This is a genomic window from Micromonospora sp. GCM10011541 (assembly GCF_042650725.1).
Taxonomy (GTDB): domain Bacteria; phylum Actinomycetota; class Actinomycetes; order Mycobacteriales; family Micromonosporaceae; genus Micromonospora; species Micromonospora sicca.
In genome coordinates this window covers 1-56024 of the sequence record NZ_JBHSBP010000039.1, presented here as the reverse complement: position 1 = coordinate 56024, position 56024 = coordinate 1, and the positions used below count along the sequence as shown (strand labels likewise).

Here is a 56024-nt window from a genome sequence, read left to right as displayed (position 1 = left end):
GATCCGGATCGGCTGGGAACTCGGGCTCATCGCGGTCGGCCTCGCCGGACTGGTCGGGCTTTCCTGGCCGGGAAGGATCTCCACCGGCCTCGGCATCGAGCTCGCGTCGATGCTCATGCTCGGCACCATCGCCGGCATGTATGCCGTCGCAATGGCGGTGATGTCCGGCCGCCTGGCGGTCGCGGCGGCGTCGTTCATCATCGCGGTGGCGGTCGGTGCATGGTGGCGGGCGGTGGAGATCCTGCTCGACCTCCGCCGGCTCGTCCGCGGCATCGAGAAGGCACGCATCGAGAGCCGGATCGGCGGCTCCCGATGACTCCGTCGCTCGCCGCCACCAGCGCCCCGCAGTGGGTCCAGGTCCTGCTGTCCGTGCTCGGGCTGCTGGGCGGCACCAGTGGCGTCGCCGCCATCGCCACCGTGGTGGCACAACGCGGCAAGTTCAAGGCCGAGGCGGCGGACATGCTCACCGACGCGGCGCTGACCCTGGTGCAACCGATGCGGCTGCGGGTGTCGGAGCTGGAGGCGGAGGCGCAGGCCGCCCGCGAGCAGCTGCGGATCTCCCGGGAGCAGACCCAACGGGCGACCGCCACGCTCACCGAACTGCACGCCACACTGGACCGCTGGTATGCGCTGATCTTCGCACCGGGCGCGACGCTGCAAGGTGTCAGAAGCGCCGTCCGGGAGGATCGCCGCCGGCGCGGCGAGCAGGGGGAGCAGCGGCGAGGCAGTGGCCGCGGGCGACCTTGAGAAGCGCACCTGAAGCGAATCGTAAGTGGGCCCTGGCAACGTTCCGGATGTCACCAAGACCGACCCGGACATCCAGGAGCGAACGCCATGCGCAGGATCATCAACTCGACCTACATCACCCTCGACGGCGTCATCGAGAACCCGGCGTGGACCGCGCCGTTCTTCGACGAGGAGGCGATGGCCTTCGCCGGCGAGCAGACGGACGCGGCCGACGCGCTGCTGATGGGCCGTCGCACGTACGACGGCTTCGCCGCCGCCTGGCCGAAGATGGACGAGAGCGACCCGACCACCGGCGCGGCCTACTTCAACAACGTCAAGAAGTACGTCGCCTCGACCACCCTGACCGACCCGGAGTGGAACAACACCGAGGTACTGCAGGGTGACCTGGTCGAGGAGGTCACCAAGCTGAAGGCCCAGAACGGCAAGGACATCCTGATGTACGGCTACGGCGCGGTCACCCACGCCCTGCTCAGGGCGGGGCTGGTGGACGAGGTCCGGTTCTGGATCCACCCCGTCTTCCAGGGCGGCCCCTCGGTCACCGCACCGCTGAGCCAGGCGCGGACGACGCTCCGCCTGGCCGACAGCAGGGTCATGAAGAGCGGCGTGATCATCGCGTCCTACCAGCCGGTCACCGAGTAGGGAGGAACGGCTGGATCTGGGCCCGGGCCGCGCCCGGGCCCAGCTGCCGTCCGGTACGCGTGCGGCGGCCGGGTGTGGCCGGCCGCACCGGCGGTACGAGCGTCAGCGGTGCATGTGAAGGCGGATCGTGGTGGCGCCGGGCCTGGTGTGGACGCGCACGAGATCGCAGAGCTGGTTGACCAGGACGAGCCCTCGGCTGCCGGGCTGCTGCGGTGGCACCGGAATCCGGCCGGCGAGCGGGTTCGTGATGTGCCCGGTGTCGGTGAGCTGGCAGATCAGCCGCGTGGGGTCGGCCCAGACCGCGAGGGCACCGCCGGCGTTGGTGTGTCTGACCGTGTTCGCCGCCAGTTCGTTGACCGCCAGGGTCAGGTCGGCGACTCGGTCCGGCGGCAGGCCGGCCGCGGCCGCCTCGGCGGTGACGAGCCGGCGGATGGCCGGGAGGGCAGGTAGGTCGATGGTGACGGCGGTCGCGTGGGCGGGCGGGTCCGGCAGCGGCAGGTTGAACCCGGCGGCCACCGCGAACGGGTCGGCGTAGTGCGGGCTGTCCCACACCGCGCTGCCCGTCTGCAGGAGCGGATGGGTGCGGTGGGCGTCGTCGAGCCAGCTCGGGTCCAGGCGACTGGTGTCGTAGGGACAGAGGATGGTGGCCTGCCGGCCGGCGAACGCCGCGTTGATCAGAGCCTCGTGCTGGGCGCAGGCGGGGTATTCGGTAGCGGTGCGGCCGGCCCAGATGGGCTCCCCGATGATGCGTACCCGCTTCCCGGGGTGGGCGGCGGCGAAGGCGAGCAGGACGCCCGGAATGATTCGTCCGGGGTTGCGCCCGGCCACGCTCATGTCGTGCAGCTGGACCCGGTCCGCGTCGCTGCCGAGCGCGGCGCGGATGTGATCGAGGTTGTCCCCGGGTACGGCCACCATGACCGGCTCGTCGGCGGCGAGGCCGGCCTGGATGAACGGCACCGTGCCGGCCAGGTACTCCTCCCGGTCGGCGTAGAAGAGGGCCGGGTGAACGAAGCTGTTCGTCCTGGTGGCGGCGGTGACGCTCATGCACGGCCTCCGAGGTGCGTGACCCCGCCGCCTCGCCGGGCCCCGTCAGGTTCGCGTGACTGCCCTTTGTCGGTTGCGCGGATGGCGAGTAGGGCGATGTCGTCGGTGGCCTGTTCGGGGGCGAGTGTGGTCATGATGTGGGCACAGACCGTTTCGGCGGGACCTGGTTCGACGGCTGAGCAGAGCCGTTCGATGCCCACGTCGATGACTTCCCCCCGGCGTTCGACGAGCCCGTCGGTGTAGCAGATCAGTGCCGCCCCGGGAGGGAACGCGACCTCGGTGCGCCGGCGGGGCGGTTGATGGGCGCCGATACCCAATGGGAGGTCGACGGGAATGTCCAGCGCGACCGCCGGCTGTCCCGGTGTGCCCAGGATGGGTGGCAGGTGCCCGGCGAGGGACATCTGGACGGCGGCCCGGTCCGGGGAGATCATCGCGTACAGGACCGTGGCGAGGTTCCCGGTCTCGAAATGCTGGACCTTGCGGTCGAGCAGCGTGAGCGCGGCGGCCGGGTCGTCGCAGACCAGGGCGTAGGCGCGCAGCGCGCTGCGGAGACGCCCCATCACGACGGCCGAGCGCAGTCCGTGTCCGGACACGTCGCCGATGACGACGCCCAGCCAGCCGGAGGGGAGAGTGAACACGTCGTACCAGTCGCCGCCGACGCCGGCGTCGTGGCCGGGCACGTAGCGGGCGGCCATGTCCACGCCGGGCGCGTCGGGTAGGTGGGTGGGTAGCAGGCTGCGTTGCAGTGCCAGGGCAGCGGTGCGGTCGATGCTGCTGGCCCGGGTGCGGCTGGCGAGGCTCGCCCGGTCGGCGGCGAGTTGCAGCAGTTCCACGTCCTCGCTGGTGAATCGGTGCGGCTCCAGACAGCCGACATGCAAGACGCCGATCACCTCACCACCGGCCAACATGGGCACGCCCAACAGCGAGCGGACCCCTCTGCCGAACAGGATCGGGTCGTCGGCGGCGGTCACGTTGTCCAGTTTGACGGGCTGCTTCTCCCGTGCGACCCGGCCGGCGAAACCCTGGCCGACGGAGATCCGCGAGCCTTGCCGGCCCTCTTCCTTCAGCCCCTTCGCCGCGGTGGCCACCAACTGCTGGGCGTGCACATCCAGCAGCAGGATGGCGGCGGTGTCAACCCGCAGCACCTCCCCGACCCGGTCGAGGAGTTCTTCGAGAAGGTCGTGGACGTCGAGCTGGGAGAGCGTCGCGTCGGTGACCGCCTCGATACGACGCAGCCGCTCGTCGCTCCCGCTCCCCTGCACGCCAATCACGGCAGAAGCGTAGCCCCTACCAGCCCCGGAGCAGTCCCCTAGGAGCCCCCGTCCCGGGCCGAGCCGTCGAGCCCCTCCCACCCGCCTTGGCCCCGCTTCTCCGCGACGGCGCATCGTGGGCGAAATAACCCGACCGTGTCGAATGCGCCGAACAACCCCCACTGCCGCTGCGGTGTCTTCACGATGAGAACAAGCTTGGACTCGAAGTGAGAGGGATGGTGCGGCATGAGGCGTCGACGTAGTAGAAGAGTGCCGTTGATGCAGGCGGCGGCCATGTCCCTGACAGCGGTGGCGGCGGCGGTGGTCGTCGTACGGGCCAGCCGGCGCCGCGCCGTAGGTGACGCGCCGGCCGGTGATCTTCCGGCCCTGGGCGACAGCGCGTTCGCCGATGCGGGCAGGTCGCCGATCGCCGGCGGCACGGCGCTGCGGGACAAGGACACGGCGTCATCGGCAGCCGCAGCGCGGTGAGAACGGGCACCGCCGCCGCGCGAGCCTTCAGGCCCGGCAACGGGCCGGCAGCACAGGTCTCGACGGAACAGCCCGTGCCGCGCAGCAACGGGGGGCTGCACTGCGCCGAGGCACGTCAGGGGCGTTGGCCGCCTTCGCGGCAGAGTCACCGGCAGTTCGGTCGCCCAGACGGGGCCGGCCGCTGCCCGTGCACTCCGCGGCCGGCTGGTCGGAAATCGGCCGGTAGCGGGTGCGCTGTTCACCACCGACAACGCCATGCGACGGAGCGCCACCATGAGCGATGCAAGCCTGGACACCGAACGTCATGGCGGCAGTCAGTACGCGGATTTGTCGCGCATGATCCGCCGGGCGGGCCTGCTCGACCGGCGGCGTGGCTACTACTCGCTGCGCATCGGTGCCCTCGGCGGGTGCTACCTCGGGGCGTGGACGCTGTTCGGGTGGCTCGGTGAGTCGTGGTGGCAGCTGGGCGTCGCGGCGGCGCTCGCGGTGGTCTTCGCGCAGGCCGGGTTCATCGGTCACGACGCCGGGCACCGCCAGATCCTCCGATCCCGTCGTGCCAACGACCTGGTCGGCCTCGCCCACGGCAACCTGCTGATCGGCGTCAGTTACGGCTGGTGGGTGGACAAGCACAACCGGCATCATGCGCACCCGAACACCGAGGGCCGGGATCCGGACATCGTCGTCAGGCCGCTGTCGTTTACCCCCGGACAGGCGCGGAAGCGGCGTGGGCTGGGCGCACTGGTGGTCCGGTACCAGGCGTACCTGTTCTTCCCGCTGCTGCTGTTGGAAGGCCTGCACCTGCATGCCAACAGCATCAGGGCTGTCGTCGACCCGGGCAGGATCAAGCGACGCCCCGCAGAGGCCGCGCTGCTCGCCCTGCACGCCACCGGCTACCTCGGTGCCGTGGTTCTTGTCCTGAGCCCCATGCAGGCCGTCGCGTTCATCCTCGTCAACCAAGGCCTACTCGGCCTTTACCTCGGCAGTGCCTTCGCCCCCAACCACAAGGGCATGCCAATCCTCGCCGGCGACGAGCGACTCGACTACCTCCGACGCCAGGTGCTCACCTCCCGCAACGTACGCGGCGGCTGGTTCATCGACACCCTGCTCGGCGGTCTCAACTATCAGATCGAACATCACCTGTTCCCCAGCATGCCGCGACCCAACCTCCGCCGCGCTCGACCACTGGTCCGCCGGTTCTGCGCCGAACACGGCATCACCTACCACGAAACCACCCTGATTCGTTCCTGGGCCCAAGCGCTGGAGCACCTGCACGAGGTCGGGTCTGGTCAGCCAGCTCACGACGCCGGCTCCACCTGAGCCACGGTCAGCCCGCTGGTCTCGTCGCGACACGCCGCCGACGATGGACGGCGACCCGCCGACAACGCGGGTCGCCGCTGGGTTTACGGAACCCTGGCCAATTTCCTCAGCGGCGTAGATCGTCTCGGCTCTCGCGTGCCTGGCCCTGGACCTGCTGGGCGGCAGCCGTGCCCTGGTGGCGTAGCGCGGATGCGCTCTCGCCTGCTGTCGACTTCACTGATTGCGCGGCTTGTTGTGCTGGCTGCCGGAGGTTGTCCTGTACCTGGTGAGCCATCTGGGTGGCCTGTTGCTTTACCTGACCGGAATGCTGCATCGCCTTCTGTCTCGCCTGCTGGGCGACTTGCTGTTCACGTTGGCTCGGTGGGATTAGTGACGAGGCGAGCAGCCCGACGCCGAAGGCGACCAAGCCGGCGGCGAGTGGGTTGCCCTCGGCCCGCTCCCGTGTCATCTGCGGCACCGCCTGAGCCTGGTGGGTGACGGACGAGGCGGCATGGGATGCCCGGTCAGCGGCACCGGAAACAGCGCCGGATGTCTGGTGGGCGGTGCCGGACAGGCGTTGACGGGCCTCCGAGGCCGGGTGGCCGCCGTCGTGACGAGCCTTCGTGGCGGTGCCCATCACCTTGTCCTTGATCTGGCCGAAGCGGCCGCGAGCACGGTCGACCCGTTCGGTCGCGATCCGTCGCGGGTTGGCCTTGTAGGCCAGCGCGTCCACGTCCGTGCTCAGCTCGACCCTGGCCGTTTCGATCTCCTGGCGAATCTGTTCGGGATCGTTCGACATCACGTCTCCTCTCCTGCGGTTCAGCGGCCGCGAAGGGCGTTCGGAATTTCCCGGGCGGTCTGTTGCGTCCGTGGTAGCGGCCGCAACTGCCGCATCTGCTTGCGCGCTCGCGCGACGAGAACGGCTCCGATCACCGCCCATATCGCGCCGACGATCAGGGCGGCCCAGCCCTGGTCCATGACGTTGGACAGGCCCCACCACAACGCGCACGACAGGAAGAACAGGGTCAGCAGGCCGGCGATCGCCGCCGCACCGAACATCCCCGCGACCATGCCCGCCGTCTTCGCCTCCTGGCGAACCTCCGCCTTCGCCAGTTGCACCTCCTGTCGCACCAGCGTGGAGATGTCCCGGGTGACCTCGCCGAGCAGATCACCGATCGAGGCCTGGGACCGCTCGGCGGTGGCGCTGGCACTGTGCGGCCTCGAGTCGCTCACGGGGCCACCTCCCTGCGCTGTACGTGGGTCGTGCCCACTGCTTCGCTGATGGTCTGCCCAGAATCCGGCGACACCTCGGGCGGCATGCCAGCGCGCTGAGCGCCCTGACCGGTTGGTTGGCCCTCCCCCTGGCCGCCCTCCTCGTGGCCGCCAGCGGCGACGTTGCGGGTCAGCCGACCCACCAGCAGCCCGGCCACGACGGCGCCGGCGAGGAATGTGCCAGGGTGCCGGCGTGCGTAGTCGCGTACCTCGTTGACCAGTTCGCCCGGTTCGCGCGCCTCCAGCCAACCGGCGGCCTGCTCGGCCGTACCCGAGGCGCGGCGTACCACCTCGCTGGCCACCCCGTCCTGCTCGCTCCTGCTGGCCATCGACTGCAGTTCCGCGCCGAGCGAACGAAGGCCGTCAGCCGCGCGCTTCTGCTGTGTTTCCGCCTGCTGCCGGAACTGTTCGGACGCCTCCCCTACCAGGTTTCGCGCCTGCCGGCTGGTCTCGCTCGCGACCTGCTTGCCCTGCCCGGCGGCCTGCCGTGCCATCTGACCGCCAGCCTGTGCCGCCTCATGGCCAACCTTCGTGGCCTGCTCCCGAGCCTGTTGCGGCTTGCCACTCGCATTGGGCGGCGAACCGGAGCCACTCTGGGTCGTCATCCGATCTCCCCTCAAAGAACTTCCGACTAGAACGACGGGCAGCCCGCTTACCCGGCCCCTGCCGGAGGCATGCACCGGGACCGCCGAACCCGGGCACGACATCGTCGATCAGCTGATCCGGCCACCGGTCGGCCGGCGATCGCCCAGACTGGAGACGATCGAAGGCGGCGGCGCGGACGCCGGCGAGCAGAGGGAGACGTGATGACATCGGTTACGCAACGCATCAAGGGACTTCTGAACGGCCCGCAGGCGCGCAAGCTGATGCAGAGCGGGCGACGCCAGGCGGCGAAGCCGAGCACCCAGCAGAAGCTGCGGCAGCTCGCAGGGCGGATGACCGGCCGGCCATCCCCCCGCTGAGGGGGAATGCCACAGAAGGAGGACCAATTGGCCTCCGGACACATCGACCGCATAGTGACTGACGGCGCCTGACCCGGGGTCATTTCGCCCGATGATCGGACTCATCGCCCTCCGACCTCGACCACGGCGCGTGCCACCGCCCACCTGGATCTGAGGCCGGCCCTGACAGCGCGCGGGTCCGGATCGCTCGGGTGAGCCTCGGCCCCTTGGCGCGCGCGACGCGGAGCAACCCGGTCCGGACAGGCGTAGGCTGGGGCTATCCCGGAATCGACGACATCCCACTTTCGAGGTGCCCGCCACGCCGGCTCCGCCCGAGGGATGCCATGTCCGTACCCGACAACCCGATCTGCAGCGGCCCGCCCGACCGACCGACCTCCCGTCGTCGGAGCATCGGGACCGAGCCGCCTCCCGCCGCCCCGGGTGCCGTTGACCCTCGCCGGCGCGGCCCAGATCGGCAGTCTGCGCCGCGACGCTCGCGTTCGTCGCCATGATGGTCGGCACGGTCCGCATCGCCCAGCTGCACCGGCTCCACCTCAGAGGCTGAGCTGAGCAACGGCCCGGCCCCGGGGTGGGGTCGGCGAACTGGTATCCCGCCCGGCTCATTGCGCGATTCCGGCGCACGACCCACCGCCACGCCGCGGTCACGGCGATAAGGATCCGACATGATGCCACGTACCGACCCCCTCGCTCCCCCATCGCCGCCATCGACGCCACGCCTACGGATCGAACCGACGCGGTCCCCGCGGACGCTGCTCGACGGCGGCTGGTGGCCCCGCTCGACCGACCCGCTCGCGGAGCTGCCCGGCCTCGTCCTCGCCATCGACCTGTTGCGCGGGCCGATCATCCGGCTGGTCCTCAACGCCGGGATCTGGGACGGCAGTCCGCGCCGCCTTGCCGTCGGCGGCAGGGTTCTGCGACTGGGCTACTTCACCAGTCAGCCTGCCGGCCTGCTGACCGCGATCTGCCTCAACAACGACCGGGTGGACCTGCTGGTCGTCCCGCCGGAAACCGCAGGCGACCTGGCCGAGGCGGCGATGGCGCTCGCCGCCACCGCCGGCAACCTGGTCCATGCTCCGCAGCTGCTCGCCGCCGCGGGCAAGCTGTCCGACGCGAGGGTCGACAGCGCGGGCAGGCGTACCTGGGAGACGGAGGGCGGCAGTCTCCGCACCGCCCCCGACGCCCGCGCCACCGTCGCTTCCCGCAGAGCCGACGTCAGAACCGCCGGGAAGTTCGCGCCGGTGGAACCGGTGCTCGCGCCGACAGCACCCGGGCCGAGGCAGCGAAGGACCGACGACGTTCCCACCGAGGGGCAGCCCGTGACAATCGCCCGGCACACCATCATCTCCGCACTGCGTCGGCGCGGTCAGCACACCAGGGCCGACTGGGTCGAACGGGAGCTGCCGGACCAGGTCGACACGGCCCGACACGCCGGGCTGCTCGCGACCCTGCATCTCGATCCGACCGACCTCGCCGAGCCGACCGCCCGGTGAAGGTGGCCCTGCTCGGGCCAGTGGCATGGCGGACCCCGCCGCGCCACTACGGCCCCTGGGAACAGGTGACCGGTCTGCTCGCGGATGGGCTCGCCGCGCGGGGCGTACAGGTGACGCTCTTCGCCACGTTGGACTCGATCACCTCCGCCACTCTCGACGGGGTGTGCCCACGCGGGTACGCCGAGGATCAGAGCATGGACGGGCGGGTCTGGGAGGCGCTGCACGTCTCCCACGCGCTGGCCCGGTCTGCCGAGTTCGACCTCGTGCACAGCCACCTGGACTGGTTGCCGCTGGCCTTCGCCGGGCACTGCCACGCCCCGCTGCTGACCACTGTGCACGGCTTCTCCGGGGCGGGGATCCTGCCGGCGTACGAGAAGAGCCGCTCGTCCTACGTCTCCATCTCCGACGCCGACCGGATCTCGGGGCTCGAGTACCTCGCCACGGTGCACCATGGGGTCGACCTGGACGGGTTGCCGTTCACCCCGGACCCCGGCCCCGGGCTGGTGGTCTTCGGCCGGATCCACCCCGACAAGGGCACCCATACCGCCATCGAGATCGCCCGGCGGGCCGGCCGGCCGCTGAGCATCTGCGGCATCGTGCAGGACGAGCGCTACTTCAGCGAGCAGATTGCCCCGCACATCGATGGCGAGAGGGTCACCTTCCACGGCGCCGTGGGCCCACGCCGGCGCGGGGAGATCCTGGGCGGCAGCTCCGCGCTGCTGCACCCAATCGCCTTCGACGAACCGTTCGGCCTGTCCGTGGTGGAGTCGATGGCCTGCGGGACGCCGGTCGTGGCGTACGCGCGGGGGTCGATGTCCGAGGTGGTCGACGAAGGGGTGACGGGGCTGCTCGTACAGACCGTCGAGCAGGCCGTCGAGGCCGTCGGCCGGGTCGCGTCGATCGACCGGGTGGGCTGCCGGGCGCGGGCCCGGCAACGCTTCGGCGCCGACCGGATGGTCACCGACTACCTGGCCGTCTACGACGACATCGGTCGGCGGGAACGCTGATACTGTCCAGGGGCCGACGATTCCCCGTGAATCCGGCCCCGTCCGATCCAGGTTCGCTGCCGGCCCCACCTCCCGCTGACGCGGCGGCCGCCCCGAAACCCGTTCCGCCGGCCATTCACGCTGGCCGACGTGCGCCGTTACCTCGTGAGGCCCGCCCCGTCCCCCCGGTGGCGGCCGACAACCGGAAGGCACGGCACCCTATGCCCGTCAGCTACGGCTTCCTGAGCACCCACCCACCGACCCGGTGCGGACTGGCCACCTTCAACTCCGCCCTCACCGCCCACCTCACCCTCGGCGGCACGCCCGGCGGCGTCGTTCGGGTCACCGCCCCCGGCGACGACCAGCGCCCCGAACCCGGCGTCGTACACACCTGGTCGGCGCGGAACGCGGCCGGCTGGCGGGGGGCCGCCACCGCTCTCAACGCCTTCGACGTGGCCGTCGTGCAGCACGAGTACGGCATCTACCCCGGGGCCGACGGCGAGGATGTCCTGCCGATGCTGCGCCGGCTCAACGTACCGAGCATCGTGGTCCTGCACACCGTGCTCCGTCAGCCCTCGGCCCGGCAGAAGACGCTGCTGGAACAGATCGTGGCCGTGGCCGGCGCGGTCGTCACGATGACTGACACCGCCCACGACCGGCTGATCGTCGGCTACGCGGTGGACCCGGCGAAGGTCTCAGTCATCCCGCACGGCGCCGCCGACCACGTCGGCGCACCCACGCCGAGGCGTACCCGCCCGCACCTGCTCACCTGGGGACTACTCGGTCCCGGTAAGGGCATCGAGTGGGCGCTGCGGGCGCTGGCCCGGTTGCAGGACCTCGACCCGACCCCCACGTACACCGTCGCCGGCCGGACCCATCCGAAGGTGATCGAGCACCAGGGCGAGGCATACCGGATCGGCCTGCACCGCCTCGGCGCCGAACTCGGCGTCGCGCACGCCGTGGACTACCAGGCCGCGTACCTCGACCCGGCCGCCCTCGGCGCCCTGGTCCGCTCCGCCGACGTGGTCGTGCTGCCCTACGACTCACGGGAACAGGTGACGTCCGGCGTGCTGATCGAAGCGGTGGCCGCCGGCGTCCCCGTGGTCGCCACGCCCTTCCCGCACGCCGTCGAGCTGCTCACCGGCGGCCCCGGGTTGGTCGTACCCCATCAGGACCCGACCGCGCTGGCGGCCGCGATCCGGCGGATCCTGACCGAGCCGGGCCTGGCCGCCGGCCTCGCCTCACGGACCCGGCCGATCGCCGCGGAGCTGCGCTGGCCGGCGGTGGCGGCGCGGTACGACGCGCTCGCCGGCCGGCTCCTCGCCGGTCGGTCACCCGCGGTCGCCCCGGTGCCGGCGTGACCGCGACGCGCGACCGGCCCCGCGACGACCGCCGCCGCACCGCCGAGCTGGCGGTACCCGCTCCGAGCTTCACGCACCTGGCCCGGCTCAGCGACGACACCGGCCTCTTCGAACACGCCCGGCACGCCATCGTCCGCCGGGAACACGGCTACTGCACCGACGACGTCGCCCGGGGTCTGCTGGTCGCCAGCCGGGAGCCGGAGCCGTCGGCGCAGGTGCTCGGGCTGGCCGAGTGCTACCTGGCCTTCCTGACCCACGCCCAGGACGGCCGCGGCGCCTTCCACAACCGCCTTGGCCACGACCGACAGTGGGCCGACCAGCCCGCTCTCGGTGACTGGTGGGGCCGGGCCCTGTGGGGGCTGGGGACGGCCGCCGCCCGCCACCCGGCCGCCTGGATCCGCGAGGAGGCCCTCGTCGCCTTCAGCTGCGGCGCCGTCCGGCGGTCGGCCGCGCCGCACGCGATGGCCTTCGCCGGGCTGGGCGCCGCCGAGGTGCTGCGTCGCCATCCCGGACACGCCGCCGCGGCGGCGCTGCTGGCCGACGCCGCCCGCGCCGTCGGCCCCGCCGACCCCGATCCGCGTTGGCCGTGGCCGCAGCAGCGGCTCAGCTACGCCAGCGCGGCCCTCGCGGAGGTCGTCATCGCCGCCGGCCAACTGCGCGGGGACGCGCCGCTGCTCGCTGCCGGGCTGCGGATGCTGACCTGGCTGTGCGAGGTCCAGCTCCGCAACGGACGGCTCTCGGTCGTACCCGCTGAAGGCTGGGAACGCGACAGCCCTCGGCTGCGCCACGACCAGCAGCCCATCGAGGTCGCCGCCCTCGCCGACGCCTGCGCCACCGCCGCCGCGGTGACCGGTGACCCGGCCTGGGAGATCGGGCTCGAGCGGGCCGTCGGGTGGTTCCTCGGGGACAACGACCTAGGCATGGCCATGTGGGACCCGGCGACCGGCGGCGGCTACGACGGGCTGACCCCGCACGGCCCCAACTTCAACCAGGGCGCGGAGTCGACCCTGGCGCTGATCTCCACCCTGCAGCACGCCCGGCGGTGGTCGTGACCGGAACCCCGGCCACCCGCCAGCGGCTCACCCTCGCCCCCGACCCCCGCCGGGTCATCATCAAGCTCTTCGTCCCGGGTGAGGACGCCGCGGTGGCGCACACCCGCGCGCACGACCTCGTCGACCGGATCGCGGACCTCGACCCGGACGAGACGGAGCTGCTGCTCCGACGGACCCTGCACGACTTCGGCGACCGGCACCGCGACCTGGAAGGCACCTTCCAGCACCACTACGAGCTCGTCCGGCACCGGGTCACCCGCACCCGGCAGCTCTCCCCCACCGCCCGGCTGCTGGTAGGTGCCTACTTCAGTCACGAGTTCGCCGTCGAGGCCGCGGCGCTGTGCAATCCGTCCATGGTGGCCCACCCCGACCAGTCGGCGCTGCGACCCGGGCAGCTACGGGTGGCGGTCAGCCTGCGCCAGATCGGTGAGGGTCACCTCTCCTCCATCGGGTTCGCCAGCGCCGTGCTGGGGCCCGGGAGCCACCTCGCCGTGCAGGGGCGGCCGGGGCCGCTGGTGACGGGCCGCCCCGGTCACGTCCAGCACCGACGGGACCTGCTCGCCGCCGGGCTGCGCGAGGAGGGCTGGGACAACGAGGTCTCCGCCACCGTGCTGGCCACCCTGCCGGAACACTACGACGAGGCCGAATTCGAACGGGCGCTCGGCGACCTGCCGCCCGATCTGCTCTACCGCCACACCACGCCGGACACGCTGGAGCAGCTGCGCCGGACCTCCGCGGCCAGCTATGCCGTCGAATTCCCGGCCGACACTCTCCTGCATGAGCGGGTGCTCTGGCCGGCCACCGCGGCGGAGAGCAACGGCATGGAGGACGCCCGGTTCGTCAGGTACGTCGACGACGCCGGCACCCCGACCTACCGGGCGACGTACACGGCCTACGACGGTCAACGGATCGCCCCCCGCGCGCTGACCAGCGACGATCTGCGTCACTTCCGGATCGACCCGATGCGCGGACCGGGCACCCGGAACAAGGGCATCGCGCTCTTCCCCCGGGCCGTGGGCGGCCGGCACCTCGCACTGTGCCGCTCCGACGGTGAAACCATCGGCCTGACCGCCCTGGCCGACGACAACACCTGGCGGGCCCCGGTGCCGCTGCACGGACCGCGCCGCAGCTGGGAGTTGATCCAGGTCGGCAACTGCGGGTCGCCCATCGAGACCGACGCGGGCTGGCTCGTGCTCACCCACGGCGTCGGCCCGATGCGCCGCTACGCCATCGGAGCCCTGCTGCTCGACCTGCACCGACCGGAGCGGGTGATCGCCGAGCTGCCCGGGGCGCTACTGGCCCCCGACGACACCGAGCGCGAGGGTTACGTACCCAACGTCGTCTACTCCTGTGGAGCGCTGCTCCACGGCGACCTGCTCTGGCTGCCGTACGGCGCCAGCGACGCCCGGGTCGGCTTCGCCACCGTACCCCTCGCCCCGCTCGTCGAGGCGATGGTCCAGGGCCGGTCCAGCTGAAAGTCGAGCGGCCGACGAGGTACGGCGGGCCGGAGGTTCGGCATCCCACCCGGCGGGGCAAGCAGAGCGGCACCCACCCCCACAAATGAACAGCACGGAGATGAATGACATGCAGTACCTCAGTGACGTCAACCTACGCGCCGTCCTCAACGTCCTCATCAACCGCGCCGGCGGCACTGTGGAGATCAGCAACGCCGAACTGTACGACGCGTTGCTGCCCGATCACGCCCAGGGGGAACGGGTACGAGTGGAGGAGACACAAGACGGTCTCCGACTGTCCGTCGTTCCGCGTCAATAGGCGATCAGGCGTTGTCAAAGCCGCCAGGTCCCTGTGCCGCGCATCGCTGAGTCGCACGCCCTCGGCACGAGCGCTGATCGCCAGTTCGCCGCCATACCGACCGCAGAACCTGCGGATTTCGCGTGACCGGTGAGCCCGCCTGGCCACTCACCCCGGCGGCCAACGCGCTCACCCGGTTGCTCGGCGGGATACTCGTCCTCGCTGCTCCGTTCGCGCTGGGTTTCCTTGCCGACCATGTCGGGCTGGCCGTCGGATGACCATCTACATGCGTCGGCCAAGCTCTGGCCGCCGGCACACACCGAGGGGAGGTGTTGGTGGTGACGCGGACGGACGCTCGACCGGACGCCCCCGGTGAACGTCGGCTGGGGGTTGCGTGGCGTGGTGTAGCGCCGTACCGGCCGCTGATGGCGCTGATGCTGGCCAGCTCGACGGCGTCGTTCACGGCACTCGGTGCGCTGTCGTTGTTCGCGCGGGACGAGTTGGGCGCCTCGAACACCGAAGTCACGGTCAACTTCGTCGTCATCGCGCTGGCCGGCATGGCCGTGCTGCTCACGACGGGCCACTTCTCCGACCGGGGCCGCGTCCGGCGCGTGATCGTTCCGGCCGGTTTCGCGTGGCTGGCCGCCGGCTACGCGGTCCTGGCGAACGTGCGGTCTTACCCGGCGATGCTCGTCGTCGGGATCGTCTTCTTCTGCGCGGTCGGCGTCCCCAACGCGCAGCTGATGGCCCACAGCCGGGACCTCGTGGAGAGCCGGGACGACACCGCCACTTCCACGGCGGTGATCGCCACGATGCGCATCGTGCTGTCGATCGGTTCGTTCACCGGATTCGGCATCGGAGGTCTCGCTCTGGCCTATCTCGGGGCGCGTCCGCTCTTCCGGGTCGTGGCGGTCGCCTGCCTCGGCTGTCTGGCGCTGTCGTGGTACCTGCTGGGAAGGGGCGACACGGTCGCGGCCGCGACAGGGCGCCCGGTCACGGATGAGAACGTCGACGACCGGGGCGATGTCCGGACGCGGACGGCCGGTGGTCAGCGGCTACTGCTGATCCTCGCGGTCGTCATGGTGCTGTTCTCCAGTGGACGCATCATGCTGCTGTCCCAGTTGCCGATCGTGATGCGCGAATCTCTGCACGCCCCGCTGCAGCTGACCGGGTTGGCGCTGGCGCTGTCCCCGCTGTGCGAGCTGGTACTCATGCCGGCGATGGCGTTCGCCGCGCTGCGCTGGGGACGCGGCACGGTGTTCCTGGCAGGCGGTGCCGCGAGCGTCGCCTACTACGGCGGCCTCGTCGTCGTCACCACACCCGCGCAGTTGCTGCTGCTGCAGATCGGCTACGCGCTGTTCGGTGCCGCCACGGTGATGGTCGGCATCGACCTGGCGCAGCGGTTGATGGTGGGACGTGCCGGCAGGGCGACCTCGATCTACCTCAGTCACGAGAACGTGGCGGCGATCAATGGGAGTCTCGTGGCGACGGTGTCCGTTGCCACGCTGGGACCTCAGGTCGGCTTCCTCGTCCCGGCAACGCTGTGTCTGGTAGCGCTCGCGTCAGCCACGTGGGCGTTCACCCGCCATCCCGAGGCCTTCGACCTCCGCCGCGGGCCACCGCGCGTGCGGCGGCCCTGACATCCGCTACAGGCCGGGTTGAAGGTCGAGCTCAGCCGGCCCGCACCTTCACGCTGTCCAGCCGAGCCAGGCGTCCCCGTCCGAGACGACCGCCAGCCAGATCAGCACCGCCGCCAGCGGCACCAACGGCACGAGCGCCGGCCGCGGGCGAAGGAGCCGGATCGCCACCGCGAGGAGCACAAGCCAGACCCCCAGTAGCCCGGCGACCGCCCCGGCCGGGGCGACCAACCCACTCGCCGCGTACCAGATTCCCAGGGCCAGGTGTGCGGCCAGGCCGAGCCACCCCACCACGCGCGCCGTCTGCATCCGTCCATGGTCCGGCATCGGCCGCTCCGCCGGGTCGACGCCGAGCGTCGGGCCGGGCCGGGGGTCGGCACAGGCGACCCCGCCCCCTTGGTGACGCAGCTCACCCTCACCGCCGAGAGCACGCTTCCGGCCCGCACTAATGCCGCAGAGCGTGCGGCACAGGGACGAGACCGGCGGCCGGGCTTGCGGCGGTTTGTCCGCCGAGCGTCGCCGTGGAGGATGGCTCCTGCGGGTACTTACAGAACCCTTAACCCCGGCCTGCCACGGTGTGCCGGACGACGAGGGAACCACGGGGAGCGGAAGCGTGCGGGTGCTGGTGGCGGACGACGAGCGGTTGCTGGCGGACACGGTCGCCGAGGGGCTGCGGCGCCTCTCGATGGCCGTCGACGTCTGCTACGAAGGCGACGGCGCGCTGGAAAGGATCAAGGTGAACCGGTACGACGTGGCGGTGCTGGACCGGGACATGCCCGGGCAGACCGGCGACGAGGTGTGCCGGAGCATCGCCGGGTCCGACGTCGGTACCCGGGTGCTGCTGCTCACCGCGGCCGCCGGGATCCGGGACCGGGTGGAGGGGCTCGGCCTGGGCGCGGACGACTACCTGACCAAGCCGTTCGCCTTCGCCGAGCTGGTGGCCCGGGTGCAGGCCCTCGGCCGGCGGTCCGCGCCGGCCGTGCCACCGGTGCTGGAACAGCACGGCGTGGTGCTGGACGTCGCTCGGCACACCGCCACCCGGGACGGTCGCGCCCTCGGCCTGAGCCCCAAGGAGTTCGCCGTGCTGCACGTCCTGATGCGCGCGGGCGGCCGGGTGGTGAGCGCGGAGGAGCTGCTGGAGCAGGCCTGGGACGAGTTCGCCGACCCGTTCACCAACGCCGTGCGGGTCACCGTGATGACCCTGCGCAAGAAGCTCGGCGAGCCCGCGATCATCCATACCGTGCCCAAGGCCGGCTACCGGATCGGCAGCCCGGCGTGAACTGGACCCCCCGTCGCCGCATCCTGCTGGTCGGCGTGCTCGCCCTGCTCGTCGGGTACTCCCTGCCCGGCCTGGCGAAGCAGCTGCTGGGCGCCGTGTGGGTACGCGGCCAGCAGTTCTGCGACGTGCCGCTGCCCGGGCTGCAGCAGGCCTGCAGCCTGGCGCGGCCGGCCGCCGAAGGGCTGCTGGCGCTGGGCCTGCCGCTGGTGTTCCTGGTCGCCGTGGCGGCGCTGGCGTGGGCCACCCTGTGGTGCCTGCGCCCGGTGCGCGACCTCGCCGAGCCGATCGCGCACGTCGGGCCGCAGAACCTCGGCCACCGGATCCGACCCCGGGGGCGCGACGAGCTGGCCCGGCTCGCCCGGGCGATCGACGAGATGATGGAGCGCATCGCCGCCGGCTACGAGGGGCAGCGGCGGTTCGCCGCGAACGCCTCGCACGAGCTGCGCACGCCGCTGGCCGTGCAGCGGACGCTGATCGAGGTCGGCCTGGGCCGGGCGGCCACCGAAGACCAGCTGGAGCTGCTGACCGCCCAGCTGCTGGAGACCAACGAACGCAACGAGCGGCTCATCGACGGGCTGCTCGTGCTCAGCGAGAGCGACCAGGGGCTGCGCTCGAGTACGCCGCAACGGCTCGACGAGATCGTCACCGGCGTACTGGCCGCGTACCAGGACCGGACGACGCAGGCCGGCGTGACCGTCGAGTGCCGCCTCGATCCCCGGGTCGTGCTGGGCGAGCGGGTGCTGCTGGAACGCCTGGTGACGAACCTGGTGGAGAACGCGATCAAGTACAACCGGCCCGGCGGCACCCTCACCGTCACGGTCGGCGGCGATCCGGCGCTGAGCGTGGTCAACACCGGCCAGGTGGTGCCGGCCGAGGCGGTGCCGGGCCTGTTCGAGCCGTTCCGACGCCTGGCCCGGGACCGCACCAACCAGGGCGGGGGCGCCGGCCTCGGCCTCGCCATCGCCCGCTCGATCACCCAGGCACACGACGGCATCATCGCGGCCCGACCCGCCGAGTACGGCGGCCTTCGGGTCGACGTCCACCTGCCCGCCCCGCACTGACCCGGCCGACCCGCCAACACACCACCCACCTTCCCCGGGATCCGCGTATCGCGGCATCCCCACCTCCGGCATGCCCGGAAACCGACCCGTCCCCCATCCGGGACCCGGAACCTGCGCTGCCCGGAGCCGGAGAGGAGAGCACCGTGACGACCCGTACGGACCCGACCGCGACGACGGCGGCGGTCGCCCCGACGCCGGCGGACCGCGTGGTATGGGCCGACGTGGCCAAGGGCGCCTGCATCGTCCTCGTGGTGCTCTGGCACGTCGTGGTCAAGGGCTACCTCTGGCCGTCCACCGCGCGCTGCTGGCGGCCGGCGCGACCTGGCTGTTCGACCTGCCCACGCGCCGCCGGCGCCCGACCTCAACCGTAATCGAAGGAGACCCGATGTCACGCACAGATCCCCCGGCGCCGGCCGGCCCGACCAGGGCCGACGTCGAGGACGCCGCCCGGTGGTTGTCCGGCCGGGTGGTGCACACCCCCGTGCTGCGCTCCCCGGCGATCGACCGGCTGGCCGGCGCCCGGGTCCTGATGAAGGCGGAGAACCTGCAAGCCGGCGGCTCGTACAAGATGCGCGGCGCGCTGCTCGCGGTCGGCCGGCTCGCCGCCGCCGGGCACGCCGGGGTGGTCGCCCAGAGCACCGGCAACCACGCGGTGGCGGTGTCGCTGGCGGCCCGACGGCACGGGTTGACGGCCACCGTGGTGCTGCCGGTCGACGCGGCGGCGACCAAGGTGGCCCGGGCCCGGGCGGCCGGGGCGCGGGTCGTGCTCGCCGGCACCACCGTCGAGGAACGGCTCGCGGTGGCCCGCCAGGTCAGCGACGCCACCGGGCACCCGCTGATCGACGCGTACGACCACCCGGACGTCATCGCCGGGCAGGGCACCGCGAGCCTGGAGTTGATCGCCGAGGCCGAACGGGCCGGCACCCCGCTGGACGCGCTGGTGGTGCCGGTCGGCGGTGGCGGCGGGGTCGCGGGGGCCTGCCTGGCCGCGTCCGGCAGCGAGATCGACGTGTACGGGGTCGAGCCGGGCGGCTGCGACTCGCTGGCCCGCAGCCTGGCGGCCGGCCGGCGGGTCCCGGTCGCACCGGGGCCCACGATCGCCGACGGGCTGCGGCCGTCCTGCGTGGGTGAGCTGCCGTTCGCCGTGCTGCGCGACGGCGTGCGGGGCGTGGTGCGGGTCGACGACGAGGAGATCGCCGAGGCGTTCCGGCTGCTGCTGCTGGAGCTGAAGGTGCTCGCCGAGCCGTCCGGGGCGGCCGGCCTGGCCGGCGCGTTGCGCCTCGCGGCCGGCGGGGGCGGTACGGAGACGGGCGCTGTGGCCGGGCTCGACGTGGCCGGCGTGGGCGGGTTCGCGGCGAGCCACGTGGGCGGGCGGGAAACGGCCGGGGTGGGCCGGCGGAGGTACCGGACGGTCGGCGTCGTGCTGACCGGCGGCAATGTCGAGGCGGCGCTGGTCGCCCGGTTGGCGGGCGACGGGCTTGCCAATGGCACGAGTGTGGAAGGGGTGGCGGCATGAGCGCGCCGATCCGGATCGGGATTCTGTTCGGTGGCCCGTCGGCGGAGCACGCGGTCTCCTGCGCCTCGGCGCTCGGCGTGGCCCGGGCGCTGGCCGGCGGCGGGTACCGGACGGTCGCCATCGGCGTCACCCGCAGCGGCGGGTTCCGGCTGGTGCCGGATGCCGTCCTGGCCGAGCTGCGGGACCGGCCCGCCGCCGACCGGGCCATCGACGACCGGCTGACGGTGACCGGGCCGGCGGTCGAGCTGCGGGCCGGCCCGCGCCCGGGGACCGTGCTGGTTTCCACCCGGAACGCCCCCGGCGCGGTGCACGCCGAGCTGGACGTGGTCTTCCCGGTGCTGCACGGTCCGTTCGGCGAGGACGGGGTGGTGCAGGGGCTGCTGGAGTCGCTGGACGTGCCGTACGTCGGGTGCGGGATCCTCGCCTCCGCCGTCGGCATGAACAAGGTGGCGATGAAGCGGGCGCTGCTCGCCGACGGCATCCCGATCACCCCGCACGTCACGTTCGACGCGCACACCTACCGGCAGGCCGACGACCCGGCGAAGCTGGTGGTGGGGCTGCGCCGGCCGCTGTTTGTCAAGCCGGCCAGCATGGGCTCCTCGATCGGCATCTCCCGGGTCGGCGAGGGCGACGACCTGGCCGCCGCGGTGGAGGAGGCGCTCCGGCACGACCAGCTCGTCGTGGCCGAGCAGGGGGTCGCCGGCCGGGAGCTGGAGTGCGCCGTGCTGGGCGGCTGGCGCCCGGAGGCGTCGGCGGTGGGCGAGGTGCGGGTCGCCGGGGGTTGGTTCGACTACCGGCAGAAGTACTTCGGCGACGCCGACCCGATGGTGGTCCCGGCCGTGCTGCCCGACGAGGTGACCGAGCGGGTCCGCGAGCTGTCCCTGCGCGCGTTCGCCGCGATCGGGGGCTGGGGCCTGGCCCGGGTGGACTTCCTCTACGACGAGACGACCGGCGAGTTGTACGTCAACGAGCTGAACACCATGCCCGGTTTCACCGCGCACTCCATGTACCCGAAGGTGTGGGCGGCGGTGGGCGTCGGCTACCGCGAGGTGGTGGACCGCCTGGTCGAGCTGGCCCGTACCCGGCACGCGGAGCGCGCCGCGACCGCCGCCCGGAGCGCCTGATGATCCTGCTCTCCGATCCGCGGGTGGCGGCGGTGCCGAGCGCCGACGACGGCGAGCCGCTGGTGGACCTGCGCGACCTGCCCGAGCTGCGGCTGGACGGGCGGGCGGCCGACCCCGCCGGGGCGTACGCCCGGCTGCGCCGCGGGGTCGTGGACCGGCTGCTGACCGCGCAGCGTTCGCTGCCCGCCGGGGTGCGCCTGCTGGTCATCGAGGGATACCGGCCGTACCAGGCCCAGCTGGGCATCTTCACCGGCTACCGGGACGAGCTGCGCCGGCGGCACCCGGACTGGTCGCCGGAGCGGCTGCACCGGGAGACCAGCAAGTTCGTCTCGCCGGTCGAGGTGGCGCCGCACAGCACGGGCGGGGCGGTGGACCTGACCCTGTGCACCGACGACGGCGCGGAGCTGGACCTGGGCACCGCCGTGGACGCCACCCCGGAGGACAGCGCCGGCGCCTGCTTCACCGGCGCCCCCACCATCGGCGCGACCGCGCGCCGGCACCGACGGGTCCTGGTGGACGCGCTCGGCGGGGCGGGGCTGGTGAACTACCCGACCGAGTGGTGGCACTGGTCGTACGGCGACCGCTACTGGGCGTTGGCCACCGGCGCGTCCCACACCCGGTACGGGCCGCTGTGACGGACCATTCGCGGCGCGCTGCTGTTGAGCCTGATCGCCCGGACCGGTCAGCCCTTGCGACCGCTGGTGGCGATGCCCTCGACGAAGTGCCGCTGGGCGAGGAAGAACAGGATGATCATCGGCACGGTGGCGATGACGCTGCCGGCGAGGACGACCTCCCACTGCTGCTCGCCGCCGTAGCCGAACCGGTCGAGCACCACCTTCAGCCCGCGCGGCAGCGTGTAGAGCTGCTCGTTGCGCAGGTAGATCAGCGGCTTGAGCAGGTCCGTCCAGCTCGCCTTGAACTCGAAGACGAACGCCACCAGCAGGGCCGGCCGGATCAGCGGGAAGGCCAGCTTCCAGAACAGCTGCGGATAGCTGGCCCCGTCCACCCGGGCCGCCTCGAAGTACTCCCGGGGCAGCGAGAGGAGGAACTGACGGAGCAGGAAGATGTAGAACGCCGAGCCGAAGAGGTTGCCCGCCCAGAGCGGCACCTGGGTGTCGGTCAGCCCGAGCTTCGACCAGATCAGGTACGTCGGGATCATGGTGACCGCGAACGGCAGCATCATGGTGGCGAGCACCAGGCCGAAGAGCAGGTTGCGGCCGGGGAATCGGAAGTAGGCGAAGCCGAAGGCCACCCAGGCGCTGGAGATGGTGACCGCCGCGGCGGCGGCCGACCCGACCACCACGCTGTTGAGCAGCCAGGTGACCAGGGGCACCGCCCGCCACGCCTCGGCGTAGTTGTCCGGGGCGAAGGGGGTGGGCAGGAAGCCCGGGGCGAAGACGTACTCCCGGGGGCGCAGCGAGGCGCTGATCAGCCAGACGAACGGCAGCATGAAGATCACCGCCGCGCCGACCAGGGCCGCCACGAAGAGCACCCGCTGCCAGCGCGGTCGCCGGCCGTCCTCCGCGGGCAGCCGCCGGGCCGCCGGCGCCGCCGCCCCGATCTCGGGTACGGCGGTGACGGCGCCCGGGGAGACCGTGGTGCTCACGCCTCCGCCCGGCCCTCGGGGTCCTCCTCGGCCCGGGAACGCCGGGCGTTGGCCACCGGACCCTCGGTCACCGGGTATTCCCGGGCCGCGCACTGGTGGGGGTGCCAGTCGGCGCTCAGCCGGGTCCGCCGGCTGTTGGCCACCCCGTGGTACGACTCGCTCATTGGTCCTCCCCCTCGTAGTACACGAACCGGTTGCTGAGCTTCACCTGCACCACGGTGATCGCCAGGATGATCACGAAGAGCAGCCAGGCCATCGCCGAGGCGAAGCCCATGTGCAGGAACTGGAACGCTTCCTGGAACAAATGGATCACGTAGAACGATGCCGCATCGCTGTTGAACGACCCCGCGGTCTGCCGGTTGCCGAAGTACATGGTGTAGACCTCGGTGAACATCTGCAGCGACGCGATGGTGTTGACGATCAACGTGAAGAAGAGCGACCCGGAGATCATCGGCACGGTCACGTGCCGGAACCGGGCCCAGGCGCCGGCCCCGTCGAGGTCGGCGGCCTCGTACAGGTCGCGCGGCACGTTCTGCAACGCGGCCAGGTAGATGATCACGGTGGAGCCGAGGCTCCAGAGGCTCATCAGCACGATGCCGGGCAGCACCCAGTCGGGGTCGGTGGTCCAGCTCGGCCCGTCGATCCCCACCAGCCCCAGCGCCCGGTTGATCAGGCCGTCCTGGGTGTTGAGCAGGAGCAGGAACAGGATGCCGACGGCCACCGCCGGGGTCATCACCGGCAGGTAGAACACGGTCCGGAAGAAGCCCTGGAGCCGGCCGACCCGCTTGAGCAGCAGCGCCAGCCCCAGCGAGATGGCCATCACGAGCGGCACGTGCAGCGCCGTGTAGTAGACGGTGTTGCCGAGGCTGCGGGCGACCTGCGGGTCGGCCATCAGCTCCCGGTAGTTGTCCAGCCCGGTGTACTCCGGTGGGTTGATCACGTCGTACTCGGTGAAGCTGAGCCACGCGCTGGCGATCATCGGGCCGGCCTGGAAGACCAGGAACCCGACGATCCACGGCGCCAGGAACAGGTACGCCCAGCGGGCCTCCCGCCGGGCCAGCGGCGTACGACGCCGCCGGCCCGGGGCGGGAGCGCTGACGGTGGTGGCCATCGCCGGCCTACTTCGCGGCCTTGTCCAGCGCCGCGGTCGCCTCCTGCTGGGCCCGGCCCAGTGCCTGCGCCGGCTGGGCCTGCCCCGAGAGCACCCGGTTGACCGCGTCCGTCCAGGCCTTGTCGAACTCGGCGCCGGCCGGCGAGGCGGGCATGGCGAACGCGGCGTCCTGCGCCGACCGGATGGTGGCCACCGCGTCGTCGAAGCGCTTGTTGCCGGTCGGCTGGTACAGCTCGTCGAAGATCTTCTTGTCGGCGTTGGCGTTGCCGGTCCAGACGCCGGTGAAGGGCAGGTTGGCGGCCTTGCGCGCCTCGGCCCGGGCCTTCGCCGCGGCGAACCAGGTGTCGGTGGCGGTCATCTGCTTGACGAAGCGGCAGGCCGCGTCCGGGTTCTTCGCCCCCTTGGTGATCACCCAGGCCTGCCCGGCGGACATGGTCAACGGCTTGCCCTGCCGGTCGACGAAGGGCTTGACCACGAGCTCGGCCTTGGGGCTGTTCTTGGCAACCTGGTTGAGGAACCACTCCTCCATCGGCCACGCGGCGATCTGGTTCTTGGCCAGCGGGTTCTGCGCGCCGAAGAAGTCGAAGGTGTCCCGGAACGACTTGAACTTGCCCCAGCCGCCCTGGTCCTGGATCAGCTTCAGGCCGGCGGTCAGCGCCTCGACCACCTTCGGGTCGTTGAGGTTGGCCTTCGCGCCGTCGGCCGAGATCATCTCGGCGCCGTTGGCCTTGACCCACATCGGCAGGAACTCGGGGATCTTCGGGTCGATGCCGATCCTGGTGAGCTTGCCGCCGGTGACCTTGGCCAGTTTGGCGTTGAGCGCCGGCAGCGCCGCCCAGTCCGACAGGTCGACATCGTCGGCGGTCAGCCCGGCCTGCTTGAGCAGTGTCTCGTTGAGGTAGACCACGCGCACCTGGGAGAACTCGGGGATGCCGTAGACGATGCCGTCCAGGGTGACCTGGTCCTTGGCGGCCTGCCGGTACTGCCCGAGGTCGATCTGCTGCTTGTCGACGCAGTCGGTCAAGGGTTGGATCGAGCCGCGCTTGGCGTACGTGCCGATCAGCTTGCGGTCCATGTACACCAGGTCCGGCGGGTTGCCCGAGGCGACCGCCGAGAGGAGCTGCTGCTCGTCGAAGGCACCCTCGGTGATCTTCAAATCGACGTTGGGGTTGTCCCGTTTGAACGCGTCCACCCGGGTCTTGGCGATCTCGTCGGACAGGCCGAAGCCCATGGTGGTCAGCGCCCCCGTACCCTTCGATCCGCCGCCACCGCTGTCGCCGCCGCCGACTCCCCCGCAACCGCTGATCGCCAGGGTGAGGACCCCGGCCAGCGCAGTCACCCGCAGTGTCCGTGACATGGTTACCTCCTGAGAGCCCGCGGGCCGCCTTGCCCGCGCGAGCAGCACTTCTCCCGTCGAGCCGAATCTCAAACCCGACGACCGGAGGCACATCGGGTCGGTCGGCGGGTCCCGCCGCCACGGTCAGCGGCGCGACCGGGTCAGCAGGTGCGCCAACTGCGCCAGATCCGCCACCCGCAGGTCCGCGTCGACACCCTTCAGGGCGGCCGTCAGGGCGCCCGCCGCGCGCCCGGCCTGGACTCCGACCGCGGCGTCCTCGACGACCAGGCAGAGCTCGGGGGGCACGTCGAGCAGCAGGGCGGCGCGCAGGTAGCCCTGCGGGTCCGGCTTGCCGACGCTGACGTCGTCGACCGTGACCAGCACGGGCGCGTCGATGCCGGCGGCGGCCAGCCGCGCCTTGGCCAGGCGGGTGTCCGCGCTGGTCACCACCGCCCACGGCAGCCGGAACCGGGCCAGCGTCGCCAGCAGTTCGAGTGCGCCCCGCGTGGCGGTGACGTCGGACAGGTCGTCGTACTGGAGCTCCAACTGCCGTGCCGCGGACGCCGCCACCGCCGCGTCGTCGAGGTGGGGCAGCAACCGGCGGACGGTACGGTCGGCCGGGCTGCCGTGCGCGATCGCCAAGGCCGACTCCAAGTCGACGTCGTACTCGTCGGCCCACACCCGCCACGCCCGCTCCACCGCGGCGTCGGAGTCGACCAGGGTGCCGTCCATGTCCAGCAGCACGGCATCCACCGCCGACAGGTCCCCGACAACCGCCCCGGCGCCGTCCATGTCCAGCAGCCCCACAACAGCCTCCCCTAATATGCTCGCCATACGAGGATAAGGCGGTGTACTCCTTCCATGGCAAGCCCATCCCGACAACGCGCCGATGCGGCCCGTTACCACACCGCGTCACAGGTGCTGGCCGTGATGTCGCGCCGACCCGGGATCACCCGAGCGGCGATGGCCCGTGAGCTGCACCTGACCAGCGGGTTCGCCACCGAGATCACGGCCCGGATGCGGGAGCTGCGGCTGCTCACCGAGGCCGCGGCCCCCGTTCGCGGGCGCGGCCGGCCCACCACCGTGCTGCAGCCGCATCCCGAAGGCCCGGTGGTCCTCGCCGCCGAGCTGCGCCAGGAGGACTGGCAGCACGCCGTCGTGACCGTCGACGGGCAGCCGCACGACGTGCGCCGCCAGGCGCATCGCAGCCGCAGGCCCGCGACCGTGCTGGCGGCGGTGCGTCAGACCGTCGCCCAGGCCCGTAGCCGATACGGCGACCGGCTCCGAGCCGTCTCCCTCGCGGTCGCCGGCACCGTCCACGACCGGCGCCTCGTGCAGGCCGCAACGCTCGGTTGGGGAGCGGTGGATCTCCGTACGATCACCATCGACCCATCGCTACCGCTGCTGGTCGGCAACGATGCCACCCTCGCCGGCGTCGCCGAAGCCCGCACCGGCGCGGCCACCACCGCCGGCACCGCCCTCCACCTCATCGTCGAGGTCGGCATCGGCGGCACCCTGACCATCGACGGGACCCCGGTCACCGGCGCCCACGGCTCCGCCGGCGAATACGGACACCTGCCCCTCGGCGACCGCCGCCGGCACTGCCCCTGTGGGGCCCGCGGCTGCTGGGACCTCGACGTCGACGGCCGTGCCCTCGCCCGCCATCTCGGCGAACCGGCCCCGGCCGATCCCCGCACCTACGCCCGCCAGATCCTCGACCGTGCCGCTGACGACGCCCGCGCGCGGCAGGCCGTCACCGCCGTCGCGCAAGCCCTCGCCACCGGCATCGCCGGCTTGACCAACATGCACGACCCCCACCTCGTCACCCTCGGCGGACTCGGTCCCGCCATCCGGCACACCGCGCCGGCCGCGTTCGAAGGCGCCTACACCGACGGCCTCATGGCCTTCCACCGCGCCCAGCCCCCACCCGTCGTCGACGGCGCGCACGGCGACGACGGGCCACTGCGCGGCGCCGCGATCATCGGCCTCGACCACATCACCAGCGAACCCGCCCTCGCCGACTGGGCCCTCGTGCGTCGCTCACCTTCCCGTCGGGCTGGGTATCCGCCCGCCTGAGTGTGCCGGGATCGCCCCCGCCCGTCGGGCAGGCGACCTCGTCGCGGCTGCCCCGTGGCCCGCGAGGTAACGCCCGGTCATCGTCCGACCACTCTGGACAGTTCGTTGCGGCGAGCAATCCGCAATCTACTGGCAACAGTGTTGACAAATACCGTACACATCGATGAACATCTGTCGGAGAGCGCTCTCAGCTTTCAGGCCCCGGTCCACCTTTCGGTCGCACCTCGTACCCCCCGGAGGACGTCCATGTCTCGAACCCTGCGCGCGCTCGGCGCCGCCACCGCGGCCCTGGCGCTGGTGAGCCTCTCCCCGCCGGCGGCCCGGGCCGACGCCGGTCGCCCCGCCGCTCCGCCGGCCGCCGAGGCGGCGGCGGCCGGCATCGCCCCGGCGATGGCCGAGGCGATGCGCCGCGACCTCGGCCTGACCGACGCGCAGCTCGGCACCCGCCTGCGCGTCGAGGCCGCCGCCCCGACCGTCGAGAAGCGCCTCCGCGCCCGGCTCGGTGGAGCCTTCGCCGGGGCGTGGATCCCGCCCGGCGGTCGGCGCCTGACCGTGGCCGTCACCGATCCGGCGCTCGCCCCGGCCGTCCGGGCCGAGGGCGCTGATCCAAAGGTCGTGGCCCGCGACGAGCGCACCCTCGACGCGGCCAAGCGGTCCCTGGACCGCAGCCGGGCGAAGGCGGACCCGCGCAGCGTCTACGGCTGGTACGTCGACGTGGCACGCAACGCGGTCGTGGTGACGGCCCGGCCCGGCGCCACCGCGGAGGCGCGCTCCTTCGCCCATGCCAGCGGGCTCGCCGCGAGTGCGGTGACCGTCGCCGAGTCCGCCGAAGCGCCCCGCCTGAAGTACGACATCCGCGGCGGTGACCAGTACGTCATCAACGGCAACACCCTCTGCTCGGTCGGCTTCGCCGTCGCCGGCGGCTTCGTCACCGCCGGCCACTGTGGCCGGCCCGGCAGCCCGACCCTCGGCTTCAACAACGTCGCGCAGGGCACGTTCGCCGGCTCGTCGTTCCCCGGCGACGACTACGCGTGGGTCCGCACCAACGGCGACTGGACGCCGCGGCCCTGGGTCAACAACTACTCGGGCGGCAACGTGGCGGTGGCCGGCTCCCAGGACGCGGCAATCGGCAGCTCGGTCTGCCGCTCCGGCCGCACCACCGGATGGCGCTGCGGGACCATCCTCGGCCGCAACGAGACGGTCAACTACGCGCAGGGCGCGGTGTACGGCCTCAGTCGCAGCAACGCGTGCGCGGAGGGCGGCGACTCGGGTGGTTCCTGGATCTCCGGCAACCAGGCCCAGGGCGTCACCTCCGGCGGCTCCGGCAACTGCTCCACCGGCGGCACCACCTGGTTCCAGCCGGTCAACGAGATCCTCGCCGCCTACGGCCTGTCGCTGACCACCAGCGGCGGCGGTGACCGGTTGATCAGCAATTGGAACAACCGGTGCATCGACGTGCCGTACTCCAACTTCTCCGACGGCATTCCGCTGCAGACGTGGACCTGCAACGGCACCGCCGCGCAGGCCTGGACCTTCACCGGCGGAACGCTGCGCAGCCAGAACAACATGTGCATGGACGTGGCCTGGGGCTCCACCGCCAACGGCGCCACCATCCAGATCGCCACCTGCAGCGGAAACCCGGCCCAGCAGTTCGTCCTCTCCGCCGCCGGCGACCTGGTCAACCCGCAGGCCAACAAGTGCGTCGACATCAAGGACTGGAACAACTCCGACGGCGCCCGCCTGCAGCTGTGGGACTGCGCCGGCACCGCCAACCAGAAGTGGCGCCGCGGCTGATCGCACCATCCCCTTTCCCGCCGCGCCCGCCGATCGTCAGCATCCGTCGTCCCGTACCCACCCCAAGGAGAACCCCGTGTTTCGAGCTCGCCCCCGCCCACGGTCACGAATCCTCGCCCGCGCCGTGACCCTCGCCCTCCTCGCCGCCTCGGCCGCCGTCATGCCGCCGCACGCCCACCCGGCGCAGGCGGCCATCGGCGGGATCACCTGGCAGGACGAGTTCAACGCACCGGCCGGCACGCCCGTCGACCAGAGCAGGTGGCGGTTCGACATCGGCGGTGGCGGCTGGGGCAACAACGAGCAGCAGTACTACACCAACAGCACCAGCAACGCGGTGCACGACGGCCAGGGCAACCTGGTCATCACCGCCCGCAAGGAGAACCCGGCCAACTACCAGTGCCACTACGGCCGCTGCCAGTACACCTCCGCCCGGCTGCTCACGGCCGCCACCTTCACCCAGGCGTACGGCCGGTTCGAGGCCCGGATCAAGATCCCGCGGGGTCAGGGCATCTGGCCGGCGTTCTGGATGCTCGGCAACGACATCGGCAGCGTCCAGTGGCCGAACTCCGGCGAGATCGACATCATGGAGAACGTCGGCAAGGAGCCGAACACCGTCTACGGCACCGTGCACGGCCCCGGCTACTCCGGCTCGGGCGGCATCAGCGGCAGTCGTACCCTCGGCCAGCCCCTCGCCGACGGCTTCCACAGCTACCGGGTGGACTGGGAGCCCAACTCCATCATCTGGTACCTGGACGGCGTCGAGTACCACCGCGTCGATCCCGCCCGGCTCGGCGGCAACCGCTGGGTGTTCGACCACCCCTTCTTCCTGATCCTGAACGTGGCCGTCGGCGGCTACTGGCCGGGATACCCCGACGCCTCCACCCAGTTCCCCCAGCAGATGCTCGTCGACTACGTCCGGGTCTCCGGCTACACCCCGGATGACGGCAACCCGCCGTCCGGCACCACCCGGATCAAGGGAGCGCAGAGCGGCCGCTGCATCGACATCCCCGGAGCCAACCCGGTCGACGGCGCGAAGCTGCAGATCTGGGACTGCAACACCACCGCCGCGCAGGCCTGGACGTTCGCCTCCGATGGCACGGTGCGCGCCATGGGCAAGTGCATGGACCCCGCCTGGGCCGGCACCGCCAACGGCACCGAGGTCAACCTCGTCAGCTGCAACGGCAACCCGGCACAGCGCTTCACCCTCACCGGCTCCGGCGACCTGGTCAACCCCAGTTCCAACCGATGCGTGGACGTGCGGGACTGGAACCCGAACAACGGCGGCAAGCTCCAGCTGTGGGACTGCACCGGCGGGGCAAACCAGAAGTGGTCCCGCGCCTGAGGCGCAACCATCGCTCCGGCGCCCCGGGCCGCTGAGGGGCGGCGCGCAACCGCAGGCAGCGTCCGTGACGGGGCGGACCGAGTCGTGCGGGCCGGCGGCGGATGCCGCCGGCCCGCCGGCAAGGAGCCGGGCTGACCGGGCAGCCGCACCCTGCGGCGACCGGGAGTGGACCTCGTCGGGCGCCGCGCCCCGGTCAGATGAACAGGCAGAACGGGTGGCCGGCCGGGTCGAGGTGCACCCGCACGTCGTCCTGCGGCTGGAAGTCCGCCACGGTGGCGCCGGCGGCCACCGCGTGGGCCGACGCCGCTTCCAGGTCGTCGACCTCGATGTCGAGGTGGGCCATCATCTGCGGCTCCTGCGGACCCGCCGGCCACACCGGCCGCACGTACGCCGGCTCGGTCTGGAAGGACAGGCCCGCACCGCCGTCCGGCGGGCGCAGCGTGACCCAGTCCGGCTCGTCGTGGTGTCGCGCCCACCCGAGCAGGCGTTCGTAGAACCCGGCGAGCTGCTGGGCGTCGGGCGAGTCCAGCACGGTGGCGGCGACGGTCAGCCGCGGTCGATCGGCCATACCACCGTTCGTACCCGCATCCTCCCCTCCGACGGGTATTGACATAAAACATAGACCAAGTTGAAGGTATGAGAGAGCGCTCTCTCCGGTCGGAGAGGCAACCGCACTCCGACCGCTCCCGCCACCGCGTCCCGCACCAACACCACCACCGTCGGCCGCGAGGGCACCCGTCCTACCCCGAAGGAGCACCCCTTGAGCAGCAGACGCTCGCTGGGCAGAAGAGTGGCCGCAGCCTTCTGCGGACTGGCGATGCTCGTCCTGGCCGTCCCCGTGGCCCTTGCCGCGACCCAGGACTCCGCAGACGCCATCGGCCCCGACCTGCTACCCGTCACGGTCACCAACAACTCCGGCCGCGGCGAGGCGGTCTACCTCTACATCCTCGGCACCGACATCCGCCCCGGCGGCGGCCTCGGCTACGTCAACGCCGCCGGCGCGTTCACCCGCTGGCCGGCCGGGGGCAATCCGCCGACGCCCGCGCCCGACGTCGCGATCGCCGGCCCGGGCAACGGCGGCAGTGTCACCGTCCGCTTCCCGCGTTTCCTCTCCGGACGCATGTATTTCTCGTTCGGCCAGAAGCTCGACCTGCGGCTCACCCCCGACGGCCTGGTGCAGCCCGCGCCGTGGGCCGGCGGCGACCCGAACCGGAACATCCTGTTCGACTGGTCGGAGTTCACCTACAACGACGCGGGCCTGTGGCTGAACAGCTCGCAGGTGGACCAGTTCGCGGTCCCACATGCCGTCTCCGTCACGCACAGCAACGGCAGCACGACCAAGACCGGCGAGCTGCTCAACGACGGCCGGAACACCGTCATCAACGCGGTCAAGGCCCAGCCGGCGTTCGCCCGGTCGGTCGTCACCCGCGCCGACGGGACCGTGCTGCGGGTCCTCGCCCCCGGCAAGGCGATGGACGCCGGGCTGATGGACCCCGGCTACCTGGACTCGTACATCACCTCGGCGTGGAACGCGTACACGAGCCGTACCCTCACCGTCGTGCCGCGCGTTGCCGAGCCGAACCGCAGGTTCTTCGGCCGCACCGTGGGCACCAACATGGTCTTCACCGACTCGACCGGCGCGCAGGTCGCCACCGTCGCCAAGCCCACGACCAGCAACGTGTGGGGCTGCGACGGCGTCTTCAACGCACCGAACACGCCGCCGTTCATCGAGCCGGAGATCAAGCGCACCCTGTGCACGGCGCTGAACCGCGGCACCCTCGGCACGTTCGACGTCGAGCCCAACCTCGACGCCAACACCTTCTACAAGAACAGCGCCCCCAACCATTACTCGCGCATCATCCACGCCAACATGGCCGACGGAAAGGCGTACGGCTTCGCCTACGACGACGTCGGCGGCTTCGAGTCCCTCGTGCACAGCGGCGACCCCCGGTCGGCCGCCATCACCCTGACCCCCTTCGGCCCGGGTGGCCCCACCGGGCCGCCGCCGGCGACCGGCAGCATGATCGTCAGCAACTGGCACAACAAATGCATCGACGTGCCGAACTGGAACTTCAACGACGGTCAGCGGCTCATCGTGTGGGACTGCCACGGGGGCACCAACCAACGCTGGGACTTCGTCAACGGGACCCTGCGTACGCAGAACAACAAGTGCATGGACGTGGCCTGGGGCTCCACCGCGAACGGCGCGGCAATCCAGATCGTCACCTGCTCCGGCAACCCGGCGCAGCAGTTCGTGCTGACCGCGGCCGGCGACCTGGTCAATCCACAGGCGAACAAGTGCGTGGACATCGCCGACTGGAACCCGAACAACGACGCGGTGCTGCAGCTGTGGGAGTGCACCGGCGGCGCCAACCAGAAATGGCACCGCGGCTAGCCGCACCGCGGTCAGGGGCCGTCTCGCGCCTTCCGGGACGGCCCCTCCGACGCCCTTCCCTTGAACTTTCGGTCAGGACGCCCAGCTCGTCCTGGGCAGCGACCCGGCCAACTCGCACACCTGGATCCGCCCCCGGCCGAGCGCCGTGGCCGCGGCCACGGGCGGCGGCGCCGGCGCCACCGAGACGATCACCTTCACCCCTGTCCGGAGCGCCTGGTACGGCATCGTGGTGATCAACAAGACGGGCTCCGGTAACTACACCCTCACCCGGTCCTGACCGTCGGGAAGAAACCGGGACGACCGGTCCGGGGGCGCCGACCACGGCGCTCCCGGACCACCGTCCGTACCAGGCCAGGGTCCGTTCCGGCCCGGACGGAACCGGCGGCACCGTTGGGGCGTCCGACCGGCGTAACCGCTACGCAGGAGGCGACCGATGCACCGAGGCAGAGTGCTGGCCCTGCTCACCATGCCGGCCCTGCTCGCCGGAGCGGCGACGATCGCCGGTTGCGCCGGGCGGGACGAGGCGGAAGGGGAGCCGCGAACCGGTGCGGAGGCCCTGGTGCTGCGGCTGAGCGAGTTGCCCGGCCTGTTGCCACCCGGAGGCGCGGCAGCCCTACCGCCCCGCTTCTCCCTGTTCGGGGACGGCCGGCTGATCAGCGTCCCGGCCGGGTCCCCCACTGGCTGGCCGCACCTGCGCGCGGACCAGGTCCCGCCGGACGGCGTACGCGATCTGCTCCGCGACGCCGCCGCGCTGCCGGAACAGGCGGCGGCCGATGGCCCTGACGCGCCGGTCGTCCGGGTCGTCGTCGGCTCGACCCGAGGGCGGCGCACCGTCACCCTCCCCCGGACCGACCCGGCGGCCGCGCGGCTCCGGGCGGCGCTTGCCGGGTACGTCGCCGGCCCGACGGTGCCGTACCAGCCGACGGCCGTCGCGATCGTCGCCACGCCGGCCGATCCCCCCGAGCCGGCCCGGCCCTGGCCGTTGCCGGCGCTGACCGGCGAACCCCTGCGGGGCACGGCCTCCGGCTCCACCTGCCTCGTGCTGCGCGGCGCCGACCTCGAACGGGTCCACCGGGAGGCGGCCACCGCCGGTGCCGGCACGCGCTGGAGCAGCGCCGGTCGGGTGTGGCAGGTGGCTCCACGCCCGCTGCTGCCCGACGAGACCGGCTGCGCGGACCTGTAGTGGCCAGCAAGGCACTCGCCATTCCGGCGAACAGTCGGACACGTTCGATCGAGGACGTCGCTGTGCGGGCGGTCACCCCACCACCCGGCGGAACGCGGCGTGGACGGCACGATGCCTGCAAGGCTGTGCAGGCGGTCGGAACTGACCGCCGTGGACTGATCGGGTTGGGAGGGAGGGGAACGGCTGATGCGGGTCCTGACGTGGAACCTGTGGGGCCGTTACGGGCCGTGGCAGCGCCGTCGGGAGGCGATCGCGGCGACGCTGACCGAGGTGGGCCCGGACGTGTGCGGGCTGCAGGAGGTGTGGGGCACCCACGGGCAGAACCTGGCCGCCGACCTCGCCGAGCGGCTGGGCATGCACTGGTGCTGGGCGATCGCGGGCCAGACGAGCGCCGGGCACGACGACGACCTGTTCATCGGCAACGCGATACTCAGCCGTTGGCCCATCGCCGGGCACACCGAGGTACCCCTGCCCACCGGCGATCCCGGCGAGGGCAGGGTGGCCCTCCACGGGCGGATCGACACGCCGCACGGTGCCCTGCCGATGTTCACCACCCATCTGACCTACCGGCCCGGCGGCTCACAGGTGCGCCTGCCCCAGGTCCGGCGGCTGGCCACGTTGGTCGCCGAGGAGGCGGCGAACTGCGCCTACCCGCCGGTGGTCACCGGCGATCTCAACGCGGAGCCCGACTCCGACGAACTGCGACTGCTCGGCGGGTTGCTCACCGCTCCCGCGGTCCCGGGGCTGGTGCTCGTCGACGCCTGGCGCTACGCCGACCCGGCCGACCCCGGCTTCACCTGGGACCGCCGCAACGGCTACCAGGCCGACACGGTGCTCCCCGACTCACGTATCGACTACGTCCTGGTCGGCCTGCCCCGGGATGGGCGCGGGCGGGTGCGGTCCGCCCGCCTTGCCGGCACCACCCCCGTCGACGAGGTGTGGCCGTCGGATCACTTCGCCGTCGTCACCGACCTTCAGTCGTAGCAGTTCCGAGGCCGCGCAGGTCCGCTGCGGATTGCCTCACTCGTTGCGGGCCGTCTCCGGACCGGTGATCCGCCGCAGCAGCGGCAGCGTCGAGGCGACGATGCCCAGCGACACCGCGAGCCCGCCGCCGACCATGAGGTAGAACGACAGGTCCGGCGCTCGCAGCGGGTAGCCGAGCTGCGCCCGCAGGAACAGATGCGCGGCCAGGAATCCCAGCCCGGTCGCCACCGTCGCGACGAGCAGCAGGGGCACGACGGTTTCCAGCGCGACCACCCGACGCAGGGTGCGTAGCTGCACCCCGGTGAGCCGCAGCATGCTGAACGGTCGCTTCCGGTCGCTCAGCCCGCCGGCCACGCTCACCGCCAGGCTGCAGCCGGCGATCGGCAGGCTGGCCAGCATGATCACGTTGGCCAGTTGCTGGAACTGCCTCAGCTGCCGCGCGGAGTTCGCCTCCCACTCGCCGACGCTGATCGGAAAGCGACCCAGTGGGAACGCGTCGACCAGCAAGGTGCGGGCCCGCTCGAACGCGGAGCGGCTGGTGGTGTCGACGACCACCGACAGGATCGGTTGCCGGTCGACCTCCGCGGGGGCGATGCCGGCGGCGTCCCAGACGTACGTGTCACTGGTCAGGTCGAACGCCCGCATGCCGATGAGGTCGCTCGCCACCTGCGCGACCCGCGCGCCGGCGGGGCAGCTGCCGAAGACCGCCAGGCGGTCCAGCTCGGCGCAGGTGACCAGGCCCTGCCATCCGTCCGGGTCCGGATTGCGGTGCACCACGGTGACACTGCGCACCCCGGGGATCGCGGTGAGCCCGGCCGGAATCTGGTCCACGGTCGGTGCCGGACCCTCCTCGGGCCAGAACGACTTCGCCAGTGAGGTGGCGGCCACCGAGTCGGTGCGCGGTTCGCCGCGGTTGGCCACGTACGTGGTGATGGTGCCCGTCGCCACGCTGGTGATGAAGAGCGCCACGATCAGGCCGCTCACGGTCCGGAACCCCGCCTTCGGGTTGTCCGACAGCCGCCGCCCGGCGATGAGCGCGGCGGGGCGGCTGGCCCGCCCCGCCAGCGCCCGGGCGCCGACCATCGTCAGCCACGGCCCCGCCAGCACCAGGCCGGTCAGGACCAGCAAGAACCCGGACAGGTACGCGGCGATCTGGCCGTTGGTCGTCCCGGGACGCCGGCCGATGAAGTACGTCAGCTCGGCGAGCCCGACGACCAGCGGGATGAGCCGCCAGGCGCGCGGCGGCTTCGGGGTGACACGCCGACTCACGCCCAGCGGCGAGATCTGCACCCGGCGCAGCGCCAGCCAGGACGCCACGACCGCGCCGAGCGGGATGCCCAGCCCGACCGACAGGACGTCGATGCCGGTGAGCGACAGGTCGGCGCTGAAGAAAGGTTCACCGGTGAACGGGATCGTGGCGAGTCCCGACCGGAGCGCGAAGAACAAGCCGAACCCGGCAGCCGTACCCGCCGCGGCGGCGACTGTCGACTCCACGGCCGAGATGACCGAGATCTGCCGGGGGGTGGCGCCGATCAGCCGCATCGCGGCGAAGCGCTGCTCCCGGCGGGTCGCGGCCAGCCGGGTCGCCGTGCCGATGAAGATGAGGACCGGGAAGAGCAGCGCGGCCGCGACGACCGACAGCACGAGTGTCATGCCGTCGTGGTTGATGCCGACGTAGCAGCCGTTGCCGCAGTCGCTCGGCGAGGTGGTCATGATCTCGGTGACCTGCCGGGCCCCCAGCTGCTCCAGGTCCGCCGGGGTGCGACCGATCACGATCAGCAACGATTCGGGGGACGGCAGCGCGGCCCGCCCGATCGTGCCGATCTCTCGGCCGGGGAAGCGGTCACCGAGCTCAGCGGCCGGGGTGTTCCGCAGCAGCTTGCCGAGCGCGGGCGAGACGTAGAACTCGCCCGGCCCGGGCAGGTGCGGGATGCCCGGCGGGACGGACGCGTCCGGGCCCAGCGCAGCGACCTCGACCCGGCCGATCGACTGGCCGTGGTAGTAGTCCTCTCGGATCAGCCACCACATCGGGTCGGCCGTCGGGTCGGCGGAGGCCGGTGCGACGGCGGTGTTGAGCCAGGCGTACCGCGCGTTCTGCGCGCCGACGGCGTTCATGCCGGCGAGCGTCGCCAGCAGCATGCCCACACCGAGCGCCACCGCGCCGGCGATGACGACGAGCCGGACGGCCCCCTCCCGGCCACCGGACAGGCACAGTCGCAGACCGAACCGGATCATGAGCGCACCAGCGCGTTCACCTTGCCGTCGCGCACGATGACCTGCCGGTCGGCGTACGCGGCGACGCGGGCCTCGTGGGTGACGAGCACGACGGTCGTGCCCTGCTCGCGGGCGCACGCGACGAGGAGGTCCATGACCTGCTCGCCGGTGAGGGAGTCGAGGGCGCCGGTCGGCTCGTCGGCGAACAGCACGCTCGGCCGGGCGACGAGGCCGCGGGCGAGCGCCACCCGTTGCGCCTGGCCGCCGGACAGCTCACCGGAACGGCGTCGCTCCAGCCCGGCCAGACCGAGCCGCTCGAACCAGGGCCGCGCCTCCTGAAACGCGGCCGTGCGGCGGACTCCGCCGAGCAGCAGCGGCAGCGCGACGTTCTCCTCCGCGGTCAGCTCGGGGACGAGCTGTCCGAACTGGAACACGAACCCGAATCGGTCCCGGCGGAGCACGCTGCGCTCCTGCTCGTTCATGGTGTCGAGGCGGCGGCCGTCGAGGCGGATCTCGCCCGCGTCGGGCACCAGGATGCCGGCCAGGCAGTGCAGCAGCGTGGACTTGCCCGACCCGCTCGGGCCCATGACGGCGACGATCTCACCCGGGTCCACCGAGAGGCTGGCACCCCGTAGCGCCGGGGTGCTGCCGAAGGACAACGCCACGTCTCGCGCCTCGATCGCCGTCATCGCCGCACCATCTTCCGGAGCGCGTCGAGCCGGGCGATCGTGGTGTCCATCCAGTGCAGGTCGGCCTCCAGATGGAACAGCCCGTGGTCGGCCAGCAGCGTGTCGACGAGGTTGCCGTCGCGCTTGATCGCGGTGAGCTCGGTCATCCGTCGCAGGTGCACGGCGCGCTGGGCGTCGAGGTAGTCCGCGGCGGGGCGGTCCAGCATCAGCGCCAGCACCACCTTGGTGAAGAGCACGGTCTGCAGGTTCGGCTCGGCCTCGACCGGCTCGGTCAGCCAGGCGTCGACCTCGGTCGCGCCGCGCTCGGTGATCAGGTAGCGCTTGCGGTCGGGGCCGACGCCCGGCTCCACCTCGCCGATCACGATCTTGCCGTCGCGAGCCAGGCGGCCCAGCGTGGCGTAGACCTGCCCGAACGGGAGCGGCTTGCCGCGGCTGAAGAAGGTGTCGTAGTCGCGCTTGAGGTCGTAGCCGTGGCTGGGCTCGCGCTCGAGCAGACCGAGGAGGGTCAACGGAACACTCATGCCGTGACCATACCCTGAGCGTATACCTCGCGTATATATCTCGAGGGTGTAAGAACCGGTTGAACCCTGCGCGCTTTCCTCAATCGGGCCACGCCGGCCTTGCGGGGGATTACCGTTCGTTAACGTGACCATCTTTCGGGTTACTGCCGTCATGCTCAGCGCCGTCCTGGCTCTGCCCGCTGCCGCGGTCGCGCCACCGACGCGGGCGGCAGCCGCGCCGCACCTGCCATGCCCGGCCGTGAAGCCGCCGGTGCCCCCGCCCGCCCCACCGTCCCCGCCGCCGGTCGACCCCGCCCAGGCGGCAGTCGGGGGGCAGGCGCTGGCGACCTCAGGCTTGGCCATTCCCGCGGACGCGCCGACGGCGCCGGCGGTGACCGCCACCTCATGGCTGGTGGCGGACCTGAACACTGGTGAGGTGCTCGGCGGGTGCGGCCCCCACGAGCACCGAACGCCGGCCAGTGTGCAGAAGCTGCTGCTGGCGGCGACCCTGATGCCCCGCCTCGATCCGACCCAGGTCGTCGAGGTGACCCGGGCGGATCTGCGCGATCTCGATCCGGCAAGTTCGCTGATGGGGGTGGTCGAGGGCGGCCGGTACTCGATCGAGAGCCTGTGGCTGGGACTCCTGCTCCGATCAGGGAACGACGCGGCCAACGTGCTGGCTCGCGTCGGCGGCGGCAACGCCGGCAGGCAGGGTGGCGTGCAGGCGATGAACGACGAAGCGCGCCGGCTGGGCGCGAACCAGACCCACGCGGCAACCCCCTCGGGCCTCGACGGCCCCGGTCAATACACCAGCGCGTACGACCTCGCGCTGATCGCGCGGGCCACCTTCGCCCGGGAAGACTTTCGGCGCTACATCGCGACCACGGTGGCGCAGATACCGGAACGGCCGGGAACGCCGGGATTCCAGATCACCCACGACAACACGCTGCTGGGCATATATCCCGGAACGCTCGGAGGGAAGACGGGCTTCACCGACCTGGCTCGGCAGACGTACGTCGGCGTGGCCGAACGCGACGGCCGGCGGCTCGCGGTGACCCTGCTCGGCGCGGAGACCGCGCCGCTGGGGAGTTTCGGAGAGGCGACAGCCCTGCTCAACTGGGGCTTCGCTCTTCCTCCCGGCGCGTCCGTCGGCCGCCTGGTCACACCGGAGGAGAAGAAGAACGAGCGTCCCGTGGTCCCCGTCAAGGGCGAGCCGGAGGGTCGGCCAGCGGAGTCGTCATCGTTCGCGTGGCCGACCGGGCTCGGCATCGGCGCTGCCCTCGTCCTGGCCGTCCTGATCCTGGCAGTTCCGTGGCGGCGCACGGGTGCGAGGCGAGGAGCCCGCCAAGGGTAGCCAGGCGTATCGATCCGCACTCGCACGACCCGGTTTCCTGTTGCCGGGGAATGACGCGCCGCTGATCCCGCCCCCGCCTGGGCAGGTGCGGGACCAACGTCGGTCGGCACAGCCGGCGGGTTCAGCAGAACCAGCCGTCCTGCACCCATCCGTTGCGGTTGACGTGGCCGTAGGCGAAGCCGTAGATGTAGCCGCCGCTCCTGGGGCCCTGCACCAGGAAGGTCTGCCCGGCATACAGGGTGCCCATCCAGGCGCCTCCCGGGTCGGTGCGTACGAACAACGAGTCCGCGCAGACGGTCTCACGCACGCCGATGGTGCCGTTGGCGGCCTGCGCCGGCGACGCGATCGCCAGCAGTGCGGCAGCGGTTGCGGCCGCGACCCCGAAGCGGGCCGCGCGCACGGGCCGGGATGGCGATGTCACCATGAGTCGTAGCCTCCGATGCACTCGATGCGCATGTAGCCCCAGTCGTTGGGGCCGAAGTCGAAGGTGGCCGCCCAGCCGTTGTAGACCGGGTGGGCTCCGGGCGTGTGACCGATCTTGTCGCCGTAGTACAGCACCCGCTTGAGGCCGTACGGGCCCGAGACCGAGTCGTAGTTGTCGTAGAAGCTGGCGCTCTGGCAGATGTTGATGGCGTGGCGCGGCACCACATAGGCCTGGGCAGCGGGCGGCGCGACCAACATGATGCCCAGTGCCGTGGCCATGGCAACGGCCTTGGGTAGCAATCGCATATTGATCCCTTTCACTAGAAGGGTGTGCGCGCCAAGGTAGCAGGGCCTGAAAGATGTATGCAAGATGCGGACAAGGTCCGCAGGTTTCCTGCAAGCCGCGGGACAAGGAGATTGCCACATCGTCAGCTGTCGTTGTAGGTTGTCGCCTAACCTTCATCGAGGAGTGACGATGGGCTGGCGACGTACCGCGACAAGGTCCGGTCTGGTGCTGGCCGTCGTCATGGCGGTGACCGCCCTGGTCGCCCCGTCGCCGGCCGTGGCCTGGGGATACGGCGTCAACCGGGTACAGACCGCGGCCGAGGACTCGTGGGCGCAGACCGGCATGGGACCAGGCTGGGTGCTGCTGAGCTACAAGGCCAACGGGCCGATGGTGGGCTACCTGTTCGCCCGTGACTTCGTCTTCGCCGACGGCGTCGTCAAGTCCAGCTTCGACCACATGGACATCCGCGACACCGGTGACGCCAGCGCCGGCAACACCGAGGGCATCACCCGCTGGCCCTGGGGGTACGCCGGCGGCAGCTTCGACGGGTGCGCCTACGCCTACGGCACCCGCAAGTTCGCCATCGAGCGCACCGGCTTCATGTCCTCGAGCTGTGCCGGCGGCCCCAACGTGGTCGGCTCCAGCAACGCCGACGGGTCCCCGGACCAGCTGCGCTGGTGGCACTCCGAGCAGGTGTTCTGCACTGCCAACAGCGTCGACCCGCTGTGCAGCCCGTACGGGGTGTGGAGCGAGAACAAGGGCGGCGGACTCAAGACCACCACGGCCCGCACCACCTGCACCGCCTACGGCAACATCGGCGCCGCCGCAGCCTACGGGTCGGGACCGGCGGTCGCCGTCCATCGACTCGGCACCGCACCGGCCGGCGCCAGCATCGACATCCGGTACGTCACCAAGGACCGTCAGTGGATCATGGCGAAGTGGACCGGGAACCGTTTCGCCGCAGGGATCGCGTGGGCTTTCCTGCCCCGATCCTGCGTATGGTGACCCGCCACCCGCGTTCGGCCACCGGACGCCACGGACCCTTACTGCGCGGCGACGGCCGTCGGCGCGCTGAGTGGGCCCTCGTTTCCGCTGCGGTCCAGTCCGGACACGCAGTAGGAGAGCGGGCGGTCGGCCGGGGCGGCGCGGTCCACCCAGCCGGCGCCCCGGGCGGTGCCGACGAGCCGGGCCGCGTCGCCGTCCACCCGGTAGACGGCGTAACTCGTCGCGCCGTCCCCGCGCCAGGTCAGCACCACCCCGCCGGCGTCCGCACGCCGCGCGGCGGTGACCGCCGGTGCGGCCGGCGACGCCGCCGGTAGCTGCGCCATCGCGGGCACCAGCGCCGGGCCCCCGTAGTGCGCCTTGCTGTACCGGCTGACCGCCCCGAGCTTGTCGGCGCGGACCTGCCTGGCGCTGAAGTGCACGCTTCCGCGCACGCCGAATCGGCGGTTGAGGGCGAGCTGGCGGTCCAGTTCGGCCGGGTCGCGCCAGGCGCCGCGCTCGCCCACCCGGTAGTCGGCCTGGCCGATGTAGAGCTGCACCCGGGTGCCCTGCACCGTGGCCGCCCACCACGGCAGCAGCTTGGCGTAGTCGGCCTTGCCGAACCCGATGGGCCAGTAGAGCTGGGGCACGACGTAGTCCAGCCACTGCTTCCGCACCCAGAGCCGGGTGTCGGCGTAGATGTCGTCGTAGCTCTGCAGGCCCGCGGTCGCCGAGCCGGCCGGGTCGGTGCGCTCGTTGCGCCAGATGCCGAACGGGCTGATCCCGAACTTCACCCACGGCTTGATCGCCTTGATCCGCTCGCTCATCTCGCGGACCAGCGTGTTCACGTTGTCCCGGCGCCAGGCGTCCTTGTCGGCGAACCGCCCGCCGTACCGGGCGAACGCCGCGTCGTCCGGGAAGTCCTGCCCGGCCTCGGGGTACGGGTAGAAGAAGTCGTCGAAGTGCACTCCGTCGACGTCGTACCGCTGCACCGCCTCCAGCATCGAGTCCTCGACGAACCTGCGCGCCTCCGGGACACCCGGGTTGAAGTAGAGGCGGCTGCCGGGCCGGTCGGCGCTGGGATAGGTGACCACCCAGTCGCGGTGCCGCCGCAGCGGATGGGCCGGCGCAAGCTGGTCCACCCTCGGGCCGGGCCCGCCCACCGTGGCCGGCTGCCCGCCCCGGTACGGGTTGAACCAGGCGTGGAACTCCAGGTTGCGGGCGTGCGCCTCGGCCACCATGAACTCCATCGGATCCCAACCCGGGTCGCGGCCGTCGCGTCGCCCGGTCAGCCATTCCGACCACGGCGCGTAGCTGGACGGCCAGAGCGCGTCCCCGCTCGGCCGCACGTGCACGAAGACCGCGTTGTGGTGGTGCCGCACGGCCAGGTCCAGCCAGCCCCGGAACTCCGCCCGCACCGTCTCGGCCGGCAGCCCGCGCCGACTCGGCCAGTCGATGTTGTTCACCGTCGTGATCCACATGCCCCGCAACTCGCGAGGCGCCCGGGCCGGCCGGCCGGCACAGGCGGCGGTGCCACCCGCCGGGCCGGCGGCGGGCCCCGCGCCCAGGACGGCCGCGTCGCCCGGCCCCGGTGCACCGCCGTCGCCGATCACCCGATCCCGCAGCGACCAGGCGCCGACCCCGGCGGCCACGGCGAGCGCGGCGACCACCGCAGCGAGTGCTCGGGTACGACGGCGGCGGGCGGGAGCGGGCGGAGCGGCGGCGGACATTGCCCCAGTCTTCCCAGTGCGGCCCGCGGGGTGAACCAGTTGGACCGTTACTTAACGGTCAGATAAGGCCGACCGCTGACGCTGTGCGGCCACGCGGTGCGGCGGCCCGGCGCGCCGCGACTGAGGCCCCTCGCCGGCGAGCAGCTGCTCGAACGGCGTCGGGACGTCGAAGGGATCAAGGTGGGTGGGCTTTTCCCGCCGATCGACCTCGCGGGCCAGTTCGCCGGCCGCCCGGTCGATCCGTGATCAACGTGGTCGAGGTGGACAGCACGATCTTGTCCGTCCGGGCAGCGACGTGGCCCAGCAGCGTGGTGGGCGAGGACGGGAAGAACGGCGGGTTGTGTTGCTCACCGATGGCGAAGACGTCCAGGCCCACCTCCTCGGCCAGCTTCGCGTACTCAACGGGGGGCCCGGCGAGCGCCGGGCTTCCCCTACCGCCGCGCGGCGGGCTACGTACCGGACTGGGCCGTCGCCATCGTCGTGCCAGCCCGCAGGGTCGCCAACGCGCCGCTCCAGGCCGCCAACTGGTCGAGCATCGTGTTCACCGCATCGACCTGGTGAGGGCCGGGCTTGAAGACGCTGAAGTTCTCGAAGTCGGTGAAGAGCGAGAGGGCCACCTGCGCCCGTACGTCCGCGATCTGCAACTCGGCCACCACCAGGCGCAGGTGCTCCACCGCCCGGGTGCCGCCGACACTGCCGTAGCTGACGAACCCGGCCGCCTTGTTGTTCCACTCGGCGTAGAGGAAGTCGATGGCATTCTTGAGCGCGCCGGACGTGGAGTGGTTGTACTCCGGCGTCACGAAGACGTACCCGTCGAACGAGGCGATCTTCTCGGCCCACCGCAGGGTGTGCGGCTGGGTGTACTGCCCGAGCGACGGGGGCGCCATCTCGTCGAGGTGCGGCAGGTCGAATTCCTTGATGTCGACGAGCTCGTACTCGGCATCGGTGCGCTTGCTGGCGATGTCGTGCACCCAGCGGGCCACGGTCTCGCCGTTACGGCCGGGGCGGGTGCTGCCGATGATGATGCCGATTCTGGTCATGACCGTCCTTCCTTTCGTGTCCCGAGCGCTCGGGAAGCCGTCGGCGGTTACCCCGTCTGCGTGGTTTCGAACGGGCATCGGGCGTTCCGGTCGCCCGCCGAGACGGCGGTTAGTCAAGCGCAGGCGGGGTAGGCCCTGCTGACGTGTCTGGTGCGGGCCGGTTGAACCTGGCCCCTCCTGTCGACGACCCATCGGGGAGGACCGACGGTGTCACACGACTATCGCAAGAACCCGGAGGCGATTTCTCGGCTGTCGCCGGAGCAGTATCGGGTCACCCAGGAAGCCGAGACGGAGCCACCCTTCAACAACGCGTACTGGGACAACGAGGAGCCGGGCCTCTACGTCGACATCGTGTCCGGTGAACCCCTGTTCGCTTCCGTCAACAAGTACGACAGCGGTACCGGCTGGCCGACTTTCACCAGGCCGGTCGAAGCGGAAAACGTGGTCGAACTCCAGGACTCGACTCTCGGCATCACCCGCACCGAGGTGCGGTCGGCGCACGGGGACAGCCACCTTGGCCACGTGTTCGACGATGGTCCCCCGGAAGCCGGCGGGTTGCGTTACTGCATGAACTCCGCCGCACTCCGGTTCATCCCCCGCGACGACCTCGAGCGTGCGGGTTATGGGGAGTACCGCAACGTGTTCGAGCAGGCAGACCGGGGAGCGAAGCGATGACCGACACGACTGAGAAGGCGATCCTGGCTGGCGGCTGCTTCTGGGGAATGCAGGACCTCATCCGCAAACGCGACGGCGTGCTGGCCACCAGGGTCGGATACACCGGCGGGGACGTCCCGAATGCGACGTACCAGAACCATGGCACCCACGCCGAGGCGATCGAGATCGTCTTCGACCCGGCGAAGCTGTCCTACCGGGATCTCCTCGAGTTCTTCTTCCAGGTCCACGACCCGACAACGAAGAACCGTCAGGGCAACGACGTCGGCACCAGCTACCGGTCAGCCATCTTCTACTGCGACGACCAGCAGCGGCAAGTCGCAGAGGACACGATCGCCGACGTCGACGCCTCTGGCCTCTGGCCGGGCAAGGTGGTCACCGAGGTCAGCCCGGCCGGACCGTTCTGGGAGGCTGAGCCGGAACATCAGGACTACCTGGAGCGGTATCCCGCAGGCTACACGTGCCATTTCGTACGGCCGGACTGGAAACTTCCCCGCCGCGGGGAGAGCGGCAGCTAGGTACTCCAGCGCGGGAGGGGACAATCGGTCTTCACCGAACCGGGGCAGTCCCCACTCGACGAGACGGAGGTGCGTATGCCACCTGACCAGGACCCGTGGCCGACGCTGGAGGAGTTGCTGCGGGAGGAGGGCGAGCTGGAGCTGCCGGGCCTGTCGGAGTCGGACGCGTACGAGTTGGGGATGCTGGCCGTTGCCGCCGCGCGGGAGCAGCGGCTACCGATCGCGGTGGGTGTGTGGCGGGCCGGGCGCCAGCTGTTCCACTGCGGCCTGCCGGGTTCGACGCGGGACAACGACGGGTGGCTGCGCCGCAAGGGACGGGTGGTGATGCGGTTCGAGCACTCGTCCCTGTACATGTCCCGGCTCTGTCGGGACCAGCAGGTGACGCTGACGGAGAAGTTCGGGCTGCCGGCCTCGCGGTACGCGGCCGCCGGGGGCGCGGTGCCACTGCGCGTTCGCGCCACCGGCGTGGTGGGTTGGTTCGGCGCTTCCGGGCTTCCGCAACTGGCGGACCACCGCTTCGTCGTTGAGACGCTTCGCACGTTCTCGCGCTAGTGCGGTGTCCACTAACGTTCACCGGGTTTGCAGTGGGTGTTGTGGATCCTCGCCTTGGGGGCGAGCGACTCCCCACCACCGATGGGTGGGGCGGGCCTCCGCGGGCCAACTGACCCTCGCGCCGCCCGGGGTGGGCGGCGGGGGTCACGCCGGGACCGTCCGGCACCAGGCAGGTGCCGGCCGGCTCGACGGTGCGTGACCACCTCCGGCAGCACGACCGCTGCCGGGGTGGTGGATCCGCCGCCCGGGACACGGGTGGCGATGCTGGCGGCCGCGACGAGGTCGCGGTGCCCGGAGAATGCACAATGCGGGCAGGACAAGGTCCTGCCCCGGGGTTTCGGCACCCGCTGGTGGCAGGCGGGGCAGGTGGACGAGGTGCCGCGTTCGTCGACCAGGTGGACGGTGATACCGGCCAAGGTGGCCTTGTCGGTGAGGACCTGCAGGAGCCGGTGGATCTGCCACTGCCGCAACCGCAGGTTGTGCCGCCGCCCCGCAGGCAGGTCCAACACCCCGCGGGGATCACCCACGTGCAGCACACCCACCCGCTGACCCACCGCCCACGACACGACGCTGCGGGCGGCCTCGTGCTGGGCCTGACGCACCCGCCGCCGGTGCCGGCCCTCCACCAGCCGCGCCCGACGCCGGTACTGCCGCCACCGCCGCGATCCCTTCTCACCCGGCTTCGGCGCCCGCCGGGCCACGCCGCGGCGGCGGGCCTTGGTGTCGGCCAGGTGCATGCGGTGCTCGGCGCGGATCGCCCGCCCCGACACCAACAACCCCTCCCCATCCGGGCCGGCCACCGCGTACGGGTGGATGATCCCCACATCCACCCCGGCCACCCTGGCCGGGTCCGGTTCCTGGCCGGGCGGGTAGACCGCCACCGGCACCTCGGCGGTGACGTCGAGGAACAGCCGGCCGCCCTCACACAGCAGGGTGACCGATCGGACCTGCTCGACCGGGTACGGCACCTCCCGCGCCAGACGCACCCACAACGGGGCAGCGCCTTTCGCGGTGGGGATCCGCACCCGCCGGCCGTCGAGGGTGAACGTGCCGTGATACCAACGCACCGGCACCAACCCCCGCCGACGACGCGGGAACCGCGCCGACAGGTCACCGGCGCTGCGGCGTTTCGCCGCCGCGAACCACGCATCGGAGAACCGGCGCAACACCGACCGCGCAGCTGTGGTGTCCAATTCCGCGAACGTGCCCGGCCCCGACCCGGACAACTCCCGACACAACTCCTGATAGCCCACCAGCGGACCGTCCCGGCGGCGGCGGCGCCACGCGTTGACCTCCAACACACACGCCCACACGTCACCGGCCGAGCGCAGCAACCCGAAACACCGCCGCCGCTGCCCCGGCGTCACCCGCAACGCGACACGCGCGGTGCGGTGCACGACCCGCGGCAAGGCGGGATCCCGACGGCGAGGCACGAACCGAAGCCAACACCAGCCCTACGACATTTCCCAACCACCGGCCAACCCGGCCAACGTTAGTGGACACGGCACTAGCCGCCCGCCGGTGCCGTACAGCCGGACCGGCCGCACCGCACCCCGGCAGGGCTGAGAGGCGGATCCTGGGCGGGCCGTGATCACGGCCCGCCCAGGCGCTGTGCTACCCCCTGCTCACTTCGGCCCGGTGACGGTGAACGGCAGCGCAACCCGCGTCCCGGAATCGGCACCCGCCACCGTGATGCTGGTCGAGCCCGCCCCCGCATTCCCCGGAACGCTGACGGTCGCGCCGGAGATGACGCCGTCACCATTCGCCCGCACCGTGCTGGTCGCGAGGCCCTCACCAAAGCTGATCGTGAGCACCTCGTTCGGCGCGAATCCGGAACCGTCGACCGTGATCGACGTACCGCGCGGTCCCGACGTGGTCGACAGCGCCACCTGCGGTTGGTACGTCGGCTCTTCCGGCTCCCCGGTCACCCGGGCGGTCGCCGTCGCCGGTGTCCGCGAGGACGCGCCGGTGGCGGTGACGGAGTACCGGCCGGGCTGCGCGTCACGGGACGTCGCGATTGACGCGTGCACCGCTCCCGCCCCGGAGGCCGCGACGGTCATGCTCCGCGCGGGACTGGTGCCGAGAGTCACGGTCACCTGCTCGCCGGCGGCGAACCCGCTGCCGTCGACGGTGATCGCGTCACCGGCGGCGACGGTGGCGGACGCGGACACCGCGATCGTCGGCTGGAGTCCGCCACGCGCCACTGTCACGGTGAAGGTCTCCGTGCTGCTCGACCGGGTGTCCCAGGCGGTGACGTGCACCGTGTACGTGCCCTCCTGCGCGTAGGTGTGCTGTCCGCTCATCGCACCGGCCGGGCCGATCGTGACGTCGTCCGGAACCGTGCCGTCACCCCACTGGACGCGGGCGTGGTAGCCGGTCGGCTCGGGAACGCCGCCGGTGACCGAGCCGAGGTTCGCCGAGAGGACCTGTCCGGCGGTGGCCGTCTGGTCCTTCGGGGCGGTGGTGGCCAACGCGGGGGCCGGCGTGCCGTCGTCCGCGATGGCGAACACGTGGATCCGGCCCGCCGACCCGGGGTCGCCGGTCTGCGTCGGCAGGGTCACCGAGACGAGCGTCTTGCCCGCCGGGATCTGGTACGGCGCGGTGGCGAACAGGAACGGCTGGGCGCCGTCCCGGCTCGTGCCGCTCAGCCGGTACGCGGCCTTCGCGACGACGATGTTGCCGTAGGACGGGGTGCCGTTCGCGTTGCCACCCAGCGTCCAGTCACTCATCTGGATCGGGATGGTGGCGGTGCTGCCGTCGCTGAACGTCGCCGTGCCGGTGGTGCTCTGGTTGCCCTGCGTACCGGCGCCGATGAACGAAATGCTCTTGGCGTCGGTCGGAAGGTTGAGGACGACCGTCCTGCCGTTGCCGGTCGCGTCGTCCGGCTGCCCGGCCGGGATCGCCGGCAGCGTGAAGTGCAGGCCCCTGCCGGGCACCTGGTGCTGCTGGCCCTGGGTCACGCCGGCTGCCGCGAGGGCGGCCCGCGAGTACGACCACGACTTGGCGTCGCAGTTCGCCGCGAGGGCGCCCTCGTCGCCGATGCAGACGGTGTCGAAGGCCGCGGTGAGGCCCGAACTCGGCGCGTAGGCCACGTCGACGCCGACGGTTGCCGAGCTCTGGCTGCTGCCGTCGGTCACCGTGACGCCGGCCTGGTGGTAACCCGGCTTGGCGTAGGTGTGCGAGCCGCTGACGCTGTACACGCCGCGCGAGCTCACGGCCAGCGTGCCGGGGGTGGCCGGCGAGCCGTCACCCCAGTCGATCGTGGCCTGGTAGCCGGTGGCGGTGCCCCCGGTAACGGTGGCCAATGGCACCGACACCGCGGCACCGGAGGTGGCGTGCACGCTGCTCGCGGCGGTGACCGCAACGGCACCGCCGCCGAGTTCGACGTCGCCGCCGGCGAGCAACTCGATCTCGGCGAGGGTCGTCTTCTCGGCGCCGACCGTCTTCGTCACGGCCAGGCGGAACTGCGCGAACTGCCCCGGATCGCTGATCCTGAACGGCCGGGTCTGGGCGCGCCACGGGAACGCTTCGCCGCTGCGGGAGTCGACGGTGGTCCAGGTGATCCCGTCGTTGGAGCCCTGCAACCGCCAGTCCGTCGGGTCGCCCGCACTCGCCCCGGAGGTGAGCGTGTAGTAGGTCGGCGTCTGCCTGCCGCCGCGGAACACCCAGGTGATCTGCGGCGTGCCGGTGGCGAAGGTCAGCTGGGTGGTCGACGAGTCGTCGAACAGCTTGGCGGCGTCCTGCCCGCCGCTCGCGGTGGCGGCGCCGAGACCGGGGCCGGTGGTGTCCTGCAACGGCTTGGGCACGGCGTTGCCCTGGGTCAGGGACGGTGGCGCGTCGGTCTTTCCGGTGCCCCAGGACGACGGATTCGCGCCCATCTGGAAGTCGATCGTGCCGCCGCGGGCGAGGACCGCCGAGTCGATGGACGTCTCGCGCTGCGCCTTGCCGTTGACCTCCACGCCCTGCACGTAGACGTTCCTGGTGCTGTTGTTCGGCGCGTTGACGACGATGTCGCCACTGTGCCGGTGGACGGTCATCCGGGTGAACTGCGGCGAGCCGATGGCCCAGTTGGACGAGCCGGCCTGCAGTGGGTAGATGCCCAGTGAGCTGAGGATGTACCAAGCGGACAGCTCCCCGTTGTCCTCGTCGCCCGGATAGCCCTGGCCGATCTCACTGCCGACGTAGAGGCGCTGCAGGATCTCCCGCACGATCGCCTGCGTCTTGGCGGGCGCGCCTGCGGAGTCGTACATGTACGGGATGTGGTGCGACGGTTGGTTGCTCATGCCGAGTTGGCCCATGCGTACCGCCCGCGCCTCGAGCATCTCGTGGATCGTTCCGCCGTACCCGCCCGGATGGTCGGCGTTCTCCGGGGTGGCGAAGAACTGGTCGAGCTTCTCCTTCAGCGCCTCCTGCCCGCCGTACAGGTTGGCGAGCCCCTGACCGTCCTGCGGGGCGGTGAACGCGTAGTTCCAACCGTCGGTCTCGGTGTAGACGCCACCCCAGTCCAGCGGGTCGCCGGCGAGGAAGTTGCCGGCCGCGTCGCGTCCCTGGAAGAACTTCGTCTTCGCGTCGAAGAGGTTGACGTAGTTGCGGGCCCGCTGCAGGAAGTACCGCGACTCCTCGTTGAGCCGGTCGCGCTCCGACTTCGGCGTGGCCGGGTCCTTGGCCAGGGCCGCGCCCATGTTGCCGATGCCGTAGTCGTTGATGAAGCCTTCCAACGCCCACGACACCGACTCGCCGGTGGAGGTCGGCGTGTACCCGAGGAACAGGGAGGTCTCGATGCCCTTGCGGCCGAACTCGCTGCGCCCGGACGCCACGGTCGCGTCCTTGACCGCCGCGTCGTAGGCGCCGAGCGGGTCGGGCAGCTTGACGCCGTTGAGGTACGCCTGGGCCATCGCGACGTCCGCGCTGGTGCCGGTCATCAGGTCGGCGTAGCCGGGCGACGACCAGCGGGCGATCCACCCGCCGTCGCGGTACTGCTGGACGAACCCGTCGGCGATCCTGGCGGCGACGTCCGGGTACAGCAGCGAGTACGCGGGCCAGACCGTGCGGTAGGTGTCCCAGAACCCGTTGTTGACGTAGATCTGCCCGTCGACGATCTTCGCGCCGGTCTGGGTGGCCGTCGACGGACCGGTCGGCGCCGACACCGGGCTCGCGTACCGCCAGTGCGGCGCGGTGGCGGTGCCGGTGTTCTCCGACTGCGAGTTCGGATACAGGTTCAGCCGGTACAGGTTCGAGTACAGGGTGACCAGTTGCGTCTCGCTCGCCCCCTGGACGTCGATCCGGCCGAGCCGGTCCTCCCATGCCGCGGTGGCGGCCGCGTGGACCTGGTCGAGGCTGTTGCCGGTGACCTCCAGGTCGAGGTTCCGGTGCGCCTGGTCGACCGAGATGAACGACGTGGCGATGCGCAGCGTCACCTGCGAGTTCCCGGAGGTGTCGAAGGTGGCGGAGGTGGCGGAGGACGTCGTCGGCGCCCGGTCGAAGGTGCCGGACACGAACATCCGGCTGCGACCGGCCGACAGGCCGCTTCCGTTGTCGACCCAGCCGGTGAACGTGCCGTCCGTACCGATGGTGAACGTGCCGTTGTAGAAGACGAGGCTTCCGGTGGCCTGCCCGGACGGGAAGGTGAACGCCATGATCCCACCGTGGTCGGTGGGCGACATCCGCGCGATCAGGCCGTTCTGCAGGGTGACCTGATAGAAGTCCGGCCGTGCGATCTCGTCGTCGTGGCTGAAGGCGAGCGCCCGACGGCTGGGCGCGCCGGTGAGCGATCCGCCCGCCGGCACCGGCATGACCGACATCTGGTTGCGATCACCCATCCACGGGCTGGGCTCGTGCGAGATCGCAAGTCCGTGCAGCGTGGGCAGGTTCGCCGCGTTGTTGTTCCGCTGGTACTCGTACTCCCAGGAGTTCGAGGTGGCGTTGGTGACGGGCGTGAAGAAGTTGAAGCCGTTCGGCATCGCCGAGATCGGCAGGTTGTTGCCGCGCGAGAACGAGCCCGACGCGTTTGTCCCGCGCCGGGTGTCGACGTAATTGGTCAGGCTGGAGTCGTCGATCGGCGTCGGAGCGGCCGTTAGCGTGATGTCGTCGAGCCATCCCTGGAAGCGGGTCGAGGCCGTCGCGTGGGGATCGTCGTAGGCGAGCAGGATGCGGTCGATCGTCTTGCCGTTCGCGACCGCCCCGATGTCCGACCGCACCGCGTTCCACTGGTCGGCGTAGAGCACCTTCGACGCGCCCTGCCCGGCGGCTGTGAGCGGGTATCCGTGCTGGTCCACGGGCGAAAGCAGGCTGAGGTAGCCGCCGTCGGTGAAGTGCAGGTCGACCGCCGCGTAGGTGGACGGATACCGGGTGTCCTGGCCGGTGAACTCGGGGAAGATCTTGTAGGACAACCGGGTCTTCGGCCCGACCGGGATGTCGACGTCGAACAGCTTGTTGGTCGCATACGAACGACCGTCGGCCTCGGCGCCGCCCGAGTATCGCAGCGAGGCCAGCCCGGTGAATCCGGCCCCGGGCTTCATGTTGTGCCCACTGACCGGCCCGGCGCCGACGACACTGACCATCGGGGTGGCCGGCGGCCTGACGTTCGAGCCGTCGCTGATGTCCCAGTCGGCGAGCTGAACGAGGGAGTCACCGGAGTTCGCGGAGACATTCAGCCGGTAGTAGCCGTAGGCGGTCGTGTTGCTGAAGCTGTAGGTGTTCGTGGCGAACCGGCCGCTGAAGCTCTGCCCGGTCTGCCGATTCAGGTCGGTCCACGTGCTGCCGTCGTTGGACCCCTGCACCGTGAAGTCCCTGGGGTCACGGGTCGGTGCGTCGTTCGCGGAGGTCAGCGCGTACCGCACCACCGCCGCCGGTTTGGCCAGCTGGTAGGTCACCCAGCCCGTCGGGCTGAACGCCAGCCACTTGGTCGACGGATTGCCGTCGGTGAGGTTCGCGGCGGTCTCGTTCGGCGGGTTCTCGGCGCTCGCGGTCACCGCATCGACCTGATCGAGCAGGCTGCCGGGCAGGCCGGTGGGGCTCGAGCCGCTCAGGTTCGCCTGGACCGGCTTACCGCTCGCGTCGACCTCGACGGTGCTCGCGGCGGGCTGTGGGTCGGCCGACTCGAACGAGGAGCTGAAACTGCCGGGCGACGCGGGTGCGGCACTGGCCGCAGGTGCGGCGACGAGCAGTCCCGCCGGCAGCAGGACGGCGGCTGTCGCGGCGATCAGTCGGGGGGACAAAGGGCGCGCAAGGGACGGGTACGACATGGGGGCAGGGCCTTTCGACTCGATCCGGGTCGAGTGCGTCGAACGTCTGGGCGGGGAGGACGGTGGCGTGGCTACTGCGGTCGATCGATTGCCATGGAACGCGAATGTGCTTACCGGGCGCTCAGGCCGGGGGAACCGCCGGTCGGCGTGGGCGTCGGCGCCCTCGTCGGCGCCGGCACGACCTGCTGATCGGCCTGATCCGGGGGCGACGTCGAACAGGTGTAACGCAGCGCCGTCCGAGGTGGACCGCCGCTCCACCTGGGCGACCGCTTCGCTCCGGCCGGGCCGTGACGTCGCCGGGAAGACGCGGGCTCGACCGACGGCGTCATGGCGCCACCCGGCAGGACGCTCGCGCCAATGGTGCCGACCCGGGCATCTCGGCCATGCACTCTCCTTCGGAGTTGCACCGTGCGGGCCATGACATCGTTGTCACAAGGACGCGTGACCTACGAAGACAGGCGTAGTGGACTGTCGCTGATAGTTCCGGCCACACCACGGCCGTGTCAATGGTCCAGCACGAGAGCAGGACTTAAAACGGATGTTGAATTAAGTATTGGCAATATCTTGACTTGAGCCTTGGCGGGGAGCAAAGCTCGCTGACGCCAGCACCGGCCGTCCCACGGGTGCCTCCGGCTCCCGAGGCCGAAGCGTGCGCAAGGACGCTCCCCCGACCCAAGGAGGCGCCGTGAGGCGACCCACCATCGCGGCGCTGGTCGCCGCGTCGGCAACAGCCGGTGTGCTGTGCACAGCCGCGCTGCCGGCGGCAGCGACGGCAGGTACCGCACACCGTGGCCCTGCCGTGGCCGGAACGTACTCCACCGAGGCCGGGAACGGGTGGCACCAGCTGCCCACCGTCCACGTCGGCGACGACCCGGGCGCACCCGCCGACGCGACCGTTGTCGTCGACCCCAGCGAGACGCGCCAGCGCTACTCCGGGATCGGCTTCTCCCTCGACGAGACGAGCGTCTCCAACCTCTGGAAGCTCAGCCCGGCGAAACGCGAGGAGGCCATCCGGCTGCTCGTCGACCCGAAGCACGGCGCGGGACTCGACCGGTTCCGGGTGACGATCGGCAGCCCCGACGTCATCGAACATCTGCCCTTCTGGTCGGAGGACGAACTGCCCGCGGGCGTCACCGAAGACTTCGGCCTGAACTACTTCTCCATCCAGCACGACCTCGACCTGCACATCATCGACACCATCAAGCTGATCCAGCGCTACAACCCGCGCGCCACCTTCTTCGCCTCCGCGTGGAGCGCCCCGGCGTGGATGAAGACGAACAACCGGTTCACCGGCGAGGTCGCGCTCCGCCCGGGCAGCACCACCAGCTACTACCAGGTGGGCAAGCTGCGCGACGACTGCATCGACGTCTTCGCCCGCTACTACGTGAAGTTCGTCCAGGCGTACGCGAAGCACGGCATCCACATCGACGCGCTGACGCTGCTGAACGAGCCCGGCATGGACGTCGTCTATCCGGCCATGGACATCAGCGTGGCGCAGCAGCAGAAGCTGGCTCTCGCGATCGACCGCGAGTTCGCCGCCGCCAGGCTCGACACCGAGCTCTACGTGCATGACTTCAACTTCTGGGACTGGCGCGACCCGAACAGCACCGAGACGAAGAACTACTACCGGATCCTGCAGGACGCACCGGACGGCTCGGTGACAGGTGAGCAGGTGCGTGCGGCGACCGACGCCATCGCCTTCCACCCGTACTGGGGCGACCCGACGGTCATGCGTGACGCGTACGAGCAGACCGGCAAGCCCGTACACATGACCGAGACGAGCGACCTCTCCCCCGCCACGATCCTGAACTACTTCCGGCTGAACGCCAGCTCCTACATTCTCTGGGCGCAGGCGACGGACCAGGACGGTGGGACGCTGCACTGGACGGGCGAGCGGAACAACAACATCGACTGGGAAGAGGTCGGCCGGACGTCGAAGTGGCCCGACCGCCTGGTCAAGGTCGACACCACGAAGGGCGACTTCAGCGTCCGCAACGAGCTGTACCAGCTGGGACAGTTCGCGCGGTACCTGAGCCCGGAGGACGTACGGGTGGAGTCGAGCGCCGCGGCGAACGGCGTTAGCAACGTGGTCTACCGAGGCGAGGCGAACCACTTCGTCGCCGTGCTCGGCAACAGCAACGATGCCGCCACCAGGGTACGTGTGGTGCTCGCCGGCCAGTCCTTCGTCGAGACGGTGCCCGCGCATTCGTTCGCCACGTTCCGGTGGAAGGCACCGCTGCCGCCGACGAAGGGCAATCACGCGCCGGTGCTGGACAACGTGGCCGATGTGGTCGCCGACCAGTACCACCCGGTGCGGGTGCCGCTGACGGCCACCGACGCCGACGGCGACCGACTCGCCTTCTACGCATCCGACCTGCCGGAGGGCACCAGCATCGACGCCGCGACGGGGGTGGTGACGCTTCGTCCCACGGCGGCCGGTGAGCGCGACCTGACGGTCGTCGTCACCGACGGCGTCGCAAGCGACAAGCTGACCGTCCATGTGACCGTGCGGCCGCACGGCGCACCGGTCGGCGAGAAGGTCGAGGCCGAGTCGTACGTCGAGCAGCACGGCTGGGCCGATGGAGGTGGCAACTTCGTCGAGAGCAACGCCGCCGCCAGCGGCGGCAGGAACATCGGCTGGACCGCCGCCGGCAACTGGCTGAAGTACCGCGTCGACATCGCCCAGCCGGGAACCTACGACCTGGAACTGCGGGTGGCCAACGGCACGGGTGCCGCCGTGGCGGGTGCGGTGTCGTTCCGTGACGCGAGTGGTCAGGTGCTGGCAACGGCGTCGGTGCCGGACACGGGCGGCTGGGCGAGCTACCAGTCGGTGCACGTGCCGGTCGCCCTGACGGCCGGCGACCAACTGGTCACGGTGTACTGCGAGAAGGGCGGGTTCAACCTCGACTACTTCCGGCTCGCGCCGCAGTAGTGCGGCGGGCGACTCGGCGTCGGGGTTGAGCCAGCAACCGCCCTAGATCGTTGACCGGAATTTCGCTCCTGGTCAGCAGGGGCTAGTGATCGTAGGCGATCAATG

The 56024-nt window shown here is 71.4% G+C and carries 54 protein-coding genes and 1 pseudogene (1 of these 55 running past the window's edge); 32 read left to right on the top strand and 23 right to left on the bottom strand.

Annotated features, from left to right (window positions below; genetic code table 11):
- From ACFOYX_RS15915 to ACFOYX_RS15905, 3 genes are all read left to right on the top strand, one after another.
- Positions 1–316 carry the 3' portion of a hypothetical protein gene (locus ACFOYX_RS15915; RefSeq protein ID WP_377534076.1) on the top strand. The gene continues 149 nt to the left of window position 1, outside the view, so only the last 316 of its 465 coding nucleotides appear in the window; its start codon lies beyond the left edge, outside the window; the stop codon is at positions 314–316.
- Positions 313–747, top strand: a complete 435-nt coding sequence (locus ACFOYX_RS15910) for a hypothetical protein (RefSeq protein ID WP_322441186.1) — start codon at positions 313–315, stop codon at positions 745–747. The genes ACFOYX_RS15915 and ACFOYX_RS15910 overlap by 4 nt, the downstream gene beginning before the upstream one ends.
- Before the next feature lie 87 nt (positions 748–834).
- Positions 835–1386: a dihydrofolate reductase family protein gene (locus tag ACFOYX_RS15905; protein ID WP_322441185.1), complete on the top strand. Its 552-nt coding sequence runs from the start codon at positions 835–837 to the stop codon at positions 1384–1386.
- A gap of 102 nt (positions 1387–1488) precedes the next feature.
- On the opposite strand, the gene ACFOYX_RS15900 is transcribed toward ACFOYX_RS15905, so the two are convergent.
- The gene (locus tag ACFOYX_RS15900; protein ID WP_322441184.1) at positions 1489–2430 is read right to left on the bottom strand and encodes a sensor histidine kinase; all 942 of its coding nucleotides are present in this window, start codon (positions 2428–2430) and stop codon (positions 1489–1491) included.
- Positions 2427–3701 carry a GAF domain-containing SpoIIE family protein phosphatase gene (locus ACFOYX_RS15895; RefSeq protein ID WP_322441183.1) on the bottom strand — a complete coding sequence of 425 codons (1275 nt, stop codon included), beginning with the start codon at positions 3699–3701 and terminating at the stop codon, positions 2427–2429. The genes ACFOYX_RS15900 and ACFOYX_RS15895 overlap by 4 nt, the downstream gene beginning before the upstream one ends.
- Positions 3702–3974: 273 nt before the next feature.
- Here ACFOYX_RS15895 and ACFOYX_RS15890 point away from each other — a divergent pair, with 273 nt between their 5' ends.
- Both ACFOYX_RS15890 and ACFOYX_RS15885 read left to right on the top strand, forming a co-directional pair.
- Positions 3975–4169: a hypothetical protein gene (locus ACFOYX_RS15890; protein ID WP_322441182.1), complete on the top strand. Its 195-nt coding sequence runs from the start codon at positions 3975–3977 to the stop codon at positions 4167–4169.
- Positions 4170–4442: 273 nt separating this feature from the next.
- Positions 4443–5486, top strand: coding sequence for an acyl-CoA desaturase (locus ACFOYX_RS15885; protein ID WP_322441181.1), 1044 nt, complete (start codon positions 4443–4445; stop codon positions 5484–5486).
- Between the two features lie 106 nt (positions 5487–5592).
- Here ACFOYX_RS15885 and ACFOYX_RS15880 read toward each other — a convergent pair whose 3' ends face one another.
- Genes ACFOYX_RS15880 through ACFOYX_RS15870 form a run of 3 tightly spaced genes read right to left on the bottom strand, consistent with a single transcriptional unit; the run spans position 5593 to position 7342 of the window.
- A complete protein-coding gene (locus ACFOYX_RS15880) occupies positions 5593–6264 on the bottom strand; it encodes a DUF3618 domain-containing protein (protein WP_109801358.1) in 672 nt (223 codons plus the stop codon).
- A gap of 20 nt (positions 6265–6284) precedes the next feature.
- Positions 6285–6698 carry a phage holin family protein gene (locus ACFOYX_RS15875; protein WP_109801357.1) on the bottom strand — a complete coding sequence of 138 codons (414 nt, stop codon included), beginning with the start codon at positions 6696–6698 and terminating at the stop codon, positions 6285–6287.
- Positions 6695–7342 carry a hypothetical protein gene (locus ACFOYX_RS15870; protein WP_322441180.1) on the bottom strand — a complete coding sequence of 216 codons (648 nt, stop codon included), beginning with the start codon at positions 7340–7342 and terminating at the stop codon, positions 6695–6697. Before ACFOYX_RS15870 ends, ACFOYX_RS15875 begins: the two co-directional genes overlap by 4 nt.
- Before the next feature lie 201 nt (positions 7343–7543).
- Here ACFOYX_RS15870 and ACFOYX_RS15865 point away from each other — a divergent pair, with 201 nt between their 5' ends.
- The 9 genes from ACFOYX_RS15865 to ACFOYX_RS15825 all read left to right on the top strand — a co-directional run bounded on the left by ACFOYX_RS15865 (position 7544) and on the right by ACFOYX_RS15825 (position 15980).
- Positions 7544–7699 (top strand): hypothetical protein, encoded by a 156-nt coding sequence (locus ACFOYX_RS15865; RefSeq protein WP_322441179.1) that lies wholly within the window; start codon positions 7544–7546, stop codon positions 7697–7699.
- 662 nt (positions 7700–8361) lie between these two features.
- Positions 8362–9189 carry a DUF5994 family protein gene (locus tag ACFOYX_RS15860; protein WP_322441178.1) on the top strand — a complete coding sequence of 276 codons (828 nt, stop codon included), beginning with the start codon at positions 8362–8364 and terminating at the stop codon, positions 9187–9189.
- A 20-nt stretch (positions 9190–9209) separates the two neighbouring features.
- A complete protein-coding gene (locus ACFOYX_RS15855) occupies positions 9210–10196 on the top strand; it encodes a glycosyltransferase family 4 protein (protein WP_377534074.1) in 987 nt (328 codons plus the stop codon).
- Positions 10197–10396: 200 nt separating this feature from the next.
- Complete coding sequence (locus ACFOYX_RS15850; RefSeq protein WP_322441175.1) at positions 10397–11536, top strand: glycosyltransferase; 1140 nt, start codon at positions 10397–10399, stop codon at positions 11534–11536.
- The gene (locus ACFOYX_RS15845) at positions 11533–12588 is read left to right on the top strand and encodes a glycosyltransferase (RefSeq protein ID WP_322441174.1); all 1056 of its coding nucleotides are present in this window, start codon (positions 11533–11535) and stop codon (positions 12586–12588) included. The genes ACFOYX_RS15850 and ACFOYX_RS15845 overlap by 4 nt, the downstream gene beginning before the upstream one ends.
- Complete coding sequence (locus ACFOYX_RS15840) at positions 12585–14063, top strand: glycoside hydrolase family 130 protein (RefSeq protein ID WP_109801406.1); 1479 nt, start codon at positions 12585–12587, stop codon at positions 14061–14063. Before ACFOYX_RS15845 ends, ACFOYX_RS15840 begins: the two co-directional genes overlap by 4 nt.
- Positions 14064–14172: 109 nt before the next feature.
- The gene (locus ACFOYX_RS15835) at positions 14173–14361 is read left to right on the top strand and encodes a hypothetical protein (protein ID WP_322441173.1); all 189 of its coding nucleotides are present in this window, start codon (positions 14173–14175) and stop codon (positions 14359–14361) included.
- 122 nt (positions 14362–14483) lie between these two features.
- A complete protein-coding gene (locus tag ACFOYX_RS15830; RefSeq protein ID WP_322441172.1) occupies positions 14484–14618 on the top strand; it encodes a hypothetical protein in 135 nt (44 codons plus the stop codon).
- A 147-nt stretch (positions 14619–14765) separates the two neighbouring features.
- Positions 14766–15980 (top strand): MFS transporter, encoded by a 1215-nt coding sequence (locus ACFOYX_RS15825; RefSeq protein WP_322475106.1) that lies wholly within the window; start codon positions 14766–14768, stop codon positions 15978–15980.
- A 48-nt stretch (positions 15981–16028) separates the two neighbouring features.
- Here ACFOYX_RS15825 and ACFOYX_RS15820 read toward each other — a convergent pair whose 3' ends face one another.
- Positions 16029–16286 carry a hypothetical protein gene (locus tag ACFOYX_RS15820; RefSeq protein WP_322441169.1) on the bottom strand — a complete coding sequence of 86 codons (258 nt, stop codon included), beginning with the start codon at positions 16284–16286 and terminating at the stop codon, positions 16029–16031.
- A 304-nt stretch (positions 16287–16590) separates the two neighbouring features.
- Between ACFOYX_RS15820 and ACFOYX_RS15815 the strand changes: the two genes are divergently transcribed.
- The 6 genes from ACFOYX_RS15815 (at position 16591) to ACFOYX_RS15790 (ending at position 21592) form a co-directional block, all read left to right on the top strand.
- Positions 16591–17256 carry a response regulator transcription factor gene (locus ACFOYX_RS15815; RefSeq protein WP_322441168.1) on the top strand — a complete coding sequence of 222 codons (666 nt, stop codon included), beginning with the start codon at positions 16591–16593 and terminating at the stop codon, positions 17254–17256.
- Positions 17253–18317: a HAMP domain-containing sensor histidine kinase gene (locus tag ACFOYX_RS15810; RefSeq protein WP_322441167.1), complete on the top strand. Its 1065-nt coding sequence runs from the start codon at positions 17253–17255 to the stop codon at positions 18315–18317. Before ACFOYX_RS15815 ends, ACFOYX_RS15810 begins: the two co-directional genes overlap by 4 nt.
- Before the next feature lie 143 nt (positions 18318–18460).
- The gene (locus ACFOYX_RS15805) at positions 18461–18688 is read left to right on the top strand and encodes a hypothetical protein (RefSeq protein ID WP_322441166.1); all 228 of its coding nucleotides are present in this window, start codon (positions 18461–18463) and stop codon (positions 18686–18688) included.
- A 14-nt stretch (positions 18689–18702) separates the two neighbouring features.
- Positions 18703–19833 (top strand): pyridoxal-phosphate dependent enzyme, encoded by a 1131-nt coding sequence (locus tag ACFOYX_RS15800; RefSeq protein WP_322441165.1) that lies wholly within the window; start codon positions 18703–18705, stop codon positions 19831–19833.
- Positions 19830–20957, top strand: coding sequence for a D-alanine--D-alanine ligase family protein (locus tag ACFOYX_RS15795; RefSeq protein WP_322441164.1), 1128 nt, complete (start codon positions 19830–19832; stop codon positions 20955–20957). The genes ACFOYX_RS15800 and ACFOYX_RS15795 overlap by 4 nt, the downstream gene beginning before the upstream one ends.
- Complete coding sequence (locus ACFOYX_RS15790) at positions 20957–21592, top strand: M15 family metallopeptidase (RefSeq protein ID WP_322441163.1); 636 nt, start codon at positions 20957–20959, stop codon at positions 21590–21592. Before ACFOYX_RS15795 ends, ACFOYX_RS15790 begins: the two co-directional genes overlap by 1 nt.
- A 47-nt stretch (positions 21593–21639) precedes the next feature.
- Here the strand turns inward: ACFOYX_RS15790 and ACFOYX_RS15785 are convergent, their stop codons facing one another.
- From ACFOYX_RS15785 to ACFOYX_RS15765, 5 genes are all read right to left on the bottom strand, one after another.
- The gene (locus ACFOYX_RS15785; protein ID WP_322441162.1) at positions 21640–22563 is read right to left on the bottom strand and encodes a carbohydrate ABC transporter permease; all 924 of its coding nucleotides are present in this window, start codon (positions 22561–22563) and stop codon (positions 21640–21642) included.
- Positions 22560–22727 carry a hypothetical protein gene (locus ACFOYX_RS15780; protein WP_322441161.1) on the bottom strand — a complete coding sequence of 56 codons (168 nt, stop codon included), beginning with the start codon at positions 22725–22727 and terminating at the stop codon, positions 22560–22562. Before ACFOYX_RS15780 ends, ACFOYX_RS15785 begins: the two co-directional genes overlap by 4 nt.
- Positions 22724–23674 (bottom strand): sugar ABC transporter permease, encoded by a 951-nt coding sequence (locus tag ACFOYX_RS15775; RefSeq protein WP_322441160.1) that lies wholly within the window; start codon positions 23672–23674, stop codon positions 22724–22726. The genes ACFOYX_RS15780 and ACFOYX_RS15775 overlap by 4 nt, the downstream gene beginning before the upstream one ends.
- Positions 23675–23681: 7 nt before the next feature.
- Positions 23682–25031 (bottom strand): extracellular solute-binding protein, encoded by a 1350-nt coding sequence (locus ACFOYX_RS15770; protein ID WP_322441159.1) that lies wholly within the window; start codon positions 25029–25031, stop codon positions 23682–23684.
- A gap of 123 nt (positions 25032–25154) precedes the next feature.
- Positions 25155–25817 (bottom strand): HAD-IA family hydrolase, encoded by a 663-nt coding sequence (locus ACFOYX_RS15765; RefSeq protein ID WP_322441158.1) that lies wholly within the window; start codon positions 25815–25817, stop codon positions 25155–25157.
- 123 nt (positions 25818–25940) lie between these two features.
- On the opposite strand from ACFOYX_RS15765, the gene ACFOYX_RS15760 reads away from it, so the two are divergent.
- The 3 genes from ACFOYX_RS15760 to ACFOYX_RS15750 all read left to right on the top strand — a co-directional run bounded on the left by ACFOYX_RS15760 (position 25941) and on the right by ACFOYX_RS15750 (position 30222).
- Positions 25941–27086 carry an ROK family protein gene (locus tag ACFOYX_RS15760; RefSeq protein WP_322441157.1) on the top strand — a complete coding sequence of 382 codons (1146 nt, stop codon included), beginning with the start codon at positions 25941–25943 and terminating at the stop codon, positions 27084–27086.
- Between the two features lie 246 nt (positions 27087–27332).
- Positions 27333–28880 (top strand): ricin-type beta-trefoil lectin domain protein, encoded by a 1548-nt coding sequence (locus tag ACFOYX_RS15755; RefSeq protein WP_377534070.1) that lies wholly within the window; start codon positions 27333–27335, stop codon positions 28878–28880.
- A 160-nt stretch (positions 28881–29040) separates the two neighbouring features.
- Positions 29041–30222, top strand: coding sequence for a family 16 glycosylhydrolase (locus tag ACFOYX_RS15750; protein WP_322441244.1), 1182 nt, complete (start codon positions 29041–29043; stop codon positions 30220–30222).
- Positions 30223–30415: 193 nt separating this feature from the next.
- Here the strand turns inward: ACFOYX_RS15750 and ACFOYX_RS15745 are convergent, their stop codons facing one another.
- Positions 30416–30790 (bottom strand): VOC family protein, encoded by a 375-nt coding sequence (locus ACFOYX_RS15745; RefSeq protein WP_109800247.1) that lies wholly within the window; start codon positions 30788–30790, stop codon positions 30416–30418.
- Between the two features lie 249 nt (positions 30791–31039).
- Between ACFOYX_RS15745 and ACFOYX_RS15740 the strand changes: the two genes are divergently transcribed.
- Entirely contained in the window at positions 31040–32617 is a 1578-nt protein-coding gene (locus ACFOYX_RS15740) for a beta-1,3-glucanase family protein (protein ID WP_238455004.1), read from the top strand.
- A 72-nt stretch (positions 32618–32689) separates the two neighbouring features.
- On the opposite strand, the gene ACFOYX_RS15735 is transcribed toward ACFOYX_RS15740, so the two are convergent.
- Positions 32690–32857, bottom strand: coding sequence for a hypothetical protein (locus tag ACFOYX_RS15735; protein ID WP_322441156.1), 168 nt, complete (start codon positions 32855–32857; stop codon positions 32690–32692).
- A gap of 193 nt (positions 32858–33050) precedes the next feature.
- Here ACFOYX_RS15735 and ACFOYX_RS15730 point away from each other — a divergent pair, with 193 nt between their 5' ends.
- Together ACFOYX_RS15730 and ACFOYX_RS15725 are read left to right on the top strand one after the other, a co-directional pair.
- Positions 33051–33800, top strand: a complete 750-nt coding sequence (locus tag ACFOYX_RS15730; protein WP_322441155.1) for a hypothetical protein — start codon at positions 33051–33053, stop codon at positions 33798–33800.
- A 186-nt stretch (positions 33801–33986) separates the two neighbouring features.
- On the top strand, positions 33987–34784 hold the full coding sequence (locus ACFOYX_RS15725) for an endonuclease/exonuclease/phosphatase family protein (protein WP_322441154.1): 798 nt from the start codon (positions 33987–33989) through the stop codon (positions 34782–34784).
- 36 nt (positions 34785–34820) lie between these two features.
- Here the strand turns inward: ACFOYX_RS15725 and ACFOYX_RS15720 are convergent, their stop codons facing one another.
- From ACFOYX_RS15720 to ACFOYX_RS15710, 3 genes are read right to left on the bottom strand one after another with little or no spacing between them, the layout of a single operon-like run.
- Positions 34821–37019 carry an FtsX-like permease family protein gene (locus tag ACFOYX_RS15720; protein WP_322441153.1) on the bottom strand — a complete coding sequence of 733 codons (2199 nt, stop codon included), beginning with the start codon at positions 37017–37019 and terminating at the stop codon, positions 34821–34823.
- Positions 37016–37687, bottom strand: a complete 672-nt coding sequence (locus ACFOYX_RS15715) for an ABC transporter ATP-binding protein (RefSeq protein WP_322441152.1) — start codon at positions 37685–37687, stop codon at positions 37016–37018. The genes ACFOYX_RS15720 and ACFOYX_RS15715 overlap by 4 nt, the downstream gene beginning before the upstream one ends.
- Complete coding sequence (locus ACFOYX_RS15710) at positions 37684–38208, bottom strand: PadR family transcriptional regulator (protein ID WP_109805654.1); 525 nt, start codon at positions 38206–38208, stop codon at positions 37684–37686. Before ACFOYX_RS15710 ends, ACFOYX_RS15715 begins: the two co-directional genes overlap by 4 nt.
- 124 nt (positions 38209–38332) lie before the next feature.
- On the opposite strand from ACFOYX_RS15710, the gene ACFOYX_RS15705 reads away from it, so the two are divergent.
- A complete protein-coding gene (locus ACFOYX_RS15705; protein ID WP_322441151.1) occupies positions 38333–39541 on the top strand; it encodes a D-alanyl-D-alanine carboxypeptidase in 1209 nt (402 codons plus the stop codon).
- A 121-nt stretch (positions 39542–39662) separates the two neighbouring features.
- On the opposite strand, the gene ACFOYX_RS15700 is transcribed toward ACFOYX_RS15705, so the two are convergent.
- Positions 39663–39965, bottom strand: a complete 303-nt coding sequence (locus ACFOYX_RS15700) for a hypothetical protein (RefSeq protein ID WP_238455195.1) — start codon at positions 39963–39965, stop codon at positions 39663–39665.
- On the bottom strand, positions 39959–40243 hold the full coding sequence (locus ACFOYX_RS15695) for a hypothetical protein (protein ID WP_322441150.1): 285 nt from the start codon (positions 40241–40243) through the stop codon (positions 39959–39961). Before ACFOYX_RS15695 ends, ACFOYX_RS15700 begins: the two co-directional genes overlap by 7 nt.
- 196 nt (positions 40244–40439) lie before the next feature.
- Between ACFOYX_RS15695 and ACFOYX_RS15690 the strand changes: the two genes are divergently transcribed.
- Positions 40440–41255, top strand: a complete 816-nt coding sequence (locus tag ACFOYX_RS15690) for a hypothetical protein (protein ID WP_322441149.1) — start codon at positions 40440–40442, stop codon at positions 41253–41255.
- 38 nt (positions 41256–41293) lie between these two features.
- Here ACFOYX_RS15690 and ACFOYX_RS15685 read toward each other — a convergent pair whose 3' ends face one another.
- The 3 genes and pseudogenes from ACFOYX_RS15685 to ACFOYX_RS15675 form a co-directional block, all read right to left on the bottom strand.
- On the bottom strand, positions 41294–42961 hold the full coding sequence (locus ACFOYX_RS15685) for a family 10 glycosylhydrolase (protein WP_322441148.1): 1668 nt from the start codon (positions 42959–42961) through the stop codon (positions 41294–41296).
- 241 nt (positions 42962–43202) lie between these two features.
- Positions 43203–43364, bottom strand: a pseudogene (locus ACFOYX_RS15680) (LLM class flavin-dependent oxidoreductase); the annotation flags it as partial.
- A gap of 46 nt (positions 43365–43410) precedes the next feature.
- Positions 43411–44001 (bottom strand): NAD(P)H-dependent oxidoreductase, encoded by a 591-nt coding sequence (locus ACFOYX_RS15675; protein ID WP_322441147.1) that lies wholly within the window; start codon positions 43999–44001, stop codon positions 43411–43413.
- Between the two features lie 207 nt (positions 44002–44208).
- Here ACFOYX_RS15675 and msrB point away from each other — a divergent pair, with 207 nt between their 5' ends.
- The 3 genes from msrB to ACFOYX_RS15660 all read left to right on the top strand — a co-directional run bounded on the left by msrB (position 44209) and on the right by ACFOYX_RS15660 (position 45743).
- The gene (gene msrB, locus ACFOYX_RS15670; protein ID WP_322441146.1) at positions 44209–44676 is read left to right on the top strand and encodes a peptide-methionine (R)-S-oxide reductase MsrB; all 468 of its coding nucleotides are present in this window, start codon (positions 44209–44211) and stop codon (positions 44674–44676) included.
- On the top strand, positions 44673–45191 hold the full coding sequence (gene msrA, locus ACFOYX_RS15665) for a peptide-methionine (S)-S-oxide reductase MsrA (protein WP_109805739.1): 519 nt from the start codon (positions 44673–44675) through the stop codon (positions 45189–45191). Before msrB ends, msrA begins: the two co-directional genes overlap by 4 nt.
- A 75-nt stretch (positions 45192–45266) precedes the next feature.
- Complete coding sequence (locus ACFOYX_RS15660) at positions 45267–45743, top strand: heme-degrading domain-containing protein (RefSeq protein WP_322441145.1); 477 nt, start codon at positions 45267–45269, stop codon at positions 45741–45743.
- An 11-nt stretch (positions 45744–45754) separates the two neighbouring features.
- Here the strand turns inward: ACFOYX_RS15660 and ACFOYX_RS15655 are convergent, their stop codons facing one another.
- Positions 45755–47110 carry an RNA-guided endonuclease InsQ/TnpB family protein gene (locus tag ACFOYX_RS15655; protein WP_377534085.1) on the bottom strand — a complete coding sequence of 452 codons (1356 nt, stop codon included), beginning with the start codon at positions 47108–47110 and terminating at the stop codon, positions 45755–45757.
- A 258-nt stretch (positions 47111–47368) separates the two neighbouring features.
- Positions 47369–52960 carry a GH92 family glycosyl hydrolase gene (locus tag ACFOYX_RS15650; RefSeq protein ID WP_322441143.1) on the bottom strand — a complete coding sequence of 1864 codons (5592 nt, stop codon included), beginning with the start codon at positions 52958–52960 and terminating at the stop codon, positions 47369–47371.
- A gap of 712 nt (positions 52961–53672) precedes the next feature.
- On the opposite strand from ACFOYX_RS15650, the gene ACFOYX_RS15645 reads away from it, so the two are divergent.
- A complete protein-coding gene (locus ACFOYX_RS15645) occupies positions 53673–55919 on the top strand; it encodes a carbohydrate-binding protein (protein WP_322441142.1) in 2247 nt (748 codons plus the stop codon).
- Positions 55920–56024 lie beyond the last annotated feature (105 nt).

Excerpts from the sequence above, each read along its gene's own strand:
- ACFOYX_RS15910 (WP_322441186.1), top strand. The coding sequence starts at position 313 with ATGACTCCGTCGCTCGCCGCCACCAGCGCCCCGCAGTGGGTCCAGGTC.
- ACFOYX_RS15905 (WP_322441185.1), top strand. The coding sequence starts at position 835 with ATGCGCAGGATCATCAACTCGACCTACATCACCCTCGACGGCGTCATC.
- ACFOYX_RS15900 (WP_322441184.1), bottom strand. The coding sequence starts at position 2,430 with ATGAGCGTCACCGCCGCCACCAGGACGAACAGCTTCGTTCACCCGGCC.
- ACFOYX_RS15890 (WP_322441182.1), top strand. The coding sequence starts at position 3,975 with ATGTCCCTGACAGCGGTGGCGGCGGCGGTGGTCGTCGTACGGGCCAGC.
- ACFOYX_RS15885 (WP_322441181.1), top strand. The coding sequence starts at position 4,443 with ATGAGCGATGCAAGCCTGGACACCGAACGTCATGGCGGCAGTCAGTAC.
- ACFOYX_RS15880 (WP_109801358.1), bottom strand. The coding sequence starts at position 6,264 with ATGTCGAACGATCCCGAACAGATTCGCCAGGAGATCGAAACGGCCAGG.
- ACFOYX_RS15870 (WP_322441180.1), bottom strand. The coding sequence starts at position 7,342 with ATGACGACCCAGAGTGGCTCCGGTTCGCCGCCCAATGCGAGTGGCAAG.
- ACFOYX_RS15865 (WP_322441179.1), top strand. The coding sequence starts at position 7,544 with ATGACATCGGTTACGCAACGCATCAAGGGACTTCTGAACGGCCCGCAG.
- ACFOYX_RS15860 (WP_322441178.1), top strand. The coding sequence starts at position 8,362 with ATGATGCCACGTACCGACCCCCTCGCTCCCCCATCGCCGCCATCGACG.
- ACFOYX_RS15850 (WP_322441175.1), top strand. The coding sequence starts at position 10,397 with ATGCCCGTCAGCTACGGCTTCCTGAGCACCCACCCACCGACCCGGTGC.
- ACFOYX_RS15835 (WP_322441173.1), top strand. The coding sequence starts at position 14,173 with ATGCAGTACCTCAGTGACGTCAACCTACGCGCCGTCCTCAACGTCCTC.
- ACFOYX_RS15825 (WP_322475106.1), top strand. The coding sequence starts at position 14,766 with ATGGCGCTGATGCTGGCCAGCTCGACGGCGTCGTTCACGGCACTCGGT.
- ACFOYX_RS15820 (WP_322441169.1), bottom strand. The coding sequence starts at position 16,286 with ATGCAGACGGCGCGCGTGGTGGGGTGGCTCGGCCTGGCCGCACACCTG.
- ACFOYX_RS15800 (WP_322441165.1), top strand. The coding sequence starts at position 18,703 with ATGTCACGCACAGATCCCCCGGCGCCGGCCGGCCCGACCAGGGCCGAC.
- ACFOYX_RS15795 (WP_322441164.1), top strand. The coding sequence starts at position 19,830 with ATGAGCGCGCCGATCCGGATCGGGATTCTGTTCGGTGGCCCGTCGGCG.
- ACFOYX_RS15790 (WP_322441163.1), top strand. The coding sequence starts at position 20,957 with ATGATCCTGCTCTCCGATCCGCGGGTGGCGGCGGTGCCGAGCGCCGAC.
- ACFOYX_RS15780 (WP_322441161.1), bottom strand. The coding sequence starts at position 22,727 with ATGAGCGAGTCGTACCACGGGGTGGCCAACAGCCGGCGGACCCGGCTG.
- ACFOYX_RS15775 (WP_322441160.1), bottom strand. The coding sequence starts at position 23,674 with ATGGCCACCACCGTCAGCGCTCCCGCCCCGGGCCGGCGGCGTCGTACG.
- ACFOYX_RS15770 (WP_322441159.1), bottom strand. The coding sequence starts at position 25,031 with ATGTCACGGACACTGCGGGTGACTGCGCTGGCCGGGGTCCTCACCCTG.
- ACFOYX_RS15760 (WP_322441157.1), top strand. The coding sequence starts at position 25,941 with ATGTCGCGCCGACCCGGGATCACCCGAGCGGCGATGGCCCGTGAGCTG.
- ACFOYX_RS15755 (WP_377534070.1), top strand. The coding sequence starts at position 27,333 with ATGTCTCGAACCCTGCGCGCGCTCGGCGCCGCCACCGCGGCCCTGGCG.
- ACFOYX_RS15750 (WP_322441244.1), top strand. The coding sequence starts at position 29,041 with ATGCCGCCGCACGCCCACCCGGCGCAGGCGGCCATCGGCGGGATCACC.
- ACFOYX_RS15745 (WP_109800247.1), bottom strand. The coding sequence starts at position 30,790 with ATGGCCGATCGACCGCGGCTGACCGTCGCCGCCACCGTGCTGGACTCG.
- ACFOYX_RS15740 (WP_238455004.1), top strand. The coding sequence starts at position 31,040 with ATGCTCGTCCTGGCCGTCCCCGTGGCCCTTGCCGCGACCCAGGACTCC.
- ACFOYX_RS15730 (WP_322441155.1), top strand. The coding sequence starts at position 33,051 with ATGCACCGAGGCAGAGTGCTGGCCCTGCTCACCATGCCGGCCCTGCTC.
- ACFOYX_RS15725 (WP_322441154.1), top strand. The coding sequence starts at position 33,987 with ATGCGGGTCCTGACGTGGAACCTGTGGGGCCGTTACGGGCCGTGGCAG.
- ACFOYX_RS15720 (WP_322441153.1), bottom strand. The coding sequence starts at position 37,019 with ATGATCCGGTTCGGTCTGCGACTGTGCCTGTCCGGTGGCCGGGAGGGG.
- ACFOYX_RS15715 (WP_322441152.1), bottom strand. The coding sequence starts at position 37,687 with ATGACGGCGATCGAGGCGCGAGACGTGGCGTTGTCCTTCGGCAGCACC.
- ACFOYX_RS15710 (WP_109805654.1), bottom strand. The coding sequence starts at position 38,208 with ATGAGTGTTCCGTTGACCCTCCTCGGTCTGCTCGAGCGCGAGCCCAGC.
- ACFOYX_RS15700 (WP_238455195.1), bottom strand. The coding sequence starts at position 39,965 with ATGGTGACATCGCCATCCCGGCCCGTGCGCGCGGCCCGCTTCGGGGTC.
- ACFOYX_RS15695 (WP_322441150.1), bottom strand. The coding sequence starts at position 40,243 with ATGGCCACGGCACTGGGCATCATGTTGGTCGCGCCGCCCGCTGCCCAG.
- ACFOYX_RS15690 (WP_322441149.1), top strand. The coding sequence starts at position 40,440 with ATGGGCTGGCGACGTACCGCGACAAGGTCCGGTCTGGTGCTGGCCGTC.
- ACFOYX_RS15685 (WP_322441148.1), bottom strand. The coding sequence starts at position 42,961 with ATGTCCGCCGCCGCTCCGCCCGCTCCCGCCCGCCGCCGTCGTACCCGA.
- ACFOYX_RS15675 (WP_322441147.1), bottom strand. The coding sequence starts at position 44,001 with ATGACCAGAATCGGCATCATCATCGGCAGCACCCGCCCCGGCCGTAAC.
- msrA (WP_109805739.1), top strand. The coding sequence starts at position 44,673 with ATGACCGACACGACTGAGAAGGCGATCCTGGCTGGCGGCTGCTTCTGG.
- ACFOYX_RS15660 (WP_322441145.1), top strand. The coding sequence starts at position 45,267 with ATGCCACCTGACCAGGACCCGTGGCCGACGCTGGAGGAGTTGCTGCGG.